Genomic DNA, 57671 nt, shown 5'->3' with positions numbered 1-57671 from the left:
AAGGGGAAGCTTCGGGCTTCCCCTTTGTGCTGCGGTGGTGACGCCGGGTGGTCATTCCACGGTGATCTGCCGGACGGTGCTTTCGGTTTTCGGGATGCGGACATCCAGTATTCCGTCTCTGAAACTGGCCTTGATGTGTTCGGTATCGAGACCATCAGGCAGTCTCAGCGTCCGCGTGAAGGAGCCGTGATGCCGTTCGAGCCGCAGGTAGTTGCTCCGCTCGACCGTTTCCCCGGACCTCTTTTCGCCCGAAATGATCAGGTTGCCATCCACTATCCGTAGGTTCAGATCATCCCGGGAAATACCCGGCAGTTCGGCTTTCACCACCAGGTGCTCCCCTTCTTCGAACATGTCTACGGCGGGCATCAGTTCGCCGGTATTCCCCAGGTCGTTGATCAGGTTGCGGAAGGGAACCCAGTTCATGCCGAAGAAGGGGCGGTTCAGAGATTCCTCGAACCACCGCTCCATTTCGCGGAACGGGTTCGTTACAGTTGACGACATGGGCATGCTCTCGCGGGGAGTCGCCATCGACATGCTTCTGTCCGTTGAGGAGCCGCTTCTGGTCGATCTTTTCACCGTATGCATTCTATCCGTATCACTTCTGTGAACGGTCTTGAGTTCAGTTTGACGTCTCATGACTCGACACCCCTTTCGTAGTGATCAGTCCTTTTGCTTCTATTGTATTTTATTGAAAATGGATGTCAATAATAAAATGTGAGCAGGGTACGGTGGCTCGGTGTCATGTGCTCAAAATAGAGGACAGAACCGCCGCATTCGTGTACTATGCGGCATTTGCGGCCGGCCCCCCGGTATGTGGCGGCCGGGAAAGGAACAGGAACGCATGGCGCTCGAATCGTTGCACACTACCCGGCAGGACCGCGTCAGCCACTCTCTCGTTGGCCCCCGCTTGGCCGGGGCGGCCTTTGTGGCGGCATCGGCCGTGGGGTTCGGCGCCCTGGGCATCTTCGGCAAGGTGGCGTTTGCCTCGGGCGCCTCCACCGCCGTGGTTCTCTTTTTGCGGTTCCTGGTGGCGGGGGTGCTCATGGCTGCCCTGATGCCCGTCCTGCGCCTGTCCTGGCCCCGGGGCCGCGATTTATGGATACTGGTCGGCATGGGCGCCATCGGCTACGTGGGCCAGGCTTTTTGCTATTTCACGTCCCTGCGCTATGCGTCCGCCGGCCTTACGGCGCTCCTGCTCTATCTCTACCCGGCCCTGGTCACCCTGGCCTCGGCAGCTCTGGGCCGTCAGCGGCTGACGCCCCTCAAGGTAGCGGCCGTTGCGGCCTCTCTCATTGGCATCCTGCTGACCGTGGCCGACGGTCTGACCGGCAGCCTGTCCGGAATAGCGTTCGGCGCCGGCGCGGCAGTCATCTATACGGGCTACATCCTCGTGGGGGAGCAGGTGTCTCGCCGCACCGGCGCCATTCCGGCGGCAACCGTCATCATGCTTGCGGCGGCCACGGTCTATGGCTGCGCCGTGATCTGGCAGGGGCCTCACTGGCCCACGGGGCTGGCCGGCTGGGGAGCCGTAGTCGGAATAGCCCTTTTTTCCACCGTGGTGGCCATGGTCGGCTTCTTCGCCGGCATGCAACGCCTGGGGGCCGCCGACGCGGCGACCCTCTCAACGCTTGAGCCGGTGGTGACCCTGGTCCTGGCGGCGCTGATCCTGGGCGAATCTCTGGGGGGCGTGCAACTGGCGGGTGCCGCCCTGGTGCTGGGCGCCGTGGTGGCCCTGGCCCGGGCGAAGTGATGCGGCACAGAGGTATGGCGGCAGACGGGAACAACAGGGAGGCATGGCATGGGCGGTAGCGGCATGGCACAAGCGGGCAGGGGAGGGGCGTGGTTCATCCTGGCGGCGGCGATCCTGTGGGGGACCACGGGCACATCCCAGGCCCTCGCTCCCGTGGGGGCCAATCCCATGACCATCGGCGCCCTCCGGCTGGCGGTGGGGGGGCTGGCACTCCTGCTCCTGGCCGTGGCCCGGGGCGGGTTCACGAAGGGCATGCGCTGGCCCCTCATCCCCACGCTCTGCGCGGGAGGCTGCATCGCCTCCTACCAGCTGACCTTTTTCGCGGCGGTCAAGACGACAGGGGTGGCAGTGGGGACCATGGTGGGCATCGGCAGTTCGCCGGTCATGGCCGGGATTCTGGCATTCCTGGTGCTCGGCGAGCGGCCTGGGCGGCGCTGGGCCGGTGCCACTGCGCTTGCCGTGGCCGGTTGTTCCCTGCTCCTGGCCACCGGTGGCGAAGTGAGCGTCAATCCGCTGGGCATCGCCCTGGCCCTGGGCGCGGGGCTCTCCTATGCGGCCTATACCCTGGCAATCAAAACGCTTCTGGCCGGCCGCTCCCCGGATGCGGTCATTGCTGTGGCTTTCTGTCTCGGGGCCTTGTTACTGGCGCCGCTCCTGGTGGGCGCCGACCTCTCCTGGATCCCTTCGGTGCGCGGTGCCGTGGTGGTCCTTCACCTGGGGCTCATTGCCACGGCCCTTTCCTACCGCCTCTTCGCCCGGGGGCTTCAAACGGTGCCGGTGGCAAGCGCCGTGACTCTCTCCCTGGCCGAGCCGCTCACCGCCACCATTCTCGGCGTAACGGTGGTAGGCGAACGCCTTACCCTCACCTCACTCGGCGGCATCCTGCTCATTTTCGGCGGCCTCGCGCTGCTGGCCGTAGGCCCCCGGAACCGGTCCGGCCGCCCGTAAAAACAATATTCCCTCCTTGTCACCATTGAAAAGTGTGGCAGACTTTCATCAATCAAATAAGGGCATTATCCTATGCCCGCTGGTGACAAGGAGGCCGCCATGCCCACGCGAGAAATCCAGGGACGGATTTTCGACGCCCGCCCCGACCGTGTCGATTACCGTGACCGCCGCTACGATCCGCCACTGGTAAGTCTTCCCCCCCAGTACCCCGATCCGTCGTTCATCACCACCTTTCTGGCCGACTATACCAAGGTCCACAAACTGGTCCTCGACCAGGGGACCGAAGGGGCCTGCACCGGCTTCGGCTTGGCCGCGGTCATCAACTACCTCAACTGGCGCAAACATCTGGAGGAGGTGAAACAGCGCGGCCGCAAGGGGGGAAAGGTTCCCCGGGTGAGTCCCCGGATGCTCTACCACATGGCCCGTATCTATGATGAGTGGCCCGGTGAGGATTACGAAGGCTCCAGCTGCCGCGGGGCCATGAAAGGGTGGCACCGCCACGGCATCTGCACCGACCTGCTCTGGCCCTACAAGCAGAAGTTCGTCCCCCCAAAGGAGGGGTGGCAGCAGGACGCGGCCCAGCGGCCTCTGGGAGCGTATTACCGGGTCGACAAGGATTCGGTGTCAGATCTGCAGGCGGCCATCAACGAAGTGGGGGCCGTCTATGTCTCGGCGGCGGTCCACAAGGGGTGGTTCCTGGATGCTTCGACAACCCTGCCGGTGATCCGGATGCAACCCGGTGAGACCGGGGGCCACGCCTTCGCCCTGGTGGGCTACACCCCGGAGGGGTTCATCGTGCAGAATTCCTGGGGAGACGATTGGGGATACCTGGGGTTCGCCATCATGACCTACGAGGACTGGATCCAGCATGGCTCCGACGCCTGGGTGGCGGTCCTGGGCGCCCCCATGCTCGTGAGCGGCGAGGGGCGCACCATGAGCAGCATGACCCTCCAGGAAGTGGCCAACGGCAAGGCTGCGTGGTACTGGAGTTCGGGCAGCACCTCCAAGCCCTTCACCTATGTGAATCCGGCCGTGGAGCCCCTGAGTGAATCCCGGGCCTATGAGCACACCGTTGTGCTCGGCAATGACGGCTGCCCCATCAACCGGTTCCTCGACGTGTCCGATGCCGCCGGCGCCGTGAAAGAGGCCACCTACCGCCTGCCGCTGGCCTGGCTGTCGGGCAGGAGCGCACCAAAGCTCGCCATTTACGCCCACGGGGGGCTCAACGACGAGGATGCCTCCATCAAGCGGATCAGGGTCATGGCCCCCTACTTCCTGGCCAACGACATCTATCCCCTGTTCGTGACCTGGAAAACCGGCTTCGGCGAGAGCATTGCCGGCATGCTCGAAGATGCCGTGGGGAAATTCTTCAAACCCTCGGCACAGGACCCGTCGCGAGGGTGGTGGGACGACATCAAAAACCGGCTGGAGGACGCCCGGGACCGCTCGGTGGAGGTTGCCAGCGAGAACCTGCTCGTCAAACCGGTCTGGATGCAGATGAAGCAGAATGCCGCGGCCGCGGCGGACCGCGAGGCCGGACTGACGCTCCTGGCCGGGCACCTGGCCGAGCTCAGGAAACAGATTCCCTCCCTGGAAATCCATCTCGTGGGGCACTCGGCCGGTTCCATCCTCCATGGACATCTCCTGGACCGGCTGGGTCAGAAAAAGATCCCCGTGGCCAGCATCTCGCTCTACGCCCCGGCCTGCACCGTGGGTTTTGCCCTGGCCCATTACGTTCCCGCCGTCAATCGCGGGCTGGTGGATCGGAACCGCCTCTTCTTCGATATTCTGAGCGACGAGCGGGAGCGCGCCGACACCGTGGGTCCCTACGGCAAATCACTCCTCTACCTGGTGAGCCGGGCGTTGGAGGACTACCACAAGATGCCGATTCTCGGTATGGAAGGGGCGTGGCGTCCTGTTCCCGGCCAGGCAGACCTCTGGAACCAGCGCGCCGCCGGCGAGGTGGACGTGTGGCGGAACTTCATGGGGGGAATGGGGCCCGTGCGGGTCCACGGCAAGGAACGGGAAAAGGTTTCGGACGGCCAAGGCCTGATACCCCTTGCCCACGGCTCTTTCGATAACGATGTGGCGGTAGTTACCGCTACACTGGAGCGGATTCGGGGCGCGACTCTGATCACGCGGGTGGAAAGCCTGCGCGGGTTCTGAGGAAGCGCTACGCGTCAACAACAAGGCCCCGCCGGCAGCAGTCAGGCGGGGCCTTGTCATTAACTCGCCCGGTTATACTAAGACGAAACCTGATTACTCGACAGCGCATCTTATCCCCCCGCCTTCGGCTTACCCCCTATTTTATAAGGGCGACTGAGGGGGGGCGAATAGTCAATGCACGTGTTAGTACGTTGATTCCAGCGGAATAAGCCTACTGCACCGACCAGAAGCGGCCGCCGGTGGTTCTTGTGATCCGCAGTTTCCCTCCGTTGTCGAAGGCCAGTTCCTCACTGACGGTGGATTTTTCCTCATGGGTCAGGTTGTCCGCATAGATCCTGCCGATTATGGCCAGATCGTAGGTGACCCGGTAACCCCCCTGAGCAGCAGGGTGGATCTGGAGATTGCTCTGGGTGTAGCGGATTTCGTCGAACACCGAGAAGCTGTTCCGCAGGTAGCCCTGGAGGTCGGCAAGGGTGGTGCCGTCGCCCGATTCCCAGTCGTCGCCAAGGAAGCTGATGAGTTGTGAATCGTTGCGCCCCTCATAGGCGCCGCGGAATTGCTGATAGAATTCGGCGATTCTCAGGGGGGCGTTGGTTTCCCGGTCCTCGCGTTTCCGGGTTTCGTCCTGTTCCCGCTGTTCGATGGCCGCCTTTGCCTTTGCCTCCAACGCATAGATGTCGTAGTCAATTCGGGAGCCGGCCAGGATTTCGTCGCGGCGGTCCCGGTACTTCTGCGACGGGAAGTGGGTCAGGATGTCTCCCTGCAGAGTTATTGCCAGCAGTTGAGCCTTGCTTTCCTCAACGGCCTTGAGGCATCCCTCCGGGTCTGCGGGGAGCGCGGCGCAGGAACCGGCGGCCTTTTTGACGGCGCCGGCCCTGGCCTGGTGGTAGATCTCCAGCCCCTTCAGGGACTGCTCCTCCTGGCGGCGGAGGGCCTGTACCTCCCGTTCCATTTCATCCAGGGCCGTGGCGGCCCGCTTGAATTCCTCGGCATACCGCTCCGCCAGGAAGGCCTGGGCATCGATGGCCGACACGAGACCGCTCAGGTCGGGAGGGGAGAATTCATCGACAAACGCCGTGGGGAAGTGCTTGGTCAGCAGGGCGGCATACCGCCCGTATATCTCCCGGTACTGCGCCACCGCGCCGCTGGCGGCCTCTGCTTCGCGCCGCAGGGCATCATAGTCGGGGATGACCACCTGTCTGTCGGCGTTGAAGCGGGTCCGCATTTCCCTGATGTGCCCTTCGAGGGCGTCCAGGTCCTGGCCCAGGAGCGTCGGGATCCGGCGGACCTTCCAGGGGGTGAACTGGTAGTCGTAGTAGAGGGATATCTGCGCCACGGAGGAGCCTGACAGGACGTTCTCCACGTCCAGGAGGCGGCTGTTCACCCCATCGATGGCCGCCCTGGCCCGGTTCCGCTGGCTCATCCCCTGCCGATAGAGGTTGACGCTTTCCTGGGGGGAGAAGCCGGTCATGGCTTCCAGGAGGGGCCGGTTGGCCACCTCCGGAAGCTGTCGGCCGTGGCTCACCAGTTCCTGAACCGTCGATGGGTTGATGGTGGCGATCAGGGCCATGTCCTGCAGCAGCTGCTCATCCTGGGCATAATAGCCCCCGGTACACTCCACCTCTTCGATTCCGGGCTGGTTGTTCAGGACGAACTCTTTGCAGAGGTACGGAGTCCCGCCCGAGTCAACGGATGCCCAGTCCACCACGAAGTCGGCCCTGGCCAGGGCACTCTCAAGGCCCGCCACGTCGATTCCCCTGGTGATGCCCAGATTGGCTCGGATCATGGCAATTTTGTCGTCGGCAGAAGCGGTGTCGTACTCCTCCTCCTCAACGGCTGCGCCGATGTCCGCGGGGAGCCGCGGCGGTGCTTCCGGGTACATGAGACCGGAGCGCCGCAGCTTGTTGATGGCCTCCTGGAGCCGCTCTACGTCACCCCTCACGCTCTCGGCCCAGGAGACGGCGGGGGCGATCTCCGCCTGGATTCGCCTCACCGTTTCCTGATAGCGTTTCGTCTCGCAGTCGTTCAGCCGCCGGTGCCGTTCCAACCGGCGCTGGGCAAATGCTTGGTGGGGCTGGGTGACATTGGTGTCAATGCACCGGTTGATCTCTTCCGCGTAGGCATTGTTCTTGACCCTCATGGCATCCTTGCACGCGAAGTATTCGTTGACCGACTGCGGATTCCAGAGGTGTTCGCATGCCTTGTATCCCGCCTCAATTTCGGCACTGCGCCGGATGCTCAGTTCGTCGCAGGGCGCGAACAGTGCTGCGGAGGTGAGCTTTTTGACATCACGCAGGGGGACGAAGCCGACCCGTCCGAGGGGAATCCCGCCGTTGCAGGCCAGTACCACCAGGCCGTCCTCGTTGGCGTCGAAATCTCCCAGGCCGGCACTTCCCCCTTCCCCGACACCCGACTCCACGAGGCGCTTCCGGGCTTCGAGCAGCTTGCCGGCTTCTTCTGGATTGAACGCCGCATAGGTCTTACCGGTATCCTCCGTCCCACCAACAACCTGTTTCGGAGGGGCCGCGGCATTCTGCCCCCCCTTGAACCAGCGGTGGTTGACGTACTCATCCTCGGTCAGGATCATGTCATCCCTGACCTTGCGCCATTCCCCTCGCCAGGTCTCGCAGGCCTCGTCGGCCGCCTTGACCGCGTTGTTGAAGGAATCCTTCTGCAGGTATGCCTGCACCGCGTCCTTGAGCACCAGGTCCCAGACTTTCTTGATTGCCTCGCCGGTCTGGGCCAGCCGCTGGGCCTTGGCCCGGGCGCCGCTCTCCACGAGGGATTTGTGCTCCTTCACCAGTTGGTCGGTGGTGTCCACCACCAACGTATGCTCGACGATGTCGGCGGTGGGAGGCATGGTGCTCAGGGTGCGCTTCATGGCCCCGTAGAACTGCTGATTGGACTTGAGGATTACGTGGTTCGCTTCGGCCGCGACCACTTCCTTCACGAGCCCCTTGATGGCTGCGCCGCCGGCCTCGTCGCCGAGCCGGTCCTGGATCAGGGCGTCGAAGCCGCTCTCGCCGCCGAAGAGGATCTTGAAGACCAGGTCGTCGGTGATCTCCGGGGTCAGGTGCCCGCCGCCGGCATTCTTGGCCAGATAGTCCCCCACGGCGGTCTTGACCATGGGCTTGATGAGCTTGATCAGCGCGTCGTTGGTATCCCCCTTGATGACGTCGATGACCAGATCAACCAGCTTGGAAGCGTCGAATTCCTCCACCATCTTTTCGGTGTAGCGCCCCATGAAGACCCCGTGAAAAAGGGTCGAGGCAGGGAGATTTTCCTTTTCCGCCCGGTAGATGCGGATCAGCAGGCGGATGTTCTTTTTGACCTGCTCCCCTCGGGTCTGCAGTTCCCGGAGCCGCGCCGACAGGGTTTCAGCCAGGGAGCGGAGCTGCTCCTCGGAGCCGCCGGCATTGAGCTGGGCCTTAACCTGGTCAAGGGCGCCGAGGATGGCCTTCGACTCATCCCGGATGGCGCGAGCTTCGGCCACCAGCTTCGCGTTGTAGCTCTCCACCTGCTGCCAGTTCTCGCCGTAAATTTCATCATCGGTGGCACCGAAGATCCACTTGCCCGACTGATAGACCGATACCCCGATGTCGGCGCCCAGCCCAAGGATGGTTGAGTTCTTGGCCATGTCGCTCACCAGGGCGCTCCAGCTCTGGGCGGCCCGGGCATCCTGCAGGGCCATTCTCAGGGTGTCCACCACGTTCCCCTGGCGCCGGATCCGGTCCTGCAGGTCCCTGATCTTCTGGAAGGTGGCCTCGCTGGGAGTTTTCTGCAGCAGGGAGAGGGTGCTGCTCAGCTCCCCCTGGTATGCCGTCAGACGCTCCTGAGCCATCTGGATCTGTCCCTGCACCATGGCTACCTGGTCATCGGCCCGGGCCGCGGCGGGAATGAGCAGCAGGCAGAACAGGACGCAGCGGATAAGGGTTCTCATGGATCTCCTCCTGCAAAAAGAGCCGGCAGGACGTTCCCTGCCGGCTCCGGTACTGGTGCCGCTAGAAATTGCGGGTTCCGTCTGGTTGGTACTTGTATCGGAAGGTTGAGCGGGTTTTGGCAGCGCCGAGATCGGTGTAGGAGACCACCTCCAGCAGGGCGTACTTGCCGTTCAGCAATTGGAACGCAAAGGTGTTGCCGATGTTGTCGCCGACGATGAAGCCGGTAAGGCCGGTTCCGTCTGAAACGACATAGCCGCTTGCGGGGGCCGAGGTCACCGTATTGATGCCGACCGCCCCCAGGTTCTGGATTCCGATGCCGCTCTTGATGAACATGAGGTTGATTTCCAGATTGATGTCACCGGTCCACATGTTCGTCACTTCCTGTGAACTGAAGAGGAATCCCGGCTGAATGCACGAGTCCTCGGGGCAACTGTTACTGAGAGTGAAACTGCCCGCCTCTACCGTATCAGCTGTCGTTTGCACCACGCCGCCATTGTCGATGGTCGTGATGGCCTCGGTGAACGGCTGGGTGATAACGTCGCCGCTGCTGGTCACGACGATCACCGGTTCGTTCGTGCCGGTGTTGACCGTGCCCGTGGCCACGTTGGAGGCATCGGAGAGGCCGAAGATGAGAGGATTTTTCATGCTGAACACCAGCGGCCCCTTTTCCCCGAGGCTGAAGATGAACTCACTGGAACCCTTGTCGGAGAGGGTCTGGCCGCTCCGGGTAGAGGTCAACTTGCGGCTGAAGGTGAAGCCGGCGTAGATCTTGCCGTTGGCGGCGGTTACGTTGTTCAGGGTGTAGCTCAGATCGATGTTGTCGAAAGCGGTGAAATCCCGGCGGATGGCCCGGTCGAGCACGGCGGGGTCCGCGGCGAAATCCTCGCTGACAAGGGCCATGAAGCGGGCCGGGTCTTCGGCCCGGTAGGCCGCAACCAGCTCATCAAGGGCCTGGCGGATGAGGGCCGAGATGTTCCGGTCGGAGATGACGATCTCCTTGCGGGTGGCATCCACGTCGTTGGTCTTGCCGGTGGTGTCGATGATCTTGACGTAGAGCACGTAGGATGCGCCCGTTTCAGGGCGGAAGGCATATTCGAAGCTGCCGTCGGAGGTCTTGCGGGCCTTTTCCCAGCGTTCCCTGTTGGTGGTGCTGACCTGCACCGAGCCCACTGCCGACGAACTGGTGGCGGCCTTGCCCCGCAGGACCACCTGGCCGTTGTCCAGAGTCTCCCGGTAGATGGTGACCTTGTCACCCAGCTCGTCGTAGGAGATGCCGTTCAGATAAAGGTAGCGGGTGGAGATCTCATTCTCCGCCTGCCCGAAGATCCACCATTTGGCATGACCGGTGGCGGGCAGCAGGGCCAGCATGGTCAGAATGACAAAGAATCGTACTGCGTTCATGGATTCCTCCTGAATCGGTAAGGGTATCTGCTCGTTCAGTGCAGCCCGAACAGCGGCGGGCCGTTCTGGCTGTAGAGCCTGTAGGTGCCGTTTTCACGGATGAACACCAGGGATGTTTCCCTGGTTTCGTTCATGGTTCTGGCGGTCTTGACGTCAGTCCAGGACCGGGTGAAGGTGATGGCCGCAAAGGCCTTGCCGCCATCGTCGAGGGTAATGTTGTTGACGGTGTAGCGGATCGCCAGGTTGTGGTTGGCGCTGAAGTCTCGCCGGACGGCGGTTTCGAGAATGGCCGCCTCGCCCGTGTATCGTTCGCTCACCAACTCGGAGAAGCCGCGACTGTCTTTTGCCTCATAGGCGGCGATGAGCCGGTCGATGGTCTGCCTCACCTGCCCGTGGCTCGTCATGGCCAGGGCAGAGGGCGAATCGCCGCCTCCGCCGATCTGCAGCCCCGCGCAGGCGGGAAGAAGGGCACAGGCGAGCAGCAGGAAGAGTCCGGCGCTATAGGCTTTCATAGTGAACCTCCCGAGGGGCATCCGCTTGGCTGCGTACGGGCGCAGTGCAGTCAAGGATACACCATTTCCGTCAGAACTGGATGCTGATGCCCGCGGTGACGCTGGTCTCCCGGAAGTTCCGGCTGCCGGCGGCCAGGCTGGGGTCGTAGCGGAAGTCATTGACACTCGCCTTGGCGTAGAGCATCCCCTGCGCCTTGGCGAGCATTTCGGGCCGCCAGAAGACGTTCACGCCGGCGAAGGTCTTTGCCGTATCGGTGCCGGCCTCTTTGAGGAGACGGTTTTCGCCCACCCTGATGGTGGAGGTTATCTTCAGGTCGGGCACGTCCACGCCCAAGCCGGCAGAGTATTCCACAATCTGGTCGGTGTTCTCGGCCACCTCGTCGTTGTGGGTCCAGCCCCCCAGGTAGATGGAGGGCTTCAGCACGAACCGTCCCAGGGTATGCCTGCTGGAGAGGCTGGTGTTGTAGGTGAATTCCACGTCCTTGCGCTTGGCGGTGCCGTTCTGGTCGTAGACGATGATGCCGAAGGTGGAGTCGCTGTCCAGGACGCCGAAGCGGTCACGGTATCCCATGGTGATATAGTGGTCAAGGCTCCGCATCACGGGACTGTAAGCCCGGTCGAGCTTGTAGCTGATGTCGGCCACCGCGTACTGGCGCTTGAACGGTTTTTTCAGGGAGACTGCGATCTCGGGTTTGTAGTGGTCGGTGCCGTAGGCCTTCTGTCCGTCCAGGTTGTCGTGGTACCAGAGCATGGCGCTGGTGATGCTGAGATCCTTGCTGTACTTGTAGCGCCACTTGGCTTTCACCTTCTCCCGGTCGGGAGTGGCGGACCCGATGGTGGTCCTGAACTCGGGCGAGACCCGCTCGTATTCGAGCGTTACCCGGCTGGGGCCGCCGTCGCCGATGGCCACCACCTTGTGGGCATGGCCGTGGTAGGCGTCAAAGGGGGCGCCGTCGCTCGGGCTCCTGTCGCCGTTGAGCCACGAGGATTCCCCCTGGATGGTGAGCCCGGGGATCGGGCGGTATTCCCAGTCGACGGTCCAGGTCTGGTGGTTGGTCAGCTCTCCGCCCAGGACCCGTACGTGATCATTGGTCTGGACTCCGCTCAGGCCGATCCAGAAGTCCGGACCGATGTTCTGCCTGATTTTGCCGCCCGCCACCTGCCGCTCCACCGCGTCCACCCCCCAGAAGTTATCCCAGCGGGAGTAGGCGATGCCGTACAGGAGGCTCAACTGGGGAAGATAGGACTGTTCCGGGGTGAACTTGTAGGAGCCGCCCTTGACCGCAGTGTTGAGAGAGTACTGGGAGAACGCCTCGAAGGTGTCGCCCAGGGTGATCGTGTGGATCTTGTTGCTGACTCTGCCCTGGAGGTTGGTGAGAGAGAAGGTCTTCTGGTCATTGCGCCGGTCGTCGGTAGCCTTGGCTCCCACGGTCCAGTTGTAGTCGAAGTCTCCCGCCCGGCCGTTGCCGAAGAGGTTGAGAATCTCCAGGTACCGTGTTCCCTCGGTGAGGGACGACTGACTCCCGCCGGCACCCTGCACGTCATTGTAGGTAATCGAAAAGTCGTTGGAGCCGTGAATCTCGTGTTCAGCCGCCAGTGCCGCGGCCGGCGCCAGTGCCACCACTGCCAGCCACGCCGTGAGCAGCCGCAGTCGCCGGGCCTTTTTCAGTCGCTTCATTAAAACCCTCCCGATGATGTGATGTGATACGATTCAATAGATGGGTTGAACCTGGCAACGGGCGACCATCACAATCCGGCCCCCGTTCCGTGTGGGGACGCCGGCCCGTTTTCCCCTCCACAGGGCGGAGCGAGCGTCTGCGGCCAGTCGTTGCGCGGTGTGTATACGTCAGGGCTGCTCATCCTATCGGTATTTGTCGTCCGGCCAATAGTCACCCGGCTGTCAACCGGCAAAATTAATGTAGACCAAGCTGTCAACCATGCTATAGTTTTGGCTAATCGTAGTCAGATATCCTTGGTTCGGGCCCGTCCATGACCCTTACAGCATCACTTCCCTTTGTCGCCTTTGTCGTCTGGCTCCTTGCCCTCCCCATGGAGGGATTCCTGCTGGCCCACGTCGGGTCGGGCAACGCTATCCTCTTTTTTCTCATTCCCCACGTCGTTACGCTGGCAGTCATAGGCGCCGCTCTTCCGCGGCGGATGCTGCCGCCCCTGGCAGCCGTCGGCGGAGCAGCCGCCGCAGGCTCGACGCTGCTGATCGCCCAGGTCCCTGCCGGAGTCCCCTGGTTTCTGGCCACGGCCGGCGTGGGATCAGCTTTTGTTTGCGTCAAGGCGGGCAGCATCCTGAAGCGCTCTCCCACAGTAGCGGTATCGGCTGCAGTCGGCCTGGCAGCGGCCAATGTCCTGCTCTTCGTGTTCATGATCGTTCCCGTGCCCCACAGCGTGAAATTCCCGGCCGCGGCAGCCTTGCTTCTGGTTCCCACGCTGGCACGCACCGGGGCTCAGGACGAAGCCGACGGGGAATCGAACCTGGCCCCCTTTCTCCCCTTCGTGTTCGTTTTTCAGATCGTAAGTGGTCTCATGTACGGGGCCCTGTACCAGGAATATGCCGAGGCAGCCTTTCTTCCCGGGATCGAACTCGCCTTTTACGTAGTAGCCGTCCTTGTGGGGCTTATGTTCCTGCGCCGCCGGAGGGAGGGGCTTCTGGCCCTGGCTATCGTGATGGCCATGTTCGCCTTTTCCCTCGTTCTGATAGACGGGGCGGCATCGGTTAACGTGGCCCTGTTCGCCATGCAGGTGGCAGCGGGGTTCCTCGATCTCTACCTGCTGGCGCTGCTTCTTGCCCAGAGAAACAGCTGCCGTGCCTTCGGCATCGGTCTTGCGGTCACCTGCGCCGGCATAGCTGCAGGCAAGACGGCCTCGCTCCTGATCGGCGACGCCTCTCAACTGGTGGTGGCTGTAGCGAATCTCGTCCTCACTTCATCGGTTCTTGTTCTTTATCTGGTCATGCGAGGCGAACAGCACCTGGATGTGGCGGCCATTCCGGCAATCGGAGGCATGGCTGATCAGGCGGAAGCCGAGGCCGGCAACGCTGAGCCGACCTTTGAGCTGATGCTTCCGCCGGGTCTGCGCAAGCGCTTCTCCGACCAGGAAAAGTCGGTCCTCGCCTGCGTCGTCCGAGGGATGACGTTCAGGGAGGCAGCCCGGGAGCTGGGCATCTCCGAATCTTCGGTCAAGACCTACATGAAACGGATTTACGATAAGATGAGCGTGTCAGGGAAAGAGGAATTGCTGGCAAAGCTGGGGACTGACCAAGGGGAGTAAGCGAAGGAAGGCCGGGGTGGGGCGTGGGGGCCGTCCGGCGCGGATGGCCGGCTGTCTGCCCGCAATGAAAGAAAAAGTGACAGGGTTAGCGAAGGGTGAAATAGAAGGTGGCACCGTGGTCCACTGAACCCTCGGCCCAGATCCGGCCGCCATGGCGGGCGATGATGCGCTTGACCGTGGCCAGACCCACCCCTGTCCCCTCGAACTCTTCCTCCCGGTGGAGGCGCTGGAAGGGGATGAAGAGCTTGTCCGCGTAATCCATGCTGAATCCTGCGCCGTTATCGCGGACAAAAAACGTCTGATGGTCGTTTTCCCTGACCGAGCTGAACTCTACGATGGCGTGTGCTGTTCTGTTCGTGTACTTCCAGGCATTGCCGAGGAGGTTCACGAGCGCCACCCGCAACAGCAGGGGATCCCCCTGTGCCCACATGCCGCCGTCAATGTGCCATTCAATGGCCCGGGCCGGTGACGCTTTGCCCAGCTCCGTCACAATCTCCCGCGCCATCAGGCTCAGATCGACCTTTTGGCGGTCCAGATCGGCACGAGTCACCCGCGACAATTCCAGAAGGTCATCGATCAGGCTCTCCATTTTCAGGGTGGAGTGACGAAGCCGCTCCAGATAGAGCCTGTCCTCCTCGTTCAGACGCCCCTGAAGGTCTTCCAGCAGAATCCTGCTGTACCCGTCAATATGGCGCAGAGGTGCCCGGAGGTCGTGGGAGACCGAATAGCAGAAGCTCTCCAGTTCCCGATTGCTCGCCTCGAGCGCCGCCGTCCTCTCGGCGATGAGCAGTTCGAGGTTTTCGTTGATCGCCCGGGTTTCCTGTTCCGCCTGAATCCGCCTCCTGCTTTCTTCCTCATTCTGCACGGAAAAGACGAAAAACAGAAAGAAGGGGATGAAGATGATTTCCAGGTAGTCTTCGTAGCGGTCAAGGTAAGGGGTGATGCCGGCATGTTCGATGATGTTCGACAGGCCCACCAGCGTATAGAGAGACATGCAGATGGTCAGGAAGAGTTTGGGCAACCTGCCGAGAACGTTCGGGTCGGTGCGCAGGATTGCCCCTGTCGCAATGGCGAATCCGATTGCGGAAATGACGTCAAATACAACCGTCGGGGTCATGACGTCCCATTCCCTTCGGAGCTCTGTTTTCTGGATATGTGCAGGCACCCGTAGGCGAAAACTACCCCGGCCACGGCAACGGCAAGGTGCTCCAGCAGGTTGAACGCATCCGGTGCGATGAATCCTTCCACCACGGTAAACAGGTAGCTGAGCAGCAGACAGCCGTATGCAATGAGCAGGGAGCGGGGTATGCTGAGCCGCCGGGTGCCGAAACCCGCAAAGAAGATCAGGCTGATGACGCCCAGCACGAGGTTGAAAATTTCACTTTCCTGATACATTGACAGGCACTCCCTGTGCGTGTGCATTCGAAGACGGCATGTCTGCCGGATATTCCGGTTCACAGGGCCGCAGCCCCGGCAGCGTGAAGCGGAAGATCGCCATCCGGCCGGGCTCTCCCTCGGCCCAGACCCTGCCGCCGTGGCGTTCGATGATCCGCTTTACCGTGGCGAGGCCGATGCCGGTTCCCTCGAATTCTTCGTCCCGGTGCAGGCGCCGGAACGTGCCGAACATCTTGCCCGCATGGGCCATGTCGAAGCCGACGCCGTTGTCCCGCACGAAAAATACCGTTTCTCCGCCCGCTGTTTCGGAGCCGACCTCGATCAGCGCGTCCGGGGTTCCCGCAGTAAACTTCCAGGCGTTCTCCAGCAGATTTTGCAGTGCCACCCGGACCAGGACCGGATCGCCGCAGGCGGCAAGTCCCTCGTCGATCGCACAGGCTACGCTTCGTTCGGGTGAGGCGATGCGCAGGTCGGTGAGGACCTGCTGCGCTATCTTGCTGAGACTGATCTCCTCGGGGTGGGCCGCGTGGCGCGCAACCCGCGCCAGTTCCAGCAAGGCGTCGATGAGTTCACCCATCCTGACTGCCGCCCGTTCGATGCGGCCCAGGTGATGGCGGCAGGAATGGGTGATGGCGGCGCACTCCTCGCGGATGATGGCACTGTGACCGGCAATGGCCCTGAGGGGGGTCCTTAGATCGTGGGAAACCGAGTAGCAGAACCCTTCCAGTTCGCGCGTTGACGCAGCCAGCTCCGCTGTCCGTTCACTGACCCGCTGCTCAAGTTCCGTATTGAGGCGCCGGATTTCCTCCTCTACCCGCATGCGCTCGGTGATGTCCTCGCCGATGGCCGTTCCCCCGACTACCCGTCCGCTGCCGTCGCGCATAATGGTGTTGTGCCATGCGATGAGGAGTCGTTCACCGCTTTTCGTTATGATTTCATTCTGGCTGTGAAGAGGTAATTTACTTCCGGCAAGGATGTGTCGGTAGCGTTCGCTAACTCCTTCCCGTTGGTCGGCGGGGATAAACGTGTCGAACCAGTTGCCGCCGACCACCTCTTCCCGGCTCCAGCCGGTCAGGTCAAGCAGGTGACGGTTGCAGAACGTTATGGCCCCCCGGTCGTCGAGCATGACGGCGATCAGGCCGGTATTGTCGAGCATCCCCCGGAGGCGGTGCTCCGATTCCCGCCAATAGTCCTCGGCACTCTTGATCCGCGCCAGCAGGGGCGAAAGGCCGGCAACGGCGGCAACAAAGAGCAAAGAGATGAACAGGCCGATGACTTCGTTAACCAGGAGTGGAGGGACGGTTGGGGGGGTGGCATACAAATGGTAGAGGGACAGCGATCGCCGGCCGACCATGAGAAGCGAAGCCAGGGCAAGGAGCGTCCACGCGAAAGCCCCGCCGGTTACCCGAATCAGCCGGAGGGCGAGAATGGCAGCCACAAGCTGCAGAACAAGCGAAAGCGCAATGATGCCGAATATCATGGGCGCCCCGGAGAGTTGGCAGTAGTTTGATTTTGCCAACAAAAAGTATATCCCAATCGCACTTGTCCCGCCAGAAAGAACTTTACGTTCGTTTCATCTTGAAGGTTGTGGGTGAATTTTGAGCCAGGAGAAGTGTCAGGAGGTTGCCTACCGGTAGGTAAATTGTTCTTGACAGATGTATCCGGTTAGAGTACCTACCGGTAGGTAGTATTTTGGGGCCCGGGAGGAAATATTCAATGGCAGAACGGGACAAGAGACGGACCGACCACGGAGATTCGGCGGTGCGGAGACGTTTGCTGGCGGCGGCGACGGAGCTTTTTACCGTAAAGGGATACGCGGCCACGTCGGTACGGGAGATCGTTGAGGCGGCAGGCGTTTCCAAGCCGGTCCTCTATTACTGGTTTGGCAACAAGGAAGGCATCTATCTGGAGCTGATGACCGAGCCGTTCGGCCGTTTTACCGCACTGCTGGAAGAGTACCTGGGCGCTGCCGGAAGCCCGTGCGGCCGGCTCGTGGATCTGCTCGACCATACGCTCATGCTCGTTCAGGAGAACCTGGGCGGCACGAGGCTCATGTACTCCATTTACTACGGGCCGCCCCAGGGCGCTCCCTTTATCGACTTCGAGGGCTACCACCGCCATTTCCAGGATGCCATTCGGAAGCTGGTTTCCGAAGGCATGGAGGGGGGTGCGCTGCGTTCGGAAAACGTGGACGACGTGATGTGGATTCTGCTCGGAGTCTTCAATGTTGCCCTGGAGGAGCAGTTGTGCGGGCGCCCGGACCGTCCGCCCGGCATTGACCGGGAGGGGGTGAGGCGTATGTTGACTCTTGTCCTGAGCGGATTTGCGGCCCGGACGGCCGACGAGGTGGAACGATGACAGTCAAATGGTTGGTGTGCGTACTTGGCGGGGTGCTTCTGGCAGGCGGGCTTGCGGGATGTTCGAAGGATGGCGAGGCACAGAACGCTCGGGTGGAAAAGCCGGCGCTGGCGGTGGAAACGGTTCCCGTGACCGCCCGCGATCTGGCGGAGGGAATCGAGGTTACCGGAAGCCTTGAGCCAAAATTTTCGGCCGACGTCAAAACTCAGATCCCCGGACTGGTAAAGCAGGTCTACGTTACGGAGTGGGTGCGGGTCCGCAAGGGGGCTCCCCTGGCGCGCATCGATACTGCCGAGCCGGAGGCCCTGACCAAGAGGGCGGAGGCGTCGGTGGAATCTGCCCGGGCCGCGCTGGCCCAGGCCCAGGTAAGTGCCAACAGGGCCGAGCGGGAACTTGCGCGGATCATCAAGCTGAAGGAGTCGGGGCTTGCCACCCAGCAGTCGGTGGACGATGCCCGCACCGAATCGGCCGCGGCCCAGGCCAGGATCGATGCCGCCCAGGCCCAGATCCGGGTGACCCAGGAAGAGCTCCGGCAGGCGCGGGCCCGTCTGGCCAAAGGGCTCGTGGTATCTCCGCTGGACGGAGTGGTGGCCCTGCGGGACGTAAACGTGGGAGACCTGGCCGGCGACGCGGCAACGGGCAAGCCGATCTTCCGTATCGTGGACAACAGGGTGCTCAACCTGACCGTTACCATCCCGTCGGCCGACTCGGCGCGTGTCAAGGTCGGCCAGCCCCTGGAGTTTTCCGTGGATGCCCTGCCGGGGAGAATATTCACGGGCACGGTCATGTTCATCAATCCCGAACTCTCTGCCGAGGACCGCTCGCTGCGGGTCATCGCAGAGGTCCGCAATGACGGGGAACTCCTCAAGGGGGGGCTCTTCGCCAAGGGGAGAATTCTTGTGGGCCGGCGGCCGGCGGTCGTTCAGGTGCCGAGAGGCTCCCTGGCCGCCTGGGATACCGCCTCGAAGAAGGCGAGCATCTTCGTCGTTGCCGGCAACGTGGCGAAGATGAAGCAGGTGGAAACCGGGGTGGTGATCGGGGACGGAGTGGAGATCGTCAAGGGGGTCGGCCCCGGCGAACAACTCGTGACCAGGGGAGGCTTCAACCTGAAAGATGGCGACGTCGTGACCGTCGTTGGGAAGGGCGCTGCGCAATGATCCTGTCAGACCTGTCCATCAAGCGTCCTATCTTCGCCACGGTGATGATGCTCGTGCTCGTCACGCTGGGGGCGTTTTCCTATCGGCTGCTGTCGGTGGAGATGTACCCCAACGTGGAGATGCCGGTCATCTCCATTGTCACCAAATACCCCGGCGCCTCGCCGGAGACTGTGGAGCGGGAAGTCTCCAAGCGGATCGAGGAGGCGGTCAACCAGATCGCCGGGGTGAAGCACGTGGTTTCCACGTCCCGCGAGAGCGTTTCTACGGTGGTCGTCGAGTTCCGCCTGGAAGAGCGGACCAACGAGGTGGCCCAGGAAGCCCGGGCCAAGGTGAACTCGGTCCGGGGGCAGCTTCCCGCCGGGATCGAGGACCCCATCATCCAGAAGCTCGACTTCAACGCCTTGCCGGTGGCGGCCCTGGCGATCCAGTCCAAGACCCTGTCGCAGCGTGAGCTGACGACCCTGGTGGACAAGCGGGTCAGGAAGCGCTTCGAGAGCGTGGCGGGCGTCGGCAAGGTGGAAATGGTCGGCGGCGCCAAGCGGGAGGTCAACGTTCAGGTTGATCCGGTGCGGCTGGAATCCCTCGGCCTCGGGGCGAACGACGTGGTGCGGGGGCTCCAGAACGAAAACGTGAACACTCCGCTGGGCCGCATCACGCGTGAGGGGGCGGAATACCCCCTGCGGATCGACGGCAAGCCTGATCTGGTGGGGGGTTACCGCTCTATGGTCGTCGCCCAGAAGGGGGGGCGCCCCATTACCCTCGGTGAAGTGGCCGCCATTTCCGACGGCGTGGAGGAGCGGCGTACCCTGGCGCTCGTCAACGGCGTGCCCGCCATCGGCATCGATATTTACAAACAGTCCGGGGCCAACCAGGTCCAGGTGGTGGACAACGTCAGGAAGGTCATGGAGAAAATCCGGAAGGAACTGCCTCCCGAGGTCTCGCTGACCCTGGTCCGCGACTCATCGATCATGACCCGCCAGTCCCTGGCAGATGTGGAGGAGACGCTCATCATCGGCGGCATCCTCACCGTCATCATCGTGTTCCTGTTCATCAACTCCTGGCGTTCCACGGTAATCACCGGGGTGACGCTTCCCATCTCGGTCATCTCGTCCTTCATCATCATGAACGCCATGGGCATGACCCTCAACGTGATGACCCTCATGGCCCTGTCCCTCTCTATCGGACTGCTCATCGACGACGCAATCGTGGTGCGGGAGAATATCGTCCGACACCTGGAGATGGGCAAGGATCACATGGAGGCGTCCCGCTTCGGGACCAGCGAGATCGGTCTGGCGGTGTTTGCCACGACCCTGTCGATTCTTGCGGTGTTCGTGCCCGTGGCATTCATGCGGGGCATCGTGGGCCGTTTCTTCTTCCCCTTCGGGATTACGGTTTCGTTCGCCGTGCTGGTGTCGCTCTTCGTCTCCTTCACCCTCGACCCGATGCTCTCCTCCCGCTGGCACGACCCGGCCGTTCACGCCCACGGCAAGCGCAGGGGCCTGGCTCGCTGGCTCGAATCCTTCAACGATTGGTTCGACCGTGCCGCCGACCGTTACCGCCTGGCAATAGCCTGGGCGCTCGACCATCGCCGGACGGTCATCGCCACGGCGGCCCTGACATTTTTCCTGGGCATCGCCGTCATGGGAACCCTGGAATCATCCTTCATGTCCGAAGAGGATACGAGCGAATTCCAGGTGTCCTTCAAGGCCGCGCCAAACGCCAGCATCACCGAGAGCGAGGGCCGGCTGAAGGCGATGCTGGCAGCCATCGGCGATATCCCCGAAATCAGCCATACCTATTCGACCATCGGCGCCGGCGACGGGGGAACAGTGCGCGACGGCCTTCTCTACGTGAAGCTCAGGGAGAAGAAGGAGCGCGAGCGGGGACAGTTCGAGATCGAGCGGGTGGTCAGACAGCGGCTGCAACAGATCGCCGGCATTACCTTCTCCATCGAGAAGGTGGGTAATGTGGGCGGGGCGGCCAAGCCCCTGAACGTGAACCTGAAGGGTGACGACATCGGGCTCCTGAAGTCGTACGCGGCCCAGCTCAAGGAGAAGATGTACGCGATTCCGGGGATCGTGGACGTTTCCGCGACCCTGGAGCACGACACGCCGGAATACCGGCTGCGGGTGGACCGGGAAAAGGCCCTCTCCGCCGGCGTCACCAGTAACGACGTGGTCACGGCCCTTTCGAGGCTGGTGGGTGGCGAGGCCGTGACCACCTATGAAGACGAGGATGGCGATGCCGTGGACGTGCGGGTGAGGCTGCCCGAGGTGCTGCGCCAGAATCCGGCCCAGGTGCGCGACCTGAAGATCTCGGTGCCGGACAGTGACGGCGGCACCAAGCTGATTCCCCTGGCCAGCGTCAGCACCGAGTCCGTGGCTGCCACCCCCTCCGAGGTAAACCGTCGCGATCTGTCCCGTCTGGTGACGGTTTCGGCCAACCTGGACGGGCTTCCCATCGGCACGGCGGTCAAAAAGGTGGAGGAGGTCTCCAAAACCATAGCCATGGCGCCGGGATACAGCATCGGTTTTTCGGGCGAGGCGGAAGACATGGCCGAATCGTTCGGCTACATGGGGGAATCGCTCCTGCTGGCCGTTGTCTTTGTCTTTCTGATCCTGGCCGCCCAGTTCGAATCGTTCTTCGAGCCCCTGGCGATCATGCTGTCGCTGCCGCTCTCCATCGTAGGCATGGCCGGGATGCTGAAACTGACCGGCGACACCATCAATATCATGGCGCTCATCGGCCTCATCATGCTCATGGGGCTCGTCACCAAGAACGCCATCCTGCTGGTGGACTACGCCAAGGTCCTCCGACGACGGGACGGTCTGCCGCGCCGCGAGGCGGTGATCGAGGCAGGCCGGACCAGGCTCCGTCCCATCGTCATGACGACTCTGGCCATGATCTTCGGCATGCTGCCGCTGTTTCTCGGCATCGGCGCCGGCGGCGAGGGGCGGGCTCCCATGGCCCGCGCCGTGGTGGGCGGACTCATCACGTCATCGCTTCTCACTCTGATCGTGGTTCCGGTCATGTACACCTACATGGACGACCTGGCCGTCCGGCTCAGGCGGTGGTGGCTGGGCAACGCGGAGGGAGCGCTTGCCGTCGGTCCCGCATCTGATGGGCTGGTTGCTTCGATCCTGAAAAAGGCGCGCGGGATTTCCCTGAAGAAGTTTTTCGGGGTGTTCGCCTGCCTCATAACCCTCGGCACGGGAGCTTTCTCCGCTGAGGCGGCAGATATCCGCGTCCTGACCCTCGACCAGGCCCTTGCCATGGCCGACGAGCGCAACCGCGACATTGCGAAGGCCCGGGAGTTCTTCCGGCAGGTAGAGGGGCGGTACGTGGAGGAGCGGAGCGCGGCGCTGCCCCAGTTTACCATCACCGGCTCGGCATCCTGGCTGGATGACCGCAGCCAGAAAGCCCTGGCCGGCGGCTTTATCCCCACGCGGCAGGATGTGCGCGCCGCCGGGGTGGAGCTTTCCCAGGCCCTGTACACCTGGGGCAAGGTGAGCGCCGCCATCCGGGCGGCCGATCTTGGCTTCAGGACCGCGGACGAGCAGCTCCGCACGGCGCGGCAGGATGCCCGCCGGGATGTGGCGGTCGCGTTTTACGATATTCTGCTGGCTCGCGAACAGCTTGCCATCAGCCGCCAGAACCTGGAGCAAAAAGAGCGGCACCTGGATGAGGCCCAGCGCAAGTACGCCGCCGGCGTGGCCACCGACTACGATGTGCTTGCCGCCGGCGTATCGGTGGAAAACGCGCGGCCGGAGGTCATCCGGGCCGAAAACCTGACGCGGCTGGCCACGGACCGGCTTCGTTATTTTCTGGCGCTCGACCAGGAGATCGAGGTGGAAGGAGCGCTGTCGTTCGAGCCCGCGACGGTTCCTTCCCACGCCGAGGCCCTGGCCGTGGCGCGGCGCCAGCGGCCCGAGCTCGAGGAGCTGCGCCGGCGGATCGATATGGCGGGGGAGCTGGTGGCGGTAGCCGATGCGGAGGATAAGCCGCGTCTGGACCTGAAAGCGGGTTACGGCTGGCGCCAGCTCGAAACCGGGGATGGCCGTGGCGACGGAGCTGCGTGGAACGTGGGGCTTTATCTGAGCTTTCCGGTCTTTGACGGGCTCAAGGCTCGGGGCAAGGTCGCCCAGGCGGAAAGCGAACGGCGCAGCCTCAGGATCGAGGAGGCGAAACTGATGGACTCCGTTTCCCTCGAAATACGGGATGCCGTCAACAATGTCCGGGAGGCGCGCGAAATCGTCTCGGCCCTTGAAGGGACCGTCGCCCAGGCGGAGCGGCTCCTGACCATGGCCGAGCAGGGGTTCGAGCTGGGCGTGAAAATCCGCCTTGAGGTTGACGATGCAGAGCTGAATCTCCGGCAGGCCCGGGGCAATCTGGCCAAGGCGCGCAGGGACTACCTCGTTGCCCGGGTGAACCTTGAGCGGGTCATGGGGGTCTTGGGTGAAGAGGGCGCGGACCAGAACAAGATGTAATGGATTGTTGCTAGTGTGTTACTTTGTTGGTGTGTGGGTGGTATAATAAAAACAGGAAAGAGAAGATTTGTTTCCCGGAAAGGAGGCAACGGTCATGAAAGGCGATCGGATGCGTCACATGGTCTGCAATGTGGAAGACAGCCAGACCCTTCACTGCCTGACGGCCAATGCCACCGTATCCTGCGCACGGTGCGGTGCCAAAGCCCATAGTCCGTCCAATGTCTGCGACCCGGTGTCGCTCACCATAGAGGGGGATTGAGGCAGTAATCAGCGAAATACAGATGGACAACGATCGGAAGGCCCGGTAACACGGGCCTTTTGGTTTTTCTGCCTCAATCGGGCAAATTTCTCAAGCAAACCGCAACGATGCCGATACGATTCCAAGGACTAGTCCGCTTAAGGGCAGTGCGTGTCCAGGGGGTGTCTTTCATGGAAATGGTAACCGTATCCTGTCCATCGTGTGGGTTCAACAAGTCAGTGCCCCGCTCGGCCATCCCGGCCGGAGCGACCCACGTTAACTGTCCCCGCTGCAAGACCCGCTTCGCCTGGGAGGCATCGTCCGCCGCCGCGTCGCCCGTTCCTCCGGCGCCGCCGCGGCCTGCGGCAGCTCCTTCCGTAGCGCCGGGCATCCCCGTCCGCAAACCCGCCCCGCCCAAGCCGGAACCGGCCGGCAACGAGATGGTCGGGGTTGAAGAGCTCTTCCGCCTGGCGTGGGACACCTTCAAGCAGCGGTGGGGGACGCTTCTGGGGCTCTTTCTTCTGACGCCGCTTATGGCGTTGATTCCTGCCGGCATCTTCTTCGGGGCCTGCCACCTGCTGGCATCGGCCCTTCCCGCATCGCGCACGGTCCTGCTGGCTGTGGGGGGAATCGGCGCCGTGACCATGGCGCTGGTGGCCTACTCGTGGGGATTCGGCGCTCTTATCTGCGCCACGGTGGATGATGAGGCCGACCTGCGGCGTGCCCTGGCCGAGGGGAAAAGGCTCCTCTGGCCCTATGTCTGGGTGTCGACGCTCCTGGGCATCATCATCGGCGGCGGGTTCCTGCTGGCGGTGATTCCGGGGATCATCTTCTCGGTCTGGTTCTTCTTCGCCCCCCTCATCCTGTTCGCCGAAGGGACCGGCGGCATGGACGCGGTGCTCAAGAGTCGCGAATATGTGCGCGGCCACTGGTTCGACGTCTTCGTGCGCCTCCTGATCATCTGGGGGCTTTCGGGCCTGTTGGGTCTCATCCCGGTGGTGGGGCCGATAGTGTCGATCCTTCTCGCTCCCTTCGTAATGCTGGTCCAGGCCCTCATTTACCGGGACCTGCGGCGGGTGAAGGGTGACGTGCCCTATCCCTGCGGCAGTCGCGATAAGGCCGTCTGGGTCGGTATCGGCATCATGGGCTACGTGGTTGTGCTGGGTGTAGGTGGGTACCTGGTGGCCAAATCGCCCCTGCTCCAGATGCTGAAGCAGGGAAAAGCGGGCGCCGGCCTTATGGTGCCGGTGCCGGCGAACCCGGGAGGGGAGGCCGGGACCATCTCCTTCGGGGACGGACCGTCCGGGAACCGGCCGTCGTCGCCCGAGAGCGTGAGCGCGGCGCTCGCCGATCAGGAACTTGCCGACTGCATGCTCTACGTCTATGCCCTGGACTACACCGGCACGGTAAAGGTAAACGGTGAGGAGCGCTACGTTATCAAGGGTGAGCGGAGCATGAACTACAACTACACCGGCTCGGCCGGGCTCAAGCGAGGCGAGAACACCGTCACCGTTGACTACCAGACCCTTCCCGACACCCCTCTGCGCGAGATTAAGATCAAGCTCTACCGGTATGACTGGGATGCCAAGCAGGAACACCTGATCGGTGAGTGGTCCCTGAACGATGAGGGGGGGAGCAGGAGCTACACGGTGCAGGTGGAGTAAGCGCGCAGCGGTTGCGGCGTGGATAACGAAGACGAAAAGAGGGAGCCCCGGAGGGTTCCCTTTTTTCGTCTTCGGGCTGGTGACGGTGCGTTCCGGTCAGGCGGCCCGGTTCTGTTCTTCCGCCTCGTAGTGCTCCACTGCTTTCGTGTAGCGTTCGGTAAAATCGGCAGGAGTACGCGCCTCGGCCGATTCGTAACCAGCCAGGATGCCGCCGCGCACCTCCTCGGGGAGCACCCGCTCGGCCAGGGGATAAAGAATGTCGTCTTCCTTGGCGATGTGCTCGCGGAGCATGATCAGGTAGCCGAGGGCGTTTTCCGCAATGTCCCCGTCACGACCGGTGCTGCCCGCCAGGGCGGCGGTGGCCGCCTCCTCCATGGCCTTCACGTAGGCCCGGCCCCGGTCGTGCTCCATGAGCATGGCCGCCACCGGGCTGTTCTCGCGGGGCATGCCGTTGTTCACCAGGGCCTCGAAGAGGACGTCTTCCTCCTTGGCGTGGTGGAAGCGGTCGGCATAGTGGCGGATGAAGTCCACCGCATCGAGATAGAAGCGGTAGTTGGTGTAGAGCCCTTCCGCCGTCAGAGAGGCGTTGCGCTCGAGTACGTCAAGCATCCGGAGGATCAGTTTGTGCTCGTCAACCAGGGTCTGGGTGATGTTGCGCTTCATGGTCAGTTCCTCCTTTCGCCGTCGATGCCGATGATGATGGTTTCCAGCGGCACCGGGTTTCCCGCCTTGGCCAGGGCCTGCTGTACCATGATGTCGAGACCGCGGCAGCAGGGGACCTCCATGATGGCCACGGTGACGCTTTTAACGTCATTGTTGCGGAAGATGGTGGCCAGTTTGTCCACGTAGGTGCCGGTCTCGTCCAGTTTGGGGCACGCGATGGCCAGTGCCTTCCCCTTGAGCAGGTCCTGATGGAAGGAGCCGAGGGCAAAGGCGACGCAATCTGCCGAGATCAGGATGTCCGCATTCCTGAAATAGGGGGCCGAGGGGGGAACCAGGTGGAGCTGGACCGGCCACTGGCGAAGTGCCGACGGGGTCCGGGCGGTGTCGTTGGTGGTGGTTTCTTCCCTTTCGATGACGCGAGCCATGCTGCCGGGGCAGCCGCAACCGAGATGTGACATGGTGTGTTCTCCTTTTCGTGTATTGAGTAGGTTTGGTTTAAGCCGCTTTGCTGGTCAGGTAGTCATTTATTTCCGCTTCGATCCCCGCCTCATCCTCTTTCGAAAGCCCGTGGATGGAGACCACGTCCTTGAGAAGGCAGATTCCCACTTTGCAGGTGACGCAGCCGATGTCGTAGCGCTGCAGGATTTCGCCGATTTCGGGATAAGAGGTGAGCACGTCCTGAATGGCCTGGCTGCCGAGATCATTTTTCAGATTCATTGATTTGTTCCTCCGTCGCGTTCTGATGATTCCACCTTACGCGTCTGAGCGGGGAATTTTTATGATGTGGGTCAAGAAACAGGAGTTTCGTGAGAGGCAAAAAGAGGGGAGTTTGTTGGTGAGTGGTGGCTAACCTATTTATTTAGCGACGATTACTTGCATGGGTAAAACAGTGTGCTATGTTTTGAGCATAATATTATGTAACGAAGTAGTTACAGGATATTCTGCCATACCCTGACAATCACTCTTCCCCTTTCCGATGTTCAGATGAGTTGTTGGCGTGGCACATCCCTCCCGGAGCGGATGGAAGAGAGAGCAGGCCAGCGAGGCGTGCAGCCCCAGGGCAGCCGGCCGCATAAACGGAAAGGAAAGGAGGTCGTACGCCATGACAAACGTACGGGTACGCATTGTGGCAGTCGTGGCAGTCAGTATCGGTCTGGCGCTGTTTGCGCTGGGAGGTCCACGCAAGGCCTGCTCCCAGCCGGTCCCCGGCGGGACGCTGGATCCCCTGACAATTCCCAAGTTCGTCACCCCGCTCGTCATCCCCCCGGAAATGCCGAAAAGCACGGTTCAGCCCGGGGTTCCCGCCGCGGCATACAATATAGCCGTGCGCCAGTTCAAGCAGCAGATCCTGCCGGGCGGAGTGTGGAATACGGTGAACGGTCGTAGCGATACCTTCGGCGCCACCACCGTCTGGAGCTATGGCCGGGCCCAGGACAAGATCCCCGTCGGATTCATCGCCCCGGCTCCCCTGTCGAGCAATATTTCTTTCAACTATCCCGCGTTTACGGTGGAGAACACGTCGGGCATTATGACCCGGGTCCGCTGGATCAATGATCTGGTTGATGCCAAGGGCAACTACCTGCCGCATCTCCTGCCAGTGGATCAGACCCTCCACTGGGCCAACCCACCGGCAACCGGTTGCATCGACGGAACGAACCGGACCGAATGCCGGACGTTCAATACGGCTCCCTACACGGGACCGGTTCCCCTTGTCACCCACGTTCACGGCGCCCACGTCAACGCGTCGAGCGACGGGTACCCCGAAGCCTGGTGGCTGCCTGCGGCCAAAAATATTCCGGCGGGCTATGCTGCCCGCGGCACCGTTTTCGACCAGTTCGACCCCCGTAACACCGTCAAGGGATCGGCCTATTTCGCCTACGAGAACGACCAACCCGCTGCGACCCTCTGGTACCACGATCATACCCTCGGCATCACCCGCAACAATGTCTATGCCGGGCCCGCCGGTTTCTGGCTCGTCAGGGGCGGTGCCAACGGCGATGCCTTCGTGGACGATGGAACATCAGCCGCACTCAACGACGGCAGGTTGCCCGGTCCGGCCCCCCGGGCAGGCATGGGTGATCCCAACTTCAATGCAGCCATCAGGGCCACCATCCGTGAGATTCCCGTGGTGATTCAGGACCGCTCGTTCAATGCCGATGGCTCCCTTTTTTATCCCGATAACCGAGCATTCTTCGAGGGATTGAACGTTTCGGGCGCCACTCCGCCCCAGTTCCCCGGCGCAGGGGTCCTCAATATTCCCTTCATCCCCAACTCCGATATTTCCGCCATCTGGAATCCCGAGGTGTTTTTCAACACCATGGTGGTTAACGGCACCACCTGGCCGCAACTGGAAAGCGCTCCGGCCCGCTATCGCCTGCGCCTTCTGAACGGCTGCAACTCCCGGACTCTCAACCTGACGCTCTTTACCGTGACCGGCGCCGGACCGGACGGCATCATGGGAACAGCGGACGATGTTCTCGGCGCCGAGATTCCCTTTTATCAGATCGGCGCCGAACAGGGCTTCCTGCCCCAGGTGGTCATGATCAAGACCGGCCAGTACACGCCGTTGCCGGGCAACGGGGCCATACCCGCGGGGCTTGCCGCACCCGATCCCATGCAGGCACTTCTCATGGGGCCGGCCGAGCGAGCCGACGTGATCATCGACTTCACGGGCCTTGCCGATGGTACCGTGGTACGAATGATCAATACCGCCCCCGACGCACCCTTCGGCGGGTTCCCCGATGCTCCGGCTGATATCGATACTACCGGTCAAGTGATGCAGTTTGTGGTTAAGGCGTCCCTTATCCAGCCGGGTGACGCCCTGACAACGCCGCCGGAGAATCTGGTCCTTCCAGCAGAGGCTTCTCTGCCGGCTACCGTGGCTGTCCGTCAGTTGACCCTCAATGAGGAGGAGTCAACCCGGCTCTGTGTCCAAGCACAGCCGGACGGAAGCATTACAACGCTTTTCGTTGACCCGATGCCGCTCCCGGGCTTTCTCTCGGCCTGTGCAGCGGCTGGCGGAATGCCCATGGGGCCGCGGGAGGCGAAGCTCGGCGTGCTTGTTGCTGACCCCATGACCGGAATGATGATGAGCATGCCCATGATGTGGGCCGACATCATTACCGAGGCGCCTGTAACCGGTACCACCGAGATCTGGGAGATCTACAACCTGACCATGGATGCCCACCCGATTCACCCGCACCTGGTGAGATTCGAGGTGGTCGACCGCCAGCCCTTCGACATGATGACGTTCATGCCCAGTGGTCCCGCGGTGCCTCCCGAACCCTACGAGCAGGGCTACAAGGACACGGTTCTGGCGTACCCTGGCCAGATCACACGGGTCAAGGCAACGTTCGACAAGATCGGCCTCTATGTCTGGCACTGCCACATCCTCGAACACGAAGATAACGAGATGATGCGGCCGTACATGGTCAAGATCGATCCGGCTTTCCCCGACGTGAATGCCGACGGTAAATTGGCTGTCACCGATGCCCTTGATCTGCTGAAGAAGCTCAAGTCTCCCCTGCTCGCCGGCGCTCCCTATGATCTCACGGGCGACGGAACGCTCGACGTGCGCGACGTTCTGGCACTGCTCAGAACCATCGTGTTCGGACCGCCGCGATAACGGAAGCCGCACTATGAGGCATGTGAAAGGCGGGAGAGGAATCTCCCGCCTTTCCTTTTGCCGGGACTGTCCCGGTCTGCTCAGATGCTTTCAATAAACAGGAGTGCCGGATCTTCCAGGTAGCGGACGACCTTGCTCAGGAACTGGGCCGCGTCGGCTCCGTCGGTAACCCGGTGGTCGAAGGTGAGGGACAGGGGAAGGATCGTGCGGACGACGATCTGGCCGGCGTGGACCCATGGACGGTCGGCAATGCGGCCGAAACCGAGGATGGCCACGTCGGGCCAGTTGATGACGGGGGTGGCGAACACGCCCCCGAAGTGGCCGAAGTTGGTGAGGGTGAAGGTGCTGCCCCGCATTTCGTCCAGGGTGATGGTCCTCTCCCGGGCCTTGCGGCCCAGTTCCTGGAGTTCCGAAGCCAGTTCGATGATGCTCTTGGCGTCCACGTTGCGGATTACCGGCACCATGAGGCCGTCGGGGGTCTCCACGGCAATGCCGAAGTGATAGTGCTTTTTGAGGATGATTTCTCCGGCCACGTCGTCAATGGCGGCATTCAGGTAGGGATGCTCCCGCAGGGCGTGCTGGACGGCCTTGATGAAGAAGGGGAGGAAGGTGAGGTGGGTGCCCCGCTGTTCCACCGCCTGCTGCTCCCGTTCCCGCAGGTGCCACAGTTCGGTGATGTCCGCCTCTTCCATGCCGGTGACAAAGGCGGTGTTCCGCTGGGAGGTCATGACGTTCCGGGCGATGGACCGCCGCACTCCCCGCAGGGGAATCCGCTCCGCCGGCCCGAACTCGCCGGCATCCGGCCGGGCCGGGGCGCCCGCGCCCGCCACGTCTTCGGGGGTAATGCTCCCCCGCGGGCCGCTTCCCCGCACGGTTGCCAGGTCGATGCCCCGTTCCCGGGCCAGTTTCCTGACCAGGGGGGTGGCGAGGATGGCCGGCTGCTGTGTCCCGACTGCTTCCTCCGCCTCGGGGAGTTCGCCCACGATCCCCACGGAGGGTTTCCGCACGGGGGGAGTCGCTTCCTCTTCAGCGATGGTGAGGAGCGTCTCTCCGACCATGACGGTTTCCCCTTCCAGCCGGGCACGCGTTATCACCCTCCCGGCTCGGGGCGAGGGGACCTCCACCACTGCCTTGTCGGTCTCCACCTCCACCACCGGCTGGTGCTCGGCTACGGTATCCCCTTCCTTCACGAGCCAGCGGCGCAGTTCCGCCTCGGTTATCCCTTCGCCCAGATCGGGGAGCTTGAAGTCATACGGCATCGGTTCCTCCCGGAAGAACTCGTTACTGCACTATGAAGCGTAAGGCGTAGGTGGTGCCCGGCGGGGGCGGGGCTCCTGCTCCGAAAACCTCCAAGCGTCGCCGGCTGAATTTCATGGAAACGCAAGCGCTGCTGCCGGCGTTTTCCCTTTGTCTGGACCCTCGGTGGATTATGCGGGATCTTTTCTCCGCAGGAGCCCCGCCCCCGCCGTGGTGCATCTGCTCCGAAAACCTCCAAGCGTCGCCGGCTGAATTTCATGGAAACGCAAGCGCTGCTCCTGGCGCCTTCCCTTTGTCTGGGCCCTCGGTGATTTATGCGGGATCTTTTCTCCGCAGATCAGTAGGTCAGCACTTCCTTGACGGCCGCCTGGATCCGCTCCACCGACGGCAGATACCGGTCCATGAGCCGGGCCAGGGGCACCGGGACGTCCGGGGCCGCCACCCGCACCACCGGCCCCCGCAGGTGGAGGATTGCCTCCTCCGCCACGGTGGCGGCGATTTCGGCCCCCAGGCCGCAGGTCAGCGGCGCCTCGTGGACGATGACGAGCCGGCCGGTTTTCCGCACCGATGCCAGCAGCGTCTCCCCGTCAAAGGGAGCCAGGGTCATGGGGTCGATCACCTCGGCATCGTATCCCTCCACGGCCTGGATGGTCCGCTGGAGCATGCTGCCCCAGGCGACCACGGTCACCGCGCCTCCCTGCCGGACGATCCGGGCCGTGCCCAGGGGCAGGGTGTAGTCCCCCTCGGGTACCTCCTCCTTCACCAACCGGTAGAGGCGGGTCGGCTCAAGGAAGAGCACCGGATCCGGATCGCGGATGGCGGCCAGCAGGAGCCCCTTGGCGCTGTAGGGCCCCGAGGGGACCACCACCTTGAGCCCCGGCACGTGGCAGAACAGGGCCTCGGTACTCTCCTCGTGGAGTTCCGGCGCCTTGATGCCGCCGCCATAGGGGGTGCGGATAACCAGCGGACAGGTGAAGCGGCCCCGGGACCGGGTGCGGATGCGTGCGGCGTGGGCCACGAGCTGGTCGAAGGCGGCGTAGATGAACCCCATGAACTGGATCTCCGCCACGGGGCGCATGCCGCAAACGGCCATGCCGATGGCCGCCCCGGCTATGGCCGATTCCGACAGGGGAGTGTCCATGACCCGGTCCCCGCCGAACTGCTCGAACAGCCCCTCCGTCACCCGGAACACCCCGCCGTCTCTGCCCACGTCCTCGCCGAGGACCACCAGCCGGTTGTCCCGGGCCATCTCCTCCCGCAGGGCGAGGTTTATTGCCTGGACCATATTCAGTTGGGGCATGGAGCAACCTCTCCTCTAGCGGATGTTTTCCTGTTGCCGCCTCTGCCGCGGACTCAACTCCGCACAGGTGAAGGCGAACATCTCCCCCGGCTCCGGCGGCGGCACCGATTCGTAGCGCCGTACCGCTTCGTCGATCTCTCCCTCGGCCTTTGCCTGTACCTCGGCTCCGTAATCCCCGTTCCAGAGGCCGCGCTTTGCCAGGAACCGCTCGAAGCGGAGCAGGGGGTCCCGGTCGCGCCACGCCTCCACATCAGCCGGGGGACGATAGCGGCTCGCATCGTCGGCGGTGGTGTGGTCGGCCATGCGGTAGGTGAGGCATTCGATGAAGGTGGGGCCTCCCCCGTCGCGGGCCCTGACCAGGGCCTCGCCCGTGGCGCGGAATACGGCCAGCACGTCGTTGCCGTCCACCTGGATGCCCTCGAAACCGTAGGCCAGCGCCTTCTGGGCCAGGGTCGGGGCAGCGGTCTGGGCCGCCAGGGGCACCGAAATGGCCCACTGGTTGTTCTGGCAGATGAAGACCACCGGCAACTTCAGGGCGCCGGCCAGGTTGAACCCTTCGTGAAAGTCCCCCTTGGAGGTGGCGCCGTCGCCGAAGTAGGCCGCCACGGCCGACCGGTCGCCCCTGGCCCTGGCCGCCAGCGCCGCCCCTGCGGCATGGGGGATGTGGGTCCCCACGGAAACGCAGATGGGAAAGAGGTTCATGCCGTCCGGGGTACGCAGCCCCCGCTCGTCGCCGCCCCAGTACTGGAAGAGCTGGTGGACCGGGTAGCCGAGGGTGAGGTGGGCGCCCATCTCCCGGAAGGAGGGAAAGACCCAGTCGCTTGGCTGAAGGGCGAAGGCGCTCCCCACCTGGGCCGCCTCCTGGCCAAGCACCGAGGGATAGGTGCCGATTCTGCCTTCCCGCTGGAGCGCCAGGGCGCGGCGGTCAAAGGTGCGGGTCAGGAGCATCAGGTAGTGGAGCCGCCGCAGCTGGTCGCCCGAAAGGTCGGGAAGAAGCGCCTCGTCCGCCGTGCCGTCCGCAGCGATGATCTCAAGACGCCGGACGCCGAATGTCTGAATCGTTGTTTCGGGCATGGGACACCCTCGTTCAGGTTGATGATGTTGTGCAGGCACGGGCTTTGATGGCGTCGCGGCCCGGCCGTCATCGCCGGTTTACGAGCAAGGATACCAGAGCGTTCCGGTTTCGCATCATTTCCCGCCGGTCGGAGGCCCCGAAACGGCCGGTGCCCCGCCGTTGGCGGCCAGGAGGAGATCGGCCTCCGCCTCCAGTTCGCGCATGACGCGGCGGGTGTAGAGCATGGAAACGGCCGCCGCGCTCCAGGTGACGAGCGCTACCCCCCACCAGATGCCGGGCAGTCCCCAGCCGAGCCGCAGGGCCAGCAGCCAGAAGACCGGCACCGGGGCCAGGATCTGGCGGAACAACCCGATCCAGAGGGCGAAGGCGGGGCGCTGGAGCGCCTGGAGGGCCGAGTTGTTCACGTACAGGATCACGTAAGCCCCGAGCACCAGCGCCTCTACCCGCAGGAAGCCCGCCCCCCGGGCAACGACCGCGGGGTCATCGGTGAACAGCCCCACCAGGGGGGCCGCCGTGGCCATCACCAGTACCGTCCCGGCGGCCATCATCAGGAGCCCGGCCCGCAGAGCCCGGGACAGTGCTTCCCGCACCCGCGCCAGCTTTCCCGCGCCGAAGTTCTGTGCCACCAGGGACAGGACCGCCACGTTCAGCCCCATGGCCGGCAGGAGCACGATCTGCTCGATCCGGGTGCCGATGCCGTAGGCGGCCACCGCTTCTTTCCCGAACCGTCCCGCGAACCAGGTGATCACGAAGATGCCCAGGGACACGGTCAGCATGTTGAGGCTTGCGGGGAATCCCTGGCCGAAGAGCCGCCGGAACGGCTCCCGCCGCGGTGCCATCAGTCGCCACGACCGTCCTGACAAGAGCCCGGTCCGCCGGACCCGGCCCAGGAGGTAGAGGTTGCCCGCGGCCTGGATCATCACCGTGGCCAGGGCGATGCCGCCGATCCCCATGGCCGGGATGCCGAAGCCGCCATACATGAACCAGGGGTCCAGGGCCAGGTTCAAGAAAAAGCCCGTCACCAGGAAATTGCGGAAGCTCTTGGTGTCGCCCGCGGCATTGAGCATGGAGTTGAGAATATAGTTGCCCATGAAGAAGATGCTGCCGGCAAAGAGGACGTCCATGTAGACCAGGGCCAGGTCCAGGTAGTCGCCGGAGGCCCCCATGAGCCGGAAGACCGCCGGTGCCGTGGCGAGCCCGACGGCCGTGAGGAGCAGGGCATGGAGCACCCCGAAGGAAACCGCCTGGGCCGCGTAGAGTTCGGCATCGTCGCGGTTGTCGCTCCCCAGCGCATGGCCGATGAGGGCCGTGGCGCCCATGGAGGTTCCCGCCCCCAGGGCCAGGACGATGAAGAAAAGGGGAAAGGAGAGGGACAGGGCCGCCAGCGCCTTGGTGGAGATGAGGCCGCCGTAGAAGGTGTCCACCACGTTGAACATGGTGTTGAAGAAAAAGCCGGTCCCCACGGGCACGGCGAGCCGGACCAGGAGCTGCGGGATGGGATCGCGGATCAGGTCGACAGAGGATTTCATCCTGCTAATAGTACCATTCCTTGATCCGTTTGGGGACATGGCGGTGCCGGCTCCGGCATTTTTGGTCTTGTGACGGCGGAATCCGGTGTAGCGAAACAGGCAGGGGCCCGGATCACATCGATCCGAGCCCCTGTTCATGCACTGTCCCGTCTTGTGCGCCACCCGGCCATTCAGCGTGCCGGCGCGCGGAGCTCACAGCTTGAATTGGCCGACCAGGCGCTGGAGCTCCTCCGACTGCCTGGAAAGGGTGGCTGCCGCCCCGGCAGTTTCCGTCGCCCCCTGGGCGGTCTGGTCAACCACGGCGGTTATCTGCTGGATGTTGTTGGATATCTCTGCGGTGGTGCTGGTCTGTTGTTCGGCTGCGGTCGCTATCTGGTTGATCTGCTGGGTTACGTCGCTGATCTGCTGGAGGATCTGATCCAGGGACCTGGCTGACTCGCCCGAGTACTCGGTTCCCTTCTCCACTTCGGCCACTCCTTCGTCGATCGCTGAAATGGCCTCTTTCGTCTCGGTCTGAACGGACTTGATCATTTGGCTGATTTCGCGGGTTGCGCGGGTTGTGCGCTCCGCCAGGGCACGGACTTCGTCGGCCACGACAGCGAAGCCGCGGCCCTGTTCTCCCGCCCGGGCGGCCTCGATTGCGGCATTCAGGGCCAGCAGGTTCGTCTGATCGGCAATGTCCTGGATGGTTTCGATGATCTGGCCGATCTGGTCAGAGCGGGAACCCAACCCCTCGACGGTCCTGGCCGCGCCTTTGACCTTGTCGGCGATGCGCTCCATGCAATCCGTTGTCCGGCGAACCACCTCGGAGCCCGAACGGGCGGTAGTGCTGGCACGGGTCGAGTTGTCCGCCGCGCTCAGGCAGTTGTCGGCTATGTCGCTGGAGGTGGCGGCCATCTCTTCGCTGGCAACGGCAACCGTGTTGGCCTGGGATGCCACATTCTCCGTTCCCGAGGCGATCTGGTCGGCGTTGGCCTGAAGCTGCCGCGATGCCAGCGCAACCTCCTGCGATGTCTGCGATATCCGGGAGATGATCTCGCGCATGGTTGACTGGAGTTCGCCGATTGAGCGGATGATGTCGCTGATCTCGTTATTGCGCTTGGGAGCGATCGTTTCCGTCAGATCTCCCCTGGTTATCCCGGCCAGATAGCCCATGATCCGCGTGAGCGCATCGTTGACCGTCCAGAAGAGCAGCCAGCTGAACAGAATGCCGAGGATCACGAAAACTGACGTGGACACGATGGCCTGCGACGTCGAGAACAGACGCCCCGCAATGACGGCGACTATGATGCAGAAGCTGTAACAGACGCACAGCAGAATGATCCGCGTTCGGATTTTCAGGTGAAGGTAGAGGTTCAGTAACAACGACATGGCCGCCTCCCGACAAGTACTGCCTGTTCTGGATTTTCCACTATTCTTATCGTCAGGTTACGCTGTTTCTGTAGAGAAATAGTTGATATGCGGAACACGCATGAAATGGCAGGAATGGGGGCACTTCGGAAAAACCAAGGAGGATATCCGCTTGAGATGCCGCCGGAGCACCGGGATGTCCTGACGGAGAGAAAGACGTCGTGCGCCGCGATCAGTACTTGAGGACTTTGGCCAGGAAGTTCCGCAGCTTGTCGCTCCGGGGATTTTCGAACAACTCCGCCGCGGGTCCCTCCTCGGCGGCCACCCCGTCGCAGACAAAGAGGCAGCGGTCCGCCACGCTCCGGGCAAAGCCCATGTGATGGGTGGCCATGATGATGTCGCGGCCTTCGCTGCGCAACTCCATGATGATGTCCAGCACCTCGGCGGTCATTTCCGGATCCAGGGCGGAGGTGGGCTCGTCCAGCAGGAGAAACCGGGGCCGGATGGCCATGGCTCGGGCAATGGCTACTCGCTGTTGCTGTCCGCCCGAGAGCTCGGCCGGCCTCTTGGCCGTATGGGGGGCGAGCTGGAAGCGTTCCAGGAGCGCCAGGGCTTGGTCCCTTGCCTCGGCCTGCGGGATGCCGTGCACCCTTGTCAGGGGGAGGGTGATGTTCTCCAGGGCCGAGAGGTGGGGGAAAAGGTTGTAGGCCTGGAACACCGTGCCGATCCTCCGCCGGTGGGCCAGGAGGCTCTCCTCGTCGAACCCGATCCGCTCGCCGTCGATCTCCAACTCTCCCCCGTCCGGGGCGGTGAGCCCACCGATGACCCGCAGCAGCGTCGTTTTGCCCCCGCCGGAGGGGCCGATCACCGCCAGGGCCTTGAACTCGGCCATGTCCAGCGACAGGCCGGCCAGGGCGGTCTGGCTCCCGAACCGCTTAGTTATCCCCGTCAGTCTAAGTTGCATAACGGAACTTCTTCTCGAGCCGGCGCGAGAGGAGCGAGATGGGCAGGGTGATGGCCAGGTAGCCGATGGCCAGGGGAAGGTAGCTTTCCAGGGTGCTGTAGGTGAAGGCGTTCACCTCCTGGGCGTTGAGGGTGAATTCGCTCACGGCGATGATGGAAAGGAGCGACGAGTCCTTGACGATGGAGGCGAACTGTCCCGCCAGGGGGGGGAGGGTCTGGCGGAACGCCTGGGGAAAGACCACGTACCGGTAGATCTGGGCACGAGTGAGGCCGATGGCCCGGGCCGATTCCATCTGGGAGTCGCCCACGCTTTCGATGCCGGCCCGGATCATCTCGGAGATGTAGGCGCCGGCAAAGAGCGACAGGGTGATCACTCCCACCAGGTAGCGGTCGCCCACGCCGAAGGCGTCGGCCACCACATAGAAGAACACCAGGATCTGCACCAGCAGCGGCGTTCCCCGGATCGTCTCCACGTAGATCCGGCCCAGGTAGCGTAGCGGCAGCAACCGGCTCCGCTGGGTCAAGGCCGTGCAGAGACCGATCGCGAGCGAGAGAAGCAGCGCCGCCGCCGAGATGGCGAGGGTCATGAGCCAGCCGTTGACGAATTTCTGCCGGTAGGCGTAGACCGACTCCCACCCCCAGTGGTACTGGAGGGAATGGAAGGCGTAGGCAAAGATGAGCGTCACCAGGAGAAAGGCGATAAGGATGCCGACGATGCGGGCCGGGAGGGGGACGGCGCCTCCCTCCCGGCAGTCATTGGGTGCGAAGAGGAGGTTCATGGCGTCCTAGAGATAGAAGGGATAGCCCAGTTTCTTGAACGCTTCCTTCTGCTCCTTGAGGTACTTGTCGCCAAGCGTCTCGAAGCCGCCTTTCTTGCGGAAATCGGCCAGGAAGGCGTTCACTTTCTTTCTCAGGTCATCGTTGCCCTTGCGGATGCCCACCGCCCACGATTCCTTCTGGAACGGCTCCAGGATGGCGCGGGTGGTGGCCCGGTTCTTCTGCCAGTTCTGGTAGGTGGACATCTGGTCGTAGATGAAGGCGTCGGCTTTGCCCTGCACCACTTCGAGGACGGCCGCGGCTTCTTTGTCGAGGACGAGTACCCTGGCTTTCTTCAGGTTCTTGCTGGCCCAGGCGTGGCCCGTGGTCCCCTTTTTGACCGCGACGCTGCGGCCCGGCTGGTCCAGGTCGCCGATGCCCTTTGCCGGCGATTCCTTCTTGACCAGGAGGCAGAGCCCCGTGTTCAGGTAGGGGTCGGAGAAGTCGATGGACTTGCCCCGCTCCGCATTGGCGGTCATGGATGAGATGATGAGGTCGATCTTGCCGGTTTTCAGGGCAGGGATCAGACCGTCGAAGGCCATGTTCTGGATCACGATCTTCTTGCCCAGGGCCTTGCCGAGCTCCGTGGCAAGGTCGACGCTCACGCCGGTGGGCTTGCCGGTCGTGTCGGTCATCTCGAACGGCGGATAGGCCAGTTCCATGCCGACGACAAGCGAGTCACCCGCGGCGAGGGCAAGGGACACGTTCAGGAACAGGACAAAGAAGAGTCCAATAAGCCATCCCCCCGCCCTGAAGCGGGGTGTGGGTGCGATAACCATAGGGTCCTCCAGTGAGTGTGAAGTGGCGGGCGTACTGAAAAAAACGGCCCGCGCATCGGTCACGGGCCGTTTTTCATGCCGCAGGGCCTGTGCTGCCGGTTACTTCAACGGCACCGGGTTACATACGTTATCCGGCGAGTTGGCCAAGGCGCCGCAATTGCCGCACTTAACGGTGGGCGAGGCGGAGAGGCTTGCCACCTCATCGCTGCATCCCTCGGCCTTGAGGGCACACATATGCATTTTGTGAGCTGTGATGTCGCATGCCATTTGACGTTCCTCCTTCCGCATTGTTCTAACAGAGGAAGTCTAGCGCGGGACTGCCCCCTGTCAAGGCGCGGCCCGTGTCCGGCGCACGGATGGTGCTGGACGGGAGGGATGGCTTTCGTTATCATGGCGCCACGCACCATCCCGAGGAGGCCTCGTCGATCCATGAAAAACCGCCTGATCGAGTCGACCCGTTACATTATCCTCATTGCCGTGATCGGTTCCTTTGCCGCCGCCGTCACCCTCATCGCCTACGGCGGGATTCTCGCCTTTCGCACGATCACCGAAACCCTGGCCTCCGGCTACGTGAGCAGCAAGGGAATGAAATCCCTTGTGCTGTCGTTCATCGAGGTGGTCGACACCTTTCTCCTTGGCACCGTTCTCTATATTATTTCCCTTGCCCTCTACGAACTCTTCATCGACGACACGGTCCCGGTCCCCCAATGGCTTACGATTCACAACCTGGACGACCTCAAATACAAGCTGGTGGGGGTCGTGGTGGTGGTCATCGGGGTGCTCTTCCTCGGCCAGGTGATGACCTGGGACGGCCAGCGGGATCTCCTCGGCTACGGTGTGGCGGCCTCCCTGGTTATCGCGGCCCTCACGTATTTTCTCAGTCTGAAGAAAAAATAGAATAAAACGCTGCGTGTTGACAGTGTTTACTCCCGGATGGTAATAGGTAAGGTCCGCTGCGGAAAGGCCGTTCAGCCGGCGAACGGGGGACAGTGCCGATACGGGAGGGAAGTATGGAACGTTTCTTCATCGTCGGGTGTGGCGATATCGGGAAAAAGGTGGCAAGGATCGCCCTGGCAGACGGTGCCGGGGTCGCGGCCCTGATCCGGTCCCCGGAGAAGGCGGAATCCCTCCGCGAAATGGGGGTGACAGCCCTGGAGGCGAACCTCGATGAGCGGGATTCCCTGGCAGGGATGCCCACCCGCGGCGCCGTGGTGTTCTACTTTGCTCCCCCCCCGGGCGGGGGGGTCACCGATCCCCGCGTGCGCGCCTTCTGCGACGCCATTGCTCCCGGTGAGGAGCCGCGGAAGATCGTTTACCTGAGCACCAGTGGCGTGTACGGCGATTGCGGCGGCGACGTCGTTACCGAAGAAACCCCGCCCAATCCCCAGACCTCGCGGGCGCGCCGCCGCTACGATGCGGAAACGGTTTTCCGCCAGTGGGGGGCCGAGCGGGGCGTCCCGGTGGTCATCCTCCGCGTTACCGGGATCTACGGGCCGGGCCGGCTTCCCCTCCAGCAGCTCACCAGCGGCCAGCCGGTGCTTGAGGAAAGCCTGGCTCCCTTTACCAACCGCATCCATTCGGAAGATCTGGCCCGCATCTGCCTCGCCGCTGCGGAACACGGCGAAGACGGGGACATCTTCAATGTGAGCGATGGTCACCCCACCACCATGACCGCCTATTTCGACGCATGCGCCGACGCTCTGGGCCTGCCGCGGCCGCGCCGGGTGACCCTTGAGGAAGCCCGTCGGGTCATGACGCCGCTGATGTTTTCGTACGTGACCGAATCGCGAAAAATGGACAATCGCCTGATGCGCGAGAAACTGCACGTGACCCTGCTCTATCCGACCATGCAGGAGGGGGTGCGCAGTTCTGTTGCGTAGTCCGGCAGCCTGCGGAAAAAAGAAAACGCCGGACCTGGGGGCCGGCGTCGGGGATGCGTGAAGAGACGGTAGCGCTTAGACCAGCAGCAGCGGCTTGCGCTTCCTGAGCACTTGGCAGATGAGCATGTCCTGCCGTTTTTTGCGGGGTGCTCTCTTTTTTTCGATGACGTCCCGCACTGAGAGCAGTTCCGTGCGAAGCGCTTCGCCCGCCTTTACCAGTTTGCGCGCCCGCTGGTCACCCCGCGTATAGGGGGCAAGCAGGGTCAGGGCATCACTGATTTTCAGGCTGACAAGAACCCGCTCCTTCAGTCCGGCATAACGGCCTTCCTTCAACCGTTCCCTGACGGCGGCGAACTCCTGCTCGAAATAGGCGAGCACCGTATCGTACATGTTTTTGTCTGCGGACATGCGTCACTTCCTGGTCTGTTTCGGTGAGTGAGGGTACCGGCTTGTTAAGAGTATTATTCGGCCTGACCGGGAAATTCTTTAAGATTTTATCAGATCATGCAAAAAGTTGAATAATAGTGAGCTGTTTCAAAAAGGTAACGGCGGCCATTTCATTGCTTGACAGGGCGGTATGATCGGGGTTATTGGTATACGCTAATTTCTTTTGGCAGTTCCTGGTGGCGCCGGAAGCCGAACTAAGAAAGGAACGATTCCATGAAATGTGACAGGAGTGGTTTGAGCGGATTGGCGACGGTGGCGGCCTTGGTGGCGATGGTTGCCCTGTTCGGATGGACGCCGGCTGGAGCCGGAAGTGAAAAGAGCGGCGCCGTGAAAGTGCCCGCAGGCATGGGCACTCCCGCGAGCGGGCCCGTGGCAACGGTCACAATCGAGAAGCAGCCGGAACTTTTCGCGGCCGACCCGACCCCCCTTACGGTCACCCAGTGCGGCCAGTGCCATCCCTCCGCGTTTCAGGACATCAAGAAGGACGGCGGCCGGCATACCTTCACCTGTCAAGGCTGTCACAAGTCCTTCCACAGCTTCAATCCGCGGAAGAACAACTGGGATCAGATAATGCCCAAGTGCGCCGATTGTCACTCAACGCCGTCGGTGCCCCACGTGCAGGTCTTTACCCAGTGCTCCGAATGCCATACGAATCCGCACTCCATTGTCCGGATGCCCATGACGAAGAAGCTCCAGGACTCCTGTGCAGTCTGTCATGCGGGACCGCCGGCCGAACTGAAGCAGTTCCCGAGCAAGCACGCCAGCCTTGCCTGCTCCGCATGTCATACGGGGCACGGGGTGATTCCGTCTTGCAACATGTGCCACAAGCCCCACTACGAAGGGCAGGAGTTCAAGACCTGCGCCAGCGAATGCCACCCGGTCCACAAGCCGAAGCAGATCAACTATTCCAAGGAGGTGGGAGCGCGGACCTGCGGTGCCTGCCACGACAAGGTGTACGCCGTCTGGACGGGAACGCCGAGTCGCCACGGCAAGGTCAACTGCGCTGCCTGCCACTCCAAGCACGGCTACATTCCCCAGTGCGGCGATTGCCACGGCCTGCCGCACACCAAGCAGCTCCACGACCGTTTCCCCAAGTGCCTGACCTGCCATCAGGACGCCCATAATCCGCCGGTTCGTCAGCGCTGACAGTCCGTTGTGATGCCCCCCTCCTCCGCCAGGATGGTCGGAGCGAGGGGGGCTGACATGCCCACGAGGAGGGGGATGCATTGACGCGTTCCTGGTGGATGACCGCACAACTGATACTGTTCGCAGCCGTTCTTGCCGCACCCGCGGTCTGCCGTGCCGTTGATCTGGGGATCAGTTCCGATACCATTGTCAGGGTCTACGAACGGGATGACCGTAACGGCGGGGGGCGCTCCCTTCTGCCGGTCTACGAATTCGTGCGGCTCGATTACGGCAGCGTAACCACGCCGGGGCTGTCGCTCCACGCCTACGGCTGGGGGCGGCTCGACCTGCGGGATTCGCACGAGGACGGCGATGCCGAGGGCGATCTCCTCTATGCCTATCTTGAATATATCGACCCAGACCGCGATCATCAGATGCGGCTCGGCCGCCAATACCTTTTCGAAGGGGTGATGCGGGAGAGTTTCGACGGCCTCTATGCCAGAACGGAGCTCGTGCCGACGGTAGCCCTCTCGGCATTCGCCGGAATGCCGGTCGGTGCGGGCAGCGCGGCGGGCCGCAGCGGCGACCTGGTCTACGGAGCCCGGATCGTTCAGGGACAGCGTGGTCGGTATGACGCGGGAATCTCTTACAAGTACGTGGCCAATGACGGCTCCCGGAGCGAGGAGCTTCTGGGGGCCGACCTCTCCCTGAGCCTGCCGGCCGGTATCTCGATGTTCGCTCATTCGACGCTCAATCTTCTGACGGGCGGGTGGGGAGAGCATTCCTACGAGGCCCGGATCCCGTTTGCGTCCATGGAGCTCCGCCCCTTTTACCAGCGGTATCGGTATTCCGACTATCTCAACGACCGTTCCGGGGCCTCACGACCGTTCCGTTTCCAGACGGTACTCGGTGACCGGGTTGAGATCGCGGGCGCCGAAGGATTCTGGTATCCGACCGAGAGCGTGGAGTTCGGTGGGAGGTACAAGTACCTCACCTATGACAGCCGGTTCGGCAACGCCCACATGGCCACCGCCCTGGCGACGGTGCGGAGGGGTATTTTCTCGGAAGCCGGTCTGGAGTTCGGCCGCGTTCAGGGTGATCTGACAGAGAACCGCTACTATCTGGGGCGCGGTTATCTTTACGGCGATTTCGCTCCCTGGTTCGCTACCGGTGATGTTACCTATGTCCGCTACGACCGGGCCATCTACGGAGAGAACAGTGCGCTCTTCGTTTCCGCCGGCGTGGGAAGGAAGATGCTGGATCGGGCGCTTTCCCTCAAACTTTCGGTGGATTACAGCAATGACCCCTATTTCCACAAAGATTACCGCGGCACCCTTGCCGTGACCTATGCGTTTCGCAGGTAAGAGCGTGATGGACCGGCCAGCGGCAAAGAAATGGAATCAGGCGCATGAATCGTAGAACCGTTTGCATGGCGGCGGGGTGCATGCTTCTCGCCCTTGTTGTTTCTTGTGCGCAACAGGCGCGCTATCGGCTGCCCGTCAAGCATCCGCCGATTTTCGAACTGGGCGAGCGGCGGGAATTCTGCACCAAGTGTCACGGCTACCGGAAGGAGCCGGTGGACTTTGAGCGCTACAATCACACCCCGTTGTTCACCGATTCGCACCGGATGGTTGCGTATCAGAATCAGAACATCTGCGCCATTTGCCACGAGCAGAGCTTCTGCAACGATTGCCATGCGAGCCGGACCGAACTCAAACCGTCGGAGAAGAGCCCGACGGAGACCTATCGCAGGATGCAGCACCGGGGAGACTACCTTTCCCGCCACCGGATAGACGGACGGCTCGACCCATCCTCCTGCTTCCGCTGCCACGGTAATCCCCGGGCAGCCGCCACCTGTCGGCCGTGCCATGGTTAACGGTGATTTCACGGATCGGAGCACGCTGGCAATGAAGAGGCTCATCGCACTTGCGGGACTCGTTACGCTCACCCTTGCCGGTTGCGGCGGCGGGTCCAATGCCGGCAACGCGTCCTCTCCCGTTGCCACGTCGGCCCATACCCCCATCTGGGTGACCTATCACCGCTTTCCGACCACCGAGAGCTTTTCAAACAATGGGGCCGAGGCCCTCAACCAGTGCAAGGTCTGTCACGGAACCAACCTGCTCGGTGCTGCAGAAGGGGCGGGTGCGCCGGCATGCCTGAGCTGCCACGTTGTCGACCCGGTACCGTACCCTGAGCGCTGCTATTCCTGCCACGGCAGCGACCCGGTCAAGCCCTTCTTTTCCTGGTATTCCACAATGCGCTCCACGCGCAATGGCATGCCGATCGATCCTGCGTTCGTTCAGCGGGTGCGTAACGGCAGCCTCCGTCACCTGAAGCACGACGCCGTCCCTCCCGCCGAGATGGAGAACCCCGATGCGTGCCTGCGGTGCCACGCTCCGCAGACGGAGTTTCCGGACCGCCCCCTGCCCGAAATCCACCACAAGCTGGTATTCACTGTTCGCGATATCACCGGCGACGGCATTCCGGAACTCGTGGACTGCACTTCGTGCCACGTGTACACCATCGATCCGGAACTGAATATCCCGATCCGGGCGGTACGCGACTGCGTTCTCTGTCATCCGACAATCGTTCGTTGACGCCGCCTGCCGCGGTACGGGCCCCCTCGTCCACGTGATCTCCTGCCGGTGCTCTGAGTTATTGCATGCGGTCATATGACGTTGTGTGTGACCTGAAATTGGCACGACCCACCAGGTATAAACGTCCTTTCATGTCTGGCAAAAGCCCGATCCGTGTGTTCTGCGGTCTAGGGTGTTGTGACGTGAAAAGACGGGCATGGAAAATGCTTTAAAAGGTTCAGGTCCGATGGGCCGGAAAGGGGGGAGAGATGATGGCTGAAGCTCTGCAACGGGAAAATCCGAGTGGTTTTGAAGGGTCCGTCGCTGGTCTCCCCCTGACGGATGTCATCCAGCTCAAGGGGCAAAACCGGTTTTCCGGCTGTATTGCCGTGGAATATCGGGAACGGCAGGGGATGATCTTCTTCCGTGACGGTGACATCATCCACGCCGAGCAGGGAAAATTGATGGGGGAGATGGCTCTCTACGAGATCATCCGCTGGCCGGGAGGGCGGTTCAACATCCAGCCGAAGGTGACCACCACGAGCCGCACCATCCAGCAGAGCATCAGCTTCCTGCTGTTGGAGGCCCACCGCCTGATGGATGAGGAGCAGGCCGCAGTGCGCGCCGATGAAGGGACACGTCGAGAGGAGGCGGCGGCTCCGGCTGCCGTGCAAAACCGTATGAGCGCTGTCGCGGAACGCATCGTTAGAATAGCGGGTGTTTCCTATGCGGTTTTGATGAAAAAGGACGGAACCCCCCTGGAGGATGACAGTTTCGAGGCCGAAGTACTCTCCGCCAAAGGGATGAGCCTTGCGGGTATAGGCTCCCGTCTGGGAGAGTTGTTCGGCTTGGACGAGGTAAAGTCGGCGGCGGTCCACGCCCGCGGCAAGCAGATCCTTCTGTTCGAAGCAAAAAATCACTACGTTTCCATCGCAGTTCGCGGCGACAGCTCCCTGGCCCACGTGGAAAACGAAATCCGCTCCACGTTTGCCGGCCGCAAGTAGCGCACTGCCGACAGGTCGGCGGACTCTGACGGATGGGAGAGGATATGCGCGAGATTCTTACTCAGCTGAATGCGGTTCCGGGGGTTGTCGGCAGCTTTGTCTGCGGCGGCGGCGGGGAACTCATGGTTCACGCCTTTCCCCCACTGTTCGATGAGTCCATTGTCAGGCAGGCATCCGCCGCTGTTGCGGATCGTAACAGCGGCGTCCGGGCCGCAGCCGGCTCCTTCGACCTGCTCGACTTCCGGTACAATGACGGGCGTATCGTCGTCAAGCCCCTGAGCGAGGCATTTCTGCTCCTGCTCTGTACCAAGGCCATCAACCTCCAGGTGCTCAACATCTCCCTGAATGTGGCCAAGGGAAAGCTTGACGCGCTCATTGCCGCAGCCGGTCAAGTCTTCGCGGCACCGGCGTCCGTGCAGGCATCCGCGGCCAAGGCCGTCGACGGCGTTCTGACCCTGCCGGCCTGCCACATTGCCGACTCCACGGTGGGGAGCTCCTTCGAGCAGTTGGGCATGGGAGCTCTCAACCAGACCACAGCCCAGCAGATCAGCAACTTCTACAAAGCGGGCGCGGTCAAGAAGCTTAAGCTCACCAGCACCGCCAGCGGCATCTCGGCGATCTTCCCCTTCATGGTGGTCAATGAGAACGATGCGGCCTACGATGGCAAAATCATCCTCTGCAGGGCCATCGAAAAGAAGCTCAAGGTCGGGCCCGGCGACCACCTGACGGTCGAAATTCCCTGACCGGTAAGCCGTCCCGGCCATGATCCTCCCAGTCGCCCCGGGCCGCTCCACTGTTGATCAGTGCGCGGCCCGACGTCGTTTGACCGTCAATGTGTCATTGTTTCCCGCACGGGGGATCCGGTTTGCCTTCCGCCCAAAATGGGGTAGAGTGTAGCTCATGTTTGTTCCCGATCCTGCACGAACCGTCATAGAAGCCGACGAGTCAGACGTCATGGAGATTCACCGCTCGGTGGAGCCGGTCACCGTCGCATGCGGCGATAGACCTCCTTCTCCGTGCCAGGCCTTTGTCTGCGCCATCCGCGAGGGTGAGCGTGCCCGGGTCCACGTGGCCCTCGAGCAGACGGACCGCCGCTGCGTCGCCTTGTATCGCTCCGACCGCGAGCTGGTCGACGGGGAGTCACACGATGTCCTCGTGGCTGAAGCCATTGCCTTTGCCGAATCCCTCGGCTTTGCCATGCAGGAGGTCAACCTCCGCTACAGTAAAGCCATGCGCGAGGTGGTCATCCGGGAAGTCCGGGTGATTCGCCGCCCCGCGGCGCCTCCCATGACCGGGGTCGTGGATCCGGCGGCAAAGCGTCCCGCCGCCAAGCGCCAGGAGAAAGAAGCCAAGCCCGCTCCGGAGCCCCCGCGGGCTCCTTCTCCCCCCTCGCCTCAACCCGCAGAGCCCATGCCGAAAAAAACACCTGCTGTCGATACGAAGGCTCTAGAGGCCGAGGCGCGTCGAATGGAGGCTGAAAACACAGCCTTGGAGCGCGAGGGGAACGCCCGGCTGGAGGAACTCAACGCCCGCATAGCCGAACTTGGCCGCGAACGTGAGGAAATCCGGCGGGCCCTTGCCGGGAAGGAAAAGTCACTCGAAGCCGAGATCGCGCAACTGGAGCGCCGAAAGGCGGAAGACGAACAGGAGTTGGCCAAACGGACCGCCGCCCATGATGCCGAGGTGGCTCGCCTGAAGGCGGACATCGATCAACTCGGCGCGGAGCTGGCGCGACTCGGTTCCGGCGAGTCGACCGAGGTGGCGGAACTCACCGCGGAGCTCAGCCGGTTGACGGCGGAACGGGAACGGGCCGAGTCCTCGGCCGAGAGCGCCGAATCCGAGCTTCGCGACCGGTTGGCGCGTTTGTCGGCCGAATGGGAAGAGGTCAGAAAGGCTTCCGAAGAGCGGCAGGAGACCCTGGCGCGCGATATCGCCCGCATGGCACGGGAGAAGGAAGAGGCTGAGCGGCTCGGGTCCGAGCGGGTCCGGGAGCTGGAACAGGCGGTCCGGCGCGGGGAAGAGGAACGCGAAGCCGCCGGCGCCGTTGCCGCCCGCGATATCGAATCGCTGGAGGAATCGCTCCGGCAGCAGGCCCGTGAGCGGGAAGCGGAACGGAAAGATGCTGTGGCGCGGCTGGCTGCGCTGGTCGCCGAAGAGACGGTGGTTGCGGCCGAGCGGGACGCGGTTCGCCGCCTGGTGCTCCGCACCGGTGAGGGAGGCGCCGAGGAGGCGCTGGCGGCAGCAGGGGCGGAAACGGCAACGCTCCGCGCCGAGCTGGAGCGGCTTGCCTCCGCCAAGGCGCTGGCCGAGCAGACTGCCGCCGCGAGAATCGCCGCGCTGCAGGCAGAGGTGGAACGTCTTGGCGCGGCGCGGGAACCGGTCCGTCCCGTACGTCGCGAGACTGCTCCCCGACCGGCGGAGTTGCCGCCGCAGCCGGTTTTGCCTCCGTCCGTCTCCTCCGACGCCGGGGCGGACAGGGCGTCCACCGCGCCTTCCGAATCCGGCTGGAGTGCCGGCGTGGCTGCCACGGTCGACGAGTTGCTCGCCGGCGAAGAAAATGCATCAGACGACTTTTCCTTCGGGGATGGGGCTGATTCCGGCTCGTCCGGCGGGGGGGCCTTCCGCCTCGATCCGTCCCTGTCCTGCGTTGAATACCACGATCCCGCCGATGTGATTGAACTCCACCAGCCCCTCAACTACGTGAACGTGTCGCCGCCGGGGCATGTGCCCCAGACCTGCGGTGCGTACATCTGCGTCCTGAAACGGCGGGAAACCGTCCGGGTCTACGTGGCCTGGAGTCTGACCGCCGACCGCAAGACCCTGGTCTACGTCCCCGAGCATCCTCCCTCCGGGGAGGCCGACAGTACCGGGGTGGTGCGTGATGCCTTCGCCTTCGTAGAAACCGTTGGGTTCATGATGGACAGGCTGCGGCTCCCCGATGATCCCGTCAAGCGGGGCAAGGCACTTGCCGCGGTGCCGGTCCTCTGCCGCAGGGGATAACGGGCCGTGACCACCGCCCTCTGGCTTCTCGCCGCTGTCCTCATCCTGATCGGTATTGCCGGGACGCTTCTGCCGGCACTGCCGGGCATTCCCCTTGTTTTCGGCGGGCTGGTCCTTGCCGCCTGGATCGACGGTTTCAGCCGGGTCGGGTGGCTGCCGCTTCTGGTCCTGGGGCTCCTCACGGTTGCGTCGTTCGCCATTGATCCCTACGCGAGCGGCAAGGGCGCCCGGCGGTACGGTGCCAGCCGCCACGCCGTGATTGGCGCATCCATCGGTGCCGTGGTCGGAGTTTTTTTCGGCCTGCCGGGGCTTGTGGCCGGCCCGTTTCTGGGGGCGTCCCTGGGTGAGCTGCTGGCCCGGGGCGACCTGGAGCGTGCCGGCCGTGCCGGTTTCGGGGCCTGGCAGGGATTCGTGATCGGAACGGTGCTGAAGGTCGCACTGGCCCTGGCCATGGTGGCGTTTTTCCTTGCGGCATATCTCTTCTGACGGGAAAGCGGCGGACACGGGCTTTCCTCTGGATTTTGTGTTTACAGAACGCTGTTTGTTGGCTAGAGTGTCGGGATTGATTCCGTGACTTTTCCACTCAAGGAGGAACAGCTATGAAAGCAGTACTGCTCGACGGCTTCGGCGGGCTTGATGTTCTCAAGGTAGGGGAGGCGGAGAGGCCGAAACCGGCGGAAGGGCAGGTGCTCGTCAAAGTGGTGGCCACCTCCGTCAATCGTCCCGACCTCGTTCAGCGGGAGGGAAAGTATCCGCCTCCGCCGGGTGATTCGGAAATTCTCGGCCTGGAAGTTTCGGGCACCATCGAGGAACTGGGTCCGGGCGTCACCGGCTGGCAGGTGGGCGACCGGGTCATGTCCCTGGTCGGAGGGGGCGGCTACGCGGAGTACGCGGTGGCCTACGCGAGCCACCTCATGCGGATTCCCGAAAGCATGAGCTTCGAAGAGGCGGCCTGCGTCTGCGAGTCCTACATTACGGCATTCCTGAACGTCTTCATGATCGGCGGGCTCAAGGACAATAACAGCGTCATCCTCCACGGCGGCGGCGGCGGGGTGAACACTGCCGGCATCCAGCTCTGCAAGGCCCTGGTTCCCAACACGAAGATCGTCGCTACCGCCCATCCGTCAAAGATCGACCGGGTCAAGGCCCTGGGGGCTGATCTGGTCGTCGACTTCACCCAGACTCCCGACTTCTCCGAGGCGGTGAAGGAGTTCACCAACAAGAAGGGGGTCGACGTGATCCTCGATCACGTGGGCGCCAAGTACCTGGCCCCCAACATGAATTCACTGGCCTACGCCGGGCGGCTCGTCATCATTGGCGTCATCAGCGGCATCAAGGCTGAGCTCAACCTGGCCCTGATGATGGTGAAGCGGCAACAAATCATCGGCTCCGTGCTCCGCTCTCGCCCCGTTAAGGACAAGGGGGAGATCGTGGCCGAGTTCACCAGGACGGCGCTGCCGAAGTTCGCCGACCGGACCATCGTGCCGATCATCGAGAAGGTCTTCCCCATGGATCAGGTGGTTGAAGCCCACCGGATGATGGAAGAAGACAAGCACTTCGGGAAGATCGTGCTGAAGATCAGCTAACGTTCGATTCACCGGCTGTTTCAGGCCCTCTCCCCTTGTCGGGAGAGGGCTTTTCTCTTTCAGCGGAACAAGGAGGATCACGCCATGACGGCACCGCAATCGATCAGGGACCTGGATCTGGAACGCCTCTGCAATCGCACCTTTCACCCTTCCCCGTCAGCCTGGGAGGACGAGGTGCTCTACTTCCTGCTGCTCGACCGCTTTTCCGACGGCAACGAGACGGGCTACCGGGACAACCGGGGACGGCGCACGAACCGGGGCGCCACCCCGCTGTACCGCCCGGCCGATGCGGGCAACGCCATCGCCACCGAGCCCGAGGCAGCGGCCTGGCGCGAGGCCGGCACCCGCTGGTGCGGCGGGAACCTGAAGGGCCTCATGGACAAGATGGGGTATCTCCGGCGATTGGGGGTGACCGCGGTCTGGGTCAGCCCCCTGTTCAAGCAGTGCTCATTTGTCCCCACCTACCACGGTTACGGTATCCAGAACTTCCTGGACGTGGACCCCCACTTCGGCACTCGCGACGACCTGCGGGAACTAGTCCGCGTGGCCCACGCCAACGGCATTTACGTCATCCTCGACATCATTCTCAATCATGCGGGGAACGTGTTCGCCTACGACCGGGGATACACCCCCTACGACGGCGGCACCAGCTACCCGGTGACGGGATTCCGCACGGCCGACGGCACTCCGTCGCTTCCCTTCGGCCCCGTCGGTTCACCGGCCCCCGCCGAAGCCTGGCCCGACGGTGCGGTCTGGCCCCGGGAACTGCAGGCGCCGGAGTGCTTCACGCGCAAAGGATACATCCGGGATTGGGACCGTTATCACGAATACCTGGATGGTGATTTCTTCGACCTGAAGGATATTCACCTGGGCGACGGGGACGTGGATTCGTTCAGTCCGTCCCCGGCGCTCCTGGCACTTTGCGAGGTGTACAAGTACTGGATCGCCTACGCCGACCTGGACGGCTACCGGATAGACACCGTAAAGCATATGGGCCCCGGGGCCACCCGTTTTTTCGCCTCCACCATCCACGAATTCGCCCAGAGGATCGGCAAGGAGAATTTCTATCTCATCGGTGAGATCACCGGCGGCCGGGTCAATGCCTTCGACACCCTGGAGACCACCGGCCTCAACGCCGCGCTGGGGGTGGACGACATTCCGCTGCGCCTGGAAGATCTGGTGAAGGGAAAGGCCAACCCGGCCGACTACTTCGATCTCTTCCGCAACTCCCTGCTGGTGCGCAAGGAGTCCCACATCTGGTTCCGCGACAAGGTGGTGACGGTTATCGACGACCACGACCAGGTCTGCCGCGGCGCCAAGAAAGAGCGGTTCTGCGCCGGCGATCCCACGTGGCGCAAGCTGGTGCCAAACGCCCTGGCCCTCAATGCCACCACCCTCGGCATCCCCTGCATCTACTACGGTACCGAGCAGGCCTTTGACGGCGAAGGGGGGGACGACCGCTACCTGCGCGAATGCATGTTCGGCGGCCCCTTCGGCGCCTTTCGCAGCCGCGGGGTCCACTTCTTCGACGAGGATAATCCGGTCTACCGGGAGTGTGCCAAGGTCCTTGCCCTGCGCCGTGACATCATCGCCCTGCGCCGGGGGCGCCAGTATCTGCGGGAGATCTCCGGCGATGGAGTGAACTTCGGGCTTCCCTACGTCATCGGTGGCGAGATCCGCTCCGTGGTGGCCTGGTCGCGGATCTTCGACACCGAAGAGATAGTTCTCGCCATCAACACCGACCCTGACCATCCGCGCACCGCACTGGTGCTCGTGGACGGCTCCCTTCACCGGCCGGGGGACGTTTTCTTCTGCCGCTACTCGACGGACCCGGGTCAGGTCCGTCGAAGGGTGAGGGTGCGGGATGCCGGTCCCGCCATTCGGGCCGTAGAGCTTACGGTGCCGGCGGCCGGCTTCGTACTGTTCCAGAAGCGATAATACAATCGGGATAATGGCCCCGCTTTTGCTTTGAACGACATGGTGCGAGCCATTTTTTCAGAAGGAGGGGCCATGTGGACCGATGATTTGACAGTGGGCATCTGGGAAATTGACACCCAGCACCGGGCGCTCTTCGCCCAGCTTGAAAAGCTTCTCGACGCCTGTATGGTTGGGCGGGAGCTGGAGGAGGTCATGGAGATGATCGTGTTCCTCGACGGCTACGTCGATACTCACTTCGAAGCCGAGGAGCGTCTCCAGCGAGAGGGAGGGTACCCCGAGTACGAGAAACATCGGGCCGAGCATCTCATCTTTCGCACCAACCTGGAACGGTTGAAGGCCGAGCTGGTGGAGTCGGGAGCAACGCGGGATTTAGTGCTGAGGGTGAATCAGGTGCTCATTGACTGGCTCAAGACGCACATCCGCAACGTCGATGCCGCCATGAGTGAGTTTTTGCTCAAGAAATCAGGGCAACTTGCCGATATGAGACAGTAAGAAAACCTGACCCACTACCACGCTATCGGGGGAAGCAATGCCTGAGTTTTTCGATGTGCCCAGCGATATGGACGTCCATGAGTCGATCCTGTCCAAAGAAACCAAAAACGGGTTCCTGGTGGATGTGCGGATGGTGAAGCGCCATCGGCAGTACGAGGCGGCCCTTTTCCTGAACGGTCGCTATAAGCCCGGCCCCCCCCTGCCGCGTCCACTGGATAACCCGTCGGGCGATACCACCCACTGGATGGGGGTGCGTCCGAGCGTCGGCTTCACCTATGATGAAGCCCAGACGATCCTTGAGGATGTCAAGGCCCAGAATGACCTGCATCACATCACCTTCAGGGATACCTGGGGACGCGAATACGGCGACTGACGGTCAGCCGCGTGACGGAAGAAAAAAGCGGGACCCGGCGCCGTTTGCTGCCGGGTCCCGCTTTTTTGCGTGGATGCTATCGAAGGAGCCTTAGCGCACCGTAAAGGACGTCTCGCGCGTATCTTTCCCCGAGTCGGTCTTGACGGTGGCGATCACCTTGTAGCTTCCCTTTTTGGCATCCGCCGGCAGGATGATCGGGATGGTTGAGGTGTAGGTGCCTCCCGTGTGGGCGACGGTGGCTTCAGGGTTGCCGACGAGGTCGCCGCCGTAGCGAATCTCAACCGACTCGGTCACGTTGGTCTGGGCCGTGGCGGAAGGGGTCAGCAGGGCGTAGGTGGTCTGGATTTCCACTTTTTCGCCAGCATTGACGCTCGTGGGCGTAGTGGTGATATTCTCTATCCGCACCATGGTGCCCGAGGCGGGTTGGTAGTTGTACCGGGTCGCGGTCTGCTCCGCGGTGTACTTGCGGTCGATGGTGTAGTTGCCGATGAGTCCTCCGATGAGGGCGCCCGCAAGGCCGCCGAGGACAGCCCCCTTGGTGCGTGATCCCTCGCCGGCAAGCACCGCTCCTGCGATGGCGCCCGCCGCCGCTCCGTAGCCGGCTCCCTTTGCCGCTCCCTTGTGCTCTTCGGATACCGTCACGCACCCGGTAAGCGAAGTGATGGTAAATGCTGCCAGGGTAAACGCCGCTATGAATCCGCTTTTCATGGAATGCCTCCTTGCCGTTGCCGGGTGATGATGTGGGGTGACAAGGAAAAAGTATAGCGGCCGGCCGGAAGAATGCAATCACGGGGGAGGACAGGTGCAGGCGGAGAGCCGGGGCTTCTGCCGGGTCAGGTGCTCACCTGGTTGCGGCCGCGCCCCTTGGCGCGGTAGAGGGCGTCGTCGGCCGCCTTGATGACATCGGCGGGCCGGCGAAGTTCGCTGCTGCTTTCAGCCACGCCGATGCTGATGGTTACCGAGACGCAGCCGCGCCCTTGGGGCATGCCGGAGCGCTGCCTCTTTCCCTCCCTGCTTGAGGCGGGCCGGTCCGAGGAGCGCAGGCGCATCTGGTAATCGGCGATGGCCCGTCGCAACTCTTCCAGGCGGCCGAGGACCTCTTCCCGCGACCGATGGGGGAAAAGGATGGTGAACTCTTCGCCGCCGTAGCGGTAGGCCTTGCCCCCACCTCCCACGCCGCGCAGTTTTGCCGCCACCAGCCGGAGCACCTGATCCCCCACGTCGTGTCCGTAGGTGTCGTTGAACTTTTTGAAGTGGTCGACGTCAACCATGGCAACGCTGTAGCGCCGGCCCAGCCAGGTAAGCTGCTCGCTGAGCGCCCGGCGGGACGGGAGACCCGTCAACTCGTCCCGGAACGCCATGTTGTAGGAATCCTTGAGCACGCCGAGTGAGAGGATAACTGCCGCGGCAGTCATGAAGACCGGGGTGACATGGGGGTGGGCGATGCCGTTGCCCGCCACGGCAAAGGCCACCAGGACCCCCAGGAACGCGCTGTCCACGGGAGACTGTTTCAGTCCTGCCCGCGCCGCCACCAGCAAGCCCGAGAGGACTATTGCCGGGATGGCCGGAGGTGGGAGAGGAGACCCGGCGACCACACCGGCAGCGCTCAAATGACCCGCCAGCAGCTGCTGGACCGCCACGTGCCCCGGTGTCATGGCCCACCAGACGAGCAGTGCCTGGAGCCCCAGGAATGCGAAGCGGATTCGCCCCGCTACCGTAACGATTCCGCGTTCCCGCATGAGCGAGAACAGGGCGATGTTGAGCGGCACGAGCAGGGTGACGGCCTGGTAGAGCACCGTGGCCTCGATTCCCCTGGGGAGTTCCGTCGCATTCCCCTGAAAGCTCCAGTACGAGACAGCCAGCAGTAAAAAGACGAACAATGCCCGTCCCCGGTGGAAGTGGATGGAGAGAATGGCGCCGAGGGCAATCGCCGGATAGGGGAGATGGGGGAGTAGCTCAAGTCGTGCCGGGGGCAGCTCCGGCACCCGGGGCATGAACCAGAAGGTTGCCGCCAGAAGCGCAGCGGGAATCACGAAGATGATGAAATGTTTTGCCGTCAGGGTGTTCACCCGGGCGCTGCTCCTTGGACAGGTGGTCAGAGGGATCGGACAGGATGAGAAATATGCAATCTTTTGGCCGACGCAGGGTCACTCGCCGATAATTTTTATCAGCACACGCTTGCGGCGCTTGCCGTCGAACTCTCCGTAGAAGATCTGCTCCCACGGCCCCAGGTCCAGTTCGCCGGCCGTGACCGCAACCACCACCTCCCGGCCCATAACCGTCCGTTTCAGGTGGGCATCGGCGTTGTCCTCGTAACCGTTGTGACGGTAACGATCATAGGGTTTTTCGGGAGCAAGCCCCTCCAGCCAGACCTCGAAGTCGTGGTGGAGCCCCGACTCGTCGTCGTTGATAAAGACGCTTGCCGTGATGTGCATGGCATTGCAGAGGAGCAGCCCCTCACGGATGCCGCTTTCCCGCAGACATTCCCGCACCGTCGGGGTAATGTTGATGAACTGGCGGCGCTGGCGTGTCTCGAACCAGAGTTCCTTGCGGAAGTGTTTCATTGGTCGATGTTCTCCTGGAAATGGAGCGTCATGGTGTCGAGTTCCAGGGCCGTCAGGGATCCCATCCCCGGCCGCTCCGGGTAGACGCAGCCGTTGTCGAGGACGATCCGGTCCGTGGCCAGCCCCCGCTCGATCTCCTGCCGGTTCATGGGGGTGTGGCCGCCGATGACCCGGCGCCCGCCGAGCCGTTCCCTGCGCACCTCCAGGGAGCGGCTCCAGAGCATCGCCTCCCGATTGGCGAACGGGTCGGGGAGCGAGAAGTCGAGGCTTGCGTGGACCAGCACGAAATCCGACAGCACCAGGTAGCAGGGCATCTGCTCCATGAAGCGGTGATAGTGGGCGGGGATCTCGCAGGCGTCCTCGACGCCGAAGCTTTCGAGGGTGGCGAGACCGCCGTTCAGCGTCCAGAGCCTGAAGGCGTTCCGGTCCCGGCAGCTGTTCAGGAACATTTCCTCGTGGTTGCCCCGCAGTGTGTGAACCCGGTAGCCCTTGAGCGACAGGGAGATGAGCAGGTCCATGACCTCGCGGCTCCGGGGGCCCCGGTCGATGTAATCCCCCAGCAGGTAGAGGTCATCCCGGCGCGTCAGGCCCAGGACCCCGGACAGAAGCCGGTCAAGGGTCAGAGCGCATCCATGGATGTCGGGGATGACGAAACGGCGGGAATGGGTCGTATGGTTCACCGTGGCTCCTGACCGGGAAATAATTGATTGGATGCATTTTTTATAGCACGGGGGAATCCGGAGAGTAAAGCCATGACCATTGTCAACCTGTATTCTCGGCTTGGTTGACGATTCGGGGGACACTGTGCTAAAAATTGACTCCTGGGGAAAATGCCGGGAGGACAGCGTGACGCGAAGCATTGCCGGAGAATTGCAGCAACTCAGGGAACAGGGCCTTTACCGGAGCCTGCGGACCGTCGCAGGGAGCCAAGGGAGTCGGGTCGTGGCGGAGGGGAGGGAGGTGGTGCTCCTCTGCTCCAACAATTACCTGGGACTGGCCGACCACCCCAGCCTCAAACGGGCGGCCGTGGAGGCCGTGGAGCGCTACGGCACGGGCAGCGGAGCCTCGCGGCTCGTCTCCGGCACCATGGAACTCCATGCAGCCCTGGAGGAACGGCTTGCCCGGTTCAAGGGGACCGAGGCGGCGCTGGTCTTCAATTCGGGGTACGCGGCCAACAGCGGCATCATCCCTGCCCTGGTCGGCCGGGGCGACGTGGTGTTCTCGGACCGGCTCAATCATGCAAGCATCGTGGACGGATGCCTGCTCTCCCGCGCCCGGTTCGTTCGCTACCCCCACAACGACATGAACGCCCTGGAGCGGCTCCTGGCCGAGCACCGGGGCGCCGGCCGCATGCTCATCGTCACCGACGGCGTCTTCAGCATGGACGGCGATCTGGCCCCGCTCCCCGCATTGGTGGCGCTCAAGCGGCAGTACGGCGCGCTGCTTATGGTGGACGACGCTCACGGCACCGGGGTGCTGGGGGAGAGCGGGCGGGGGAGCGCCGAACAGTTCGAGGTGGCGGCCGACATCGATCTCCAGATGGGGACCCTCGGCAAGGCCCTTGGTGGCTTCGGTGCCTATGTCGCCGCCTCCGCCGAGGTGGTGGAACTGCTCATAAACCGGGCCCGCAGCTTCATCTTCTCCACGTCGCTCCCCCCGGCGGTCCTGGCAGCGGCCCGGGCCGCCCTGGACTTGGTTGACTCCCCCGAAGGTAAAGCGCTGCGTCGCCGTCTGGCCCGCTCCGCCGCTCTGTTCCGGGACGCGCTGCAGGAGGCCGGCTTCGACACCATGGGGAGCGAAACCCAGATCGTTCCTGCCCTCGTGGGCGAGGCCGAACCGGCCATGACCTTTACCCGGCGGCTCCTTGAGGAGGGATTCTACGTCCAGGGCATTCGCCCCCCCACGGTGCCGGCCGGCACCTGCCGTCTCCGCTGTACTCTCATGGCGACCCACGACGAGTCCGACCTGGAGCGCGCCGTGGCCGCCATGGCGCGGATCGGCAAAGAACTGGGCATTGTGTGACCCGAGGT

Annotated in this window: 51 protein-coding genes; 25 read left to right on the top strand and 26 right to left on the bottom strand. The window is 62.9% G+C overall.

What is annotated here, in order from left to right:
• Positions 1–51 precede the first annotated feature (51 nt).
• Positions 52–534 (bottom strand): Hsp20/alpha crystallin family protein, encoded by a 483-nt coding sequence (locus GS_RS13470; protein WP_045667546.1) that lies wholly within the window; start codon positions 532–534, stop codon positions 52–54.
• A gap of 307 nt (positions 535–841) precedes the next feature.
• Here GS_RS13470 and GS_RS13465 point away from each other — a divergent pair, with 307 nt between their 5' ends.
• The 3 genes from GS_RS13465 to GS_RS13455 all read left to right on the top strand — a co-directional run bounded on the left by GS_RS13465 (position 842) and on the right by GS_RS13455 (position 4864).
• Positions 842–1750: a DMT family transporter gene (locus GS_RS13465; RefSeq protein ID WP_010943315.1), complete on the top strand. Its 909-nt coding sequence runs from the start codon at positions 842–844 to the stop codon at positions 1748–1750.
• A 48-nt stretch (positions 1751–1798) separates the two neighbouring features.
• Positions 1799–2698: a DMT family transporter gene (locus GS_RS13460; protein WP_010943314.1), complete on the top strand. Its 900-nt coding sequence runs from the start codon at positions 1799–1801 to the stop codon at positions 2696–2698.
• A 99-nt stretch (positions 2699–2797) separates the two neighbouring features.
• A complete protein-coding gene (locus tag GS_RS13455) occupies positions 2798–4864 on the top strand; it encodes a C1 family peptidase (RefSeq protein WP_010943313.1) in 2067 nt (688 codons plus the stop codon).
• A gap of 211 nt (positions 4865–5075) precedes the next feature.
• On the opposite strand, the gene GS_RS13450 is transcribed toward GS_RS13455, so the two are convergent.
• From GS_RS13450 to GS_RS13435, 4 genes are all read right to left on the bottom strand, one after another.
• Positions 5076–8804, bottom strand: a complete 3729-nt coding sequence (locus GS_RS13450; RefSeq protein WP_010943312.1) for a hypothetical protein — start codon at positions 8802–8804, stop codon at positions 5076–5078.
• Positions 8805–8865: 61 nt separating this feature from the next.
• Entirely contained in the window at positions 8866–10206 is a 1341-nt protein-coding gene (locus tag GS_RS13445) for a hypothetical protein (RefSeq protein WP_010943311.1), read from the bottom strand.
• A gap of 35 nt (positions 10207–10241) precedes the next feature.
• Entirely contained in the window at positions 10242–10718 is a 477-nt protein-coding gene (locus GS_RS13440; RefSeq protein ID WP_010943310.1) for a lipoprotein, read from the bottom strand.
• Between the two features lie 70 nt (positions 10719–10788).
• Positions 10789–12396, bottom strand: coding sequence for a hypothetical protein (locus GS_RS13435; protein WP_010943309.1), 1608 nt, complete (start codon positions 12394–12396; stop codon positions 10789–10791).
• A 311-nt stretch (positions 12397–12707) separates the two neighbouring features.
• On the opposite strand from GS_RS13435, the gene GS_RS13430 reads away from it, so the two are divergent.
• Positions 12708–14000 carry a helix-turn-helix transcriptional regulator gene (locus GS_RS13430; RefSeq protein WP_010943308.1) on the top strand — a complete coding sequence of 431 codons (1293 nt, stop codon included), beginning with the start codon at positions 12708–12710 and terminating at the stop codon, positions 13998–14000.
• Between the two features lie 85 nt (positions 14001–14085).
• Here GS_RS13430 and GS_RS13425 read toward each other — a convergent pair whose 3' ends face one another.
• Genes GS_RS13425 through GS_RS13415 form a run of 3 tightly spaced genes read right to left on the bottom strand, consistent with a single transcriptional unit; the run spans position 14086 to position 16875 of the window.
• A complete protein-coding gene (locus GS_RS13425) occupies positions 14086–15117 on the bottom strand; it encodes a sensor histidine kinase (protein WP_010943307.1) in 1032 nt (343 codons plus the stop codon).
• Complete coding sequence (locus tag GS_RS13420) at positions 15114–15395, bottom strand: hypothetical protein (protein ID WP_010943306.1); 282 nt, start codon at positions 15393–15395, stop codon at positions 15114–15116. The genes GS_RS13425 and GS_RS13420 overlap by 4 nt, the downstream gene beginning before the upstream one ends.
• On the bottom strand, positions 15379–16875 hold the full coding sequence (locus GS_RS13415; RefSeq protein ID WP_235044900.1) for a sensor histidine kinase: 1497 nt from the start codon (positions 16873–16875) through the stop codon (positions 15379–15381). Before GS_RS13415 ends, GS_RS13420 begins: the two co-directional genes overlap by 17 nt.
• A 236-nt stretch (positions 16876–17111) precedes the next feature.
• On the opposite strand from GS_RS13415, the gene GS_RS13410 reads away from it, so the two are divergent.
• The 5 genes from GS_RS13410 (at position 17112) to GS_RS13395 (ending at position 25299) form a co-directional block, all read left to right on the top strand.
• Positions 17112–17753, top strand: a complete 642-nt coding sequence (locus GS_RS13410) for a TetR/AcrR family transcriptional regulator (protein WP_010943304.1) — start codon at positions 17112–17114, stop codon at positions 17751–17753.
• Positions 17750–18910: an efflux RND transporter periplasmic adaptor subunit gene (locus GS_RS13405; protein WP_010943303.1), complete on the top strand. Its 1161-nt coding sequence runs from the start codon at positions 17750–17752 to the stop codon at positions 18908–18910. Before GS_RS13410 ends, GS_RS13405 begins: the two co-directional genes overlap by 4 nt.
• A complete protein-coding gene (locus tag GS_RS13400; RefSeq protein ID WP_010943302.1) occupies positions 18907–23397 on the top strand; it encodes an efflux RND transporter permease subunit in 4491 nt (1496 codons plus the stop codon). The genes GS_RS13405 and GS_RS13400 overlap by 4 nt, the downstream gene beginning before the upstream one ends.
• Before the next feature lie 94 nt (positions 23398–23491).
• Entirely contained in the window at positions 23492–23656 is a 165-nt protein-coding gene (locus GS_RS17445) for a hypothetical protein (RefSeq protein ID WP_010943301.1), read from the top strand.
• A gap of 170 nt (positions 23657–23826) precedes the next feature.
• Positions 23827–25299 (top strand): membrane protein, encoded by a 1473-nt coding sequence (locus tag GS_RS13395; RefSeq protein ID WP_010943300.1) that lies wholly within the window; start codon positions 23827–23829, stop codon positions 25297–25299.
• 96 nt (positions 25300–25395) lie between these two features.
• Here the strand turns inward: GS_RS13395 and GS_RS13390 are convergent, their stop codons facing one another.
• The 3 genes from GS_RS13390 to GS_RS13380 are packed head-to-tail and all read right to left on the bottom strand — an operon-like array spanning position 25396 to position 26679.
• On the bottom strand, positions 25396–25962 hold the full coding sequence (locus tag GS_RS13390; RefSeq protein WP_010943299.1) for a hemerythrin domain-containing protein: 567 nt from the start codon (positions 25960–25962) through the stop codon (positions 25396–25398).
• Positions 25963–25964: 2 nt separating this feature from the next.
• A complete protein-coding gene (locus GS_RS13385; protein ID WP_010943298.1) occupies positions 25965–26420 on the bottom strand; it encodes an iron-sulfur cluster-binding oxidoreductase in 456 nt (151 codons plus the stop codon).
• Between the two features lie 37 nt (positions 26421–26457).
• Entirely contained in the window at positions 26458–26679 is a 222-nt protein-coding gene (locus GS_RS13380) for a hypothetical protein (RefSeq protein WP_010943297.1), read from the bottom strand.
• Between the two features lie 385 nt (positions 26680–27064).
• On the opposite strand from GS_RS13380, the gene GS_RS17755 reads away from it, so the two are divergent.
• On the top strand, positions 27065–29587 hold the full coding sequence (locus tag GS_RS17755; RefSeq protein ID WP_010943296.1) for a multicopper oxidase domain-containing protein: 2523 nt from the start codon (positions 27065–27067) through the stop codon (positions 29585–29587).
• A gap of 80 nt (positions 29588–29667) precedes the next feature.
• Here GS_RS17755 and GS_RS13370 read toward each other — a convergent pair whose 3' ends face one another.
• From GS_RS13370 to GS_RS13330, 9 genes are all read right to left on the bottom strand, one after another.
• Complete coding sequence (locus GS_RS13370; protein WP_010943295.1) at positions 29668–30846, bottom strand: dihydrolipoamide acetyltransferase family protein; 1179 nt, start codon at positions 30844–30846, stop codon at positions 29668–29670.
• 335 nt (positions 30847–31181) lie between these two features.
• Positions 31182–32144, bottom strand: coding sequence for an alpha-ketoacid dehydrogenase subunit beta (locus GS_RS13365; protein ID WP_010943294.1), 963 nt, complete (start codon positions 32142–32144; stop codon positions 31182–31184).
• A 15-nt stretch (positions 32145–32159) separates the two neighbouring features.
• On the bottom strand, positions 32160–33218 hold the full coding sequence (gene pdhA / locus GS_RS13360; protein WP_010943293.1) for a pyruvate dehydrogenase (acetyl-transferring) E1 component subunit alpha: 1059 nt from the start codon (positions 33216–33218) through the stop codon (positions 32160–32162).
• 114 nt (positions 33219–33332) lie between these two features.
• Positions 33333–34748: an MATE family efflux transporter gene (locus tag GS_RS13355; protein WP_164930455.1), complete on the bottom strand. Its 1416-nt coding sequence runs from the start codon at positions 34746–34748 to the stop codon at positions 33333–33335.
• Positions 34749–34940: 192 nt separating this feature from the next.
• Entirely contained in the window at positions 34941–36119 is a 1179-nt protein-coding gene (locus GS_RS13350) for a methyl-accepting chemotaxis protein (RefSeq protein WP_010943291.1), read from the bottom strand.
• A 211-nt stretch (positions 36120–36330) separates the two neighbouring features.
• Positions 36331–37062 carry an amino acid ABC transporter ATP-binding protein gene (locus GS_RS13345; protein WP_010943290.1) on the bottom strand — a complete coding sequence of 244 codons (732 nt, stop codon included), beginning with the start codon at positions 37060–37062 and terminating at the stop codon, positions 36331–36333.
• On the bottom strand, positions 37052–37840 hold the full coding sequence (locus tag GS_RS13340) for an amino acid ABC transporter permease (RefSeq protein ID WP_010943289.1): 789 nt from the start codon (positions 37838–37840) through the stop codon (positions 37052–37054). Before GS_RS13340 ends, GS_RS13345 begins: the two co-directional genes overlap by 11 nt.
• A 6-nt stretch (positions 37841–37846) precedes the next feature.
• The gene (locus tag GS_RS13335) at positions 37847–38656 is read right to left on the bottom strand and encodes a transporter substrate-binding domain-containing protein (RefSeq protein ID WP_010943288.1); all 810 of its coding nucleotides are present in this window, start codon (positions 38654–38656) and stop codon (positions 37847–37849) included.
• A gap of 99 nt (positions 38657–38755) precedes the next feature.
• Positions 38756–38923, bottom strand: a complete 168-nt coding sequence (locus tag GS_RS13330; protein ID WP_041914022.1) for a hypothetical protein — start codon at positions 38921–38923, stop codon at positions 38756–38758.
• 162 nt (positions 38924–39085) lie between these two features.
• Here GS_RS13330 and GS_RS13325 point away from each other — a divergent pair, with 162 nt between their 5' ends.
• Together GS_RS13325 and GS_RS13320 are read left to right on the top strand one after the other, a co-directional pair.
• Entirely contained in the window at positions 39086–39553 is a 468-nt protein-coding gene (locus GS_RS13325; RefSeq protein ID WP_010943286.1) for a YqhA family protein, read from the top strand.
• Between the two features lie 113 nt (positions 39554–39666).
• The gene (locus GS_RS13320; RefSeq protein ID WP_010943285.1) at positions 39667–40536 is read left to right on the top strand and encodes an SDR family oxidoreductase; all 870 of its coding nucleotides are present in this window, start codon (positions 39667–39669) and stop codon (positions 40534–40536) included.
• A gap of 75 nt (positions 40537–40611) precedes the next feature.
• On the opposite strand, the gene GS_RS13315 is transcribed toward GS_RS13320, so the two are convergent.
• Complete coding sequence (locus GS_RS13315; RefSeq protein ID WP_010943284.1) at positions 40612–40944, bottom strand: hypothetical protein; 333 nt, start codon at positions 40942–40944, stop codon at positions 40612–40614.
• A 233-nt stretch (positions 40945–41177) separates the two neighbouring features.
• Positions 41178–41330 (bottom strand): hypothetical protein, encoded by a 153-nt coding sequence (locus GS_RS17620; RefSeq protein WP_235044899.1) that lies wholly within the window; start codon positions 41328–41330, stop codon positions 41178–41180.
• A gap of 22 nt (positions 41331–41352) precedes the next feature.
• On the opposite strand from GS_RS17620, the gene GS_RS13310 reads away from it, so the two are divergent.
• The 12 genes from GS_RS13310 (at position 41353) to GS_RS13255 (ending at position 53077) form a co-directional block, all read left to right on the top strand.
• A complete protein-coding gene (locus tag GS_RS13310) occupies positions 41353–42129 on the top strand; it encodes a cytochrome C (protein ID WP_235044898.1) in 777 nt (258 codons plus the stop codon).
• A 98-nt stretch (positions 42130–42227) separates the two neighbouring features.
• On the top strand, positions 42228–43472 hold the full coding sequence (locus tag GS_RS13305; RefSeq protein WP_235044897.1) for a hypothetical protein: 1245 nt from the start codon (positions 42228–42230) through the stop codon (positions 43470–43472).
• A gap of 44 nt (positions 43473–43516) precedes the next feature.
• Complete coding sequence (locus GS_RS13300) at positions 43517–43984, top strand: cytochrome c (RefSeq protein WP_010943281.1); 468 nt, start codon at positions 43517–43519, stop codon at positions 43982–43984.
• 31 nt (positions 43985–44015) lie between these two features.
• A complete protein-coding gene (locus GS_RS13295; RefSeq protein ID WP_010943280.1) occupies positions 44016–44705 on the top strand; it encodes a cytochrome c in 690 nt (229 codons plus the stop codon).
• Between the two features lie 248 nt (positions 44706–44953).
• A complete protein-coding gene (locus GS_RS13290; RefSeq protein ID WP_010943279.1) occupies positions 44954–45688 on the top strand; it encodes a DUF4388 domain-containing protein in 735 nt (244 codons plus the stop codon).
• A 44-nt stretch (positions 45689–45732) separates the two neighbouring features.
• A complete protein-coding gene (locus GS_RS13285; RefSeq protein ID WP_010943278.1) occupies positions 45733–46431 on the top strand; it encodes a roadblock/LC7 domain-containing protein in 699 nt (232 codons plus the stop codon).
• A 157-nt stretch (positions 46432–46588) separates the two neighbouring features.
• Positions 46589–48688, top strand: a complete 2100-nt coding sequence (locus tag GS_RS13280; protein ID WP_010943277.1) for a hypothetical protein — start codon at positions 46589–46591, stop codon at positions 48686–48688.
• Between the two features lie 6 nt (positions 48689–48694).
• Entirely contained in the window at positions 48695–49174 is a 480-nt protein-coding gene (locus GS_RS13275) for a DUF456 domain-containing protein (RefSeq protein ID WP_010943276.1), read from the top strand.
• A 113-nt stretch (positions 49175–49287) separates the two neighbouring features.
• The gene (locus GS_RS13270; RefSeq protein WP_010943275.1) at positions 49288–50274 is read left to right on the top strand and encodes an NAD(P)H-quinone oxidoreductase; all 987 of its coding nucleotides are present in this window, start codon (positions 49288–49290) and stop codon (positions 50272–50274) included.
• 84 nt (positions 50275–50358) lie between these two features.
• On the top strand, positions 50359–52212 hold the full coding sequence (locus GS_RS13265) for an alpha-amylase family glycosyl hydrolase (protein WP_010943274.1): 1854 nt from the start codon (positions 50359–50361) through the stop codon (positions 52210–52212).
• A 72-nt stretch (positions 52213–52284) separates the two neighbouring features.
• Positions 52285–52704, top strand: coding sequence for a hemerythrin family protein (locus GS_RS13260; RefSeq protein ID WP_010943273.1), 420 nt, complete (start codon positions 52285–52287; stop codon positions 52702–52704).
• Between the two features lie 37 nt (positions 52705–52741).
• The gene (locus tag GS_RS13255) at positions 52742–53077 is read left to right on the top strand and encodes a hypothetical protein (RefSeq protein WP_010943272.1); all 336 of its coding nucleotides are present in this window, start codon (positions 52742–52744) and stop codon (positions 53075–53077) included.
• 90 nt (positions 53078–53167) lie between these two features.
• Here GS_RS13255 and GS_RS13250 read toward each other — a convergent pair whose 3' ends face one another.
• From GS_RS13250 to GS_RS13235, 4 genes are all read right to left on the bottom strand, one after another.
• On the bottom strand, positions 53168–53785 hold the full coding sequence (locus tag GS_RS13250; RefSeq protein WP_010943271.1) for a lipoprotein: 618 nt from the start codon (positions 53783–53785) through the stop codon (positions 53168–53170).
• A gap of 125 nt (positions 53786–53910) precedes the next feature.
• Positions 53911–55146 carry a GGDEF domain-containing protein gene (locus GS_RS13245; protein ID WP_010943270.1) on the bottom strand — a complete coding sequence of 412 codons (1236 nt, stop codon included), beginning with the start codon at positions 55144–55146 and terminating at the stop codon, positions 53911–53913.
• Between the two features lie 78 nt (positions 55147–55224).
• Entirely contained in the window at positions 55225–55641 is a 417-nt protein-coding gene (locus GS_RS13240) for a secondary thiamine-phosphate synthase enzyme YjbQ (protein WP_010943269.1), read from the bottom strand.
• The gene (locus GS_RS13235) at positions 55638–56321 is read right to left on the bottom strand and encodes a metallophosphoesterase family protein (protein ID WP_010943268.1); all 684 of its coding nucleotides are present in this window, start codon (positions 56319–56321) and stop codon (positions 55638–55640) included. The genes GS_RS13240 and GS_RS13235 overlap by 4 nt, the downstream gene beginning before the upstream one ends.
• Before the next feature lie 166 nt (positions 56322–56487).
• Between GS_RS13235 and bioF the strand changes: the two genes are divergently transcribed.
• On the top strand, positions 56488–57663 hold the full coding sequence (bioF, locus tag GS_RS13230) for an 8-amino-7-oxononanoate synthase (RefSeq protein ID WP_010943267.1): 1176 nt from the start codon (positions 56488–56490) through the stop codon (positions 57661–57663).
• Positions 57664–57671: the final 8 nt, after the last annotated feature.

It is taken from the genome of Geobacter sulfurreducens PCA (assembly GCF_000007985.2).
In the GTDB taxonomy this organism is placed as follows: Bacteria; Desulfobacterota; Desulfuromonadia; order Geobacterales; family Geobacteraceae; genus Geobacter; species Geobacter sulfurreducens.
The sequence above is the reverse complement of the archived record's forward strand: the minus strand, read 5'-3'. Positions and strand labels throughout refer to the sequence as shown.

Bases quoted from the DNA above. Each gene is read 5' to 3' on its own strand.
- GS_RS13470 (WP_045667546.1), bottom strand. From the start codon at position 534: ATGTCGATGGCGACTCCCCGCGAGAGCATGCCCATGTCGTCAACTGTA.
- GS_RS13465 (WP_010943315.1), top strand. From the start codon at position 842: ATGGCGCTCGAATCGTTGCACACTACCCGGCAGGACCGCGTCAGCCAC.
- GS_RS13460 (WP_010943314.1), top strand. From the start codon at position 1,799: ATGGGCGGTAGCGGCATGGCACAAGCGGGCAGGGGAGGGGCGTGGTTC.
- GS_RS13455 (WP_010943313.1), top strand. From the start codon at position 2,798: ATGCCCACGCGAGAAATCCAGGGACGGATTTTCGACGCCCGCCCCGAC.
- GS_RS13450 (WP_010943312.1), bottom strand. From the start codon at position 8,804: ATGAGAACCCTTATCCGCTGCGTCCTGTTCTGCCTGCTGCTCATTCCC.
- GS_RS13445 (WP_010943311.1), bottom strand. From the start codon at position 10,206: ATGAACGCAGTACGATTCTTTGTCATTCTGACCATGCTGGCCCTGCTG.
- GS_RS13440 (WP_010943310.1), bottom strand. From the start codon at position 10,718: ATGAAAGCCTATAGCGCCGGACTCTTCCTGCTGCTCGCCTGTGCCCTT.
- GS_RS13435 (WP_010943309.1), bottom strand. From the start codon at position 12,396: ATGAAGCGACTGAAAAAGGCCCGGCGACTGCGGCTGCTCACGGCGTGG.
- GS_RS13430 (WP_010943308.1), top strand. From the start codon at position 12,708: ATGACCCTTACAGCATCACTTCCCTTTGTCGCCTTTGTCGTCTGGCTC.
- GS_RS13425 (WP_010943307.1), bottom strand. From the start codon at position 15,117: ATGACCCCGACGGTTGTATTTGACGTCATTTCCGCAATCGGATTCGCC.
- GS_RS13420 (WP_010943306.1), bottom strand. From the start codon at position 15,395: ATGTATCAGGAAAGTGAAATTTTCAACCTCGTGCTGGGCGTCATCAGC.
- GS_RS13415 (WP_235044900.1), bottom strand. From the start codon at position 16,875: ATGATATTCGGCATCATTGCGCTTTCGCTTGTTCTGCAGCTTGTGGCT.
- GS_RS13410 (WP_010943304.1), top strand. From the start codon at position 17,112: ATGGCAGAACGGGACAAGAGACGGACCGACCACGGAGATTCGGCGGTG.
- GS_RS13405 (WP_010943303.1), top strand. From the start codon at position 17,750: ATGACAGTCAAATGGTTGGTGTGCGTACTTGGCGGGGTGCTTCTGGCA.
- GS_RS13400 (WP_010943302.1), top strand. From the start codon at position 18,907: ATGATCCTGTCAGACCTGTCCATCAAGCGTCCTATCTTCGCCACGGTG.
- GS_RS17445 (WP_010943301.1), top strand. From the start codon at position 23,492: ATGAAAGGCGATCGGATGCGTCACATGGTCTGCAATGTGGAAGACAGC.
- GS_RS13395 (WP_010943300.1), top strand. From the start codon at position 23,827: ATGGAAATGGTAACCGTATCCTGTCCATCGTGTGGGTTCAACAAGTCA.
- GS_RS13390 (WP_010943299.1), bottom strand. From the start codon at position 25,962: ATGAAGCGCAACATCACCCAGACCCTGGTTGACGAGCACAAACTGATC.
- GS_RS13385 (WP_010943298.1), bottom strand. From the start codon at position 26,420: ATGTCACATCTCGGTTGCGGCTGCCCCGGCAGCATGGCTCGCGTCATC.
- GS_RS13380 (WP_010943297.1), bottom strand. From the start codon at position 26,679: ATGAATCTGAAAAATGATCTCGGCAGCCAGGCCATTCAGGACGTGCTC.
- GS_RS17755 (WP_010943296.1), top strand. From the start codon at position 27,065: ATGACAAACGTACGGGTACGCATTGTGGCAGTCGTGGCAGTCAGTATC.
- GS_RS13370 (WP_010943295.1), bottom strand. From the start codon at position 30,846: ATGCCGTATGACTTCAAGCTCCCCGATCTGGGCGAAGGGATAACCGAG.
- GS_RS13365 (WP_010943294.1), bottom strand. From the start codon at position 32,144: ATGCCCCAACTGAATATGGTCCAGGCAATAAACCTCGCCCTGCGGGAG.
- pdhA (WP_010943293.1), bottom strand. From the start codon at position 33,218: ATGCCCGAAACAACGATTCAGACATTCGGCGTCCGGCGTCTTGAGATC.
- GS_RS13355 (WP_164930455.1), bottom strand. From the start codon at position 34,748: ATGAAATCCTCTGTCGACCTGATCCGCGATCCCATCCCGCAGCTCCTG.
- GS_RS13350 (WP_010943291.1), bottom strand. From the start codon at position 36,119: ATGTCGTTGTTACTGAACCTCTACCTTCACCTGAAAATCCGAACGCGG.
- GS_RS13345 (WP_010943290.1), bottom strand. From the start codon at position 37,062: ATGCAACTTAGACTGACGGGGATAACTAAGCGGTTCGGGAGCCAGACC.
- GS_RS13340 (WP_010943289.1), bottom strand. From the start codon at position 37,840: ATGAACCTCCTCTTCGCACCCAATGACTGCCGGGAGGGAGGCGCCGTC.
- GS_RS13335 (WP_010943288.1), bottom strand. From the start codon at position 38,656: ATGGTTATCGCACCCACACCCCGCTTCAGGGCGGGGGGATGGCTTATT.
- GS_RS13330 (WP_041914022.1), bottom strand. From the start codon at position 38,923: ATGGCATGCGACATCACAGCTCACAAAATGCATATGTGTGCCCTCAAG.
- GS_RS13325 (WP_010943286.1), top strand. From the start codon at position 39,086: ATGAAAAACCGCCTGATCGAGTCGACCCGTTACATTATCCTCATTGCC.
- GS_RS13320 (WP_010943285.1), top strand. From the start codon at position 39,667: ATGGAACGTTTCTTCATCGTCGGGTGTGGCGATATCGGGAAAAAGGTG.
- GS_RS13315 (WP_010943284.1), bottom strand. From the start codon at position 40,944: ATGTCCGCAGACAAAAACATGTACGATACGGTGCTCGCCTATTTCGAG.
- GS_RS17620 (WP_235044899.1), bottom strand. From the start codon at position 41,330: ATGCCTGCGGGCACTTTCACGGCGCCGCTCTTTTCACTTCCGGCTCCA.
- GS_RS13305 (WP_235044897.1), top strand. From the start codon at position 42,228: ATGACCGCACAACTGATACTGTTCGCAGCCGTTCTTGCCGCACCCGCG.
- GS_RS13300 (WP_010943281.1), top strand. From the start codon at position 43,517: ATGAATCGTAGAACCGTTTGCATGGCGGCGGGGTGCATGCTTCTCGCC.
- GS_RS13295 (WP_010943280.1), top strand. From the start codon at position 44,016: ATGAAGAGGCTCATCGCACTTGCGGGACTCGTTACGCTCACCCTTGCC.
- GS_RS13290 (WP_010943279.1), top strand. From the start codon at position 44,954: ATGATGGCTGAAGCTCTGCAACGGGAAAATCCGAGTGGTTTTGAAGGG.
- GS_RS13285 (WP_010943278.1), top strand. From the start codon at position 45,733: ATGCGCGAGATTCTTACTCAGCTGAATGCGGTTCCGGGGGTTGTCGGC.
- GS_RS13280 (WP_010943277.1), top strand. From the start codon at position 46,589: ATGTTTGTTCCCGATCCTGCACGAACCGTCATAGAAGCCGACGAGTCA.
- GS_RS13270 (WP_010943275.1), top strand. From the start codon at position 49,288: ATGAAAGCAGTACTGCTCGACGGCTTCGGCGGGCTTGATGTTCTCAAG.
- GS_RS13265 (WP_010943274.1), top strand. From the start codon at position 50,359: ATGACGGCACCGCAATCGATCAGGGACCTGGATCTGGAACGCCTCTGC.
- GS_RS13260 (WP_010943273.1), top strand. From the start codon at position 52,285: ATGTGGACCGATGATTTGACAGTGGGCATCTGGGAAATTGACACCCAG.
- GS_RS13255 (WP_010943272.1), top strand. From the start codon at position 52,742: ATGCCTGAGTTTTTCGATGTGCCCAGCGATATGGACGTCCATGAGTCG.
- GS_RS13250 (WP_010943271.1), bottom strand. From the start codon at position 53,785: ATGAAAAGCGGATTCATAGCGGCGTTTACCCTGGCAGCATTTACCATC.
- GS_RS13240 (WP_010943269.1), bottom strand. From the start codon at position 55,641: ATGAAACACTTCCGCAAGGAACTCTGGTTCGAGACACGCCAGCGCCGC.